This is a genomic window from Micromonospora sp. NBC_01392 (assembly GCF_045040125.1).
Lineage (GTDB): Bacteria > Actinomycetota > Actinomycetes > Mycobacteriales > Micromonosporaceae > Micromonospora.
Window position 1 is genome coordinate 2,882,501 of sequence record NZ_CP109549.1, and the last position, 57,671, is coordinate 2,940,171.

Annotated in this window: 47 protein-coding genes, 1 tRNA gene, 2 rRNA genes and 2 pseudogenes (2 of these 52 running past the window's edge); 43 read left to right on the plus strand and 9 right to left on the minus strand. The window is 73.2% G+C overall.

Features of this window, described 5'->3' with window-relative positions:
* From OG767_RS13255 to OG767_RS13275, 5 genes are all read left to right on the plus strand, one after another.
* Nucleotides 1–1,361, plus strand: a 23S ribosomal RNA gene (locus OG767_RS13255); it begins 1,748 nt to the left of the window's first position.
* 80 nt (nt 1,362–1,441) lie between these two features.
* A 5S ribosomal RNA gene (gene rrf, locus OG767_RS13260) occupies nt 1,442–1,558 on the plus strand.
* A 146-nt stretch (nt 1,559–1,704) separates the two neighbouring features.
* Complete coding sequence (locus OG767_RS13265; RefSeq protein ID WP_405093669.1) at nt 1,705–3,507, plus strand: hypothetical protein; 1,803 nt, start codon at nt 1,705–1,707, stop codon at nt 3,505–3,507.
* Nucleotides 3,402–4,430 carry a tetratricopeptide repeat protein gene (locus tag OG767_RS13270; protein ID WP_405093670.1) on the plus strand — a complete coding sequence of 343 codons (1,029 nt, stop codon included), beginning with the start codon at nt 3,402–3,404 and terminating at the stop codon, nt 4,428–4,430. Before OG767_RS13265 ends, OG767_RS13270 begins: the two co-directional genes overlap by 106 nt.
* A 35-nt stretch (nt 4,431–4,465) precedes the next feature.
* Nucleotides 4,466–5,512: an HAD-IIA family hydrolase gene (locus OG767_RS13275; RefSeq protein ID WP_405094210.1), complete on the plus strand. Its 1,047-nt coding sequence runs from the start codon at nt 4,466–4,468 to the stop codon at nt 5,510–5,512.
* Between the two features lie 49 nt (nt 5,513–5,561).
* On the opposite strand, the gene OG767_RS13280 is transcribed toward OG767_RS13275, so the two are convergent.
* Nucleotides 5,562–5,897, minus strand: coding sequence for an SCP2 sterol-binding domain-containing protein (locus tag OG767_RS13280; protein ID WP_107160775.1), 336 nt, complete (start codon nt 5,895–5,897; stop codon nt 5,562–5,564).
* 112 nt (nt 5,898–6,009) lie between these two features.
* On the opposite strand from OG767_RS13280, the gene OG767_RS13285 reads away from it, so the two are divergent.
* The 13 genes from OG767_RS13285 (at nt 6,010) to OG767_RS13345 (ending at nt 21,673) form a co-directional block, all read left to right on the plus strand.
* Nucleotides 6,010–6,675 carry a phasin family protein gene (locus tag OG767_RS13285; protein WP_405093671.1) on the plus strand — a complete coding sequence of 222 codons (666 nt, stop codon included), beginning with the start codon at nt 6,010–6,012 and terminating at the stop codon, nt 6,673–6,675.
* An 8-nt stretch (nt 6,676–6,683) separates the two neighbouring features.
* Entirely contained in the window at nt 6,684–6,950 is a 267-nt protein-coding gene (locus OG767_RS13290; protein WP_405094211.1) for a hypothetical protein, read from the plus strand.
* Between the two features lie 23 nt (nt 6,951–6,973).
* Nucleotides 6,974–7,822 carry a TlyA family RNA methyltransferase gene (locus OG767_RS13295; protein ID WP_405093672.1) on the plus strand — a complete coding sequence of 283 codons (849 nt, stop codon included), beginning with the start codon at nt 6,974–6,976 and terminating at the stop codon, nt 7,820–7,822.
* The gene (locus OG767_RS13300; RefSeq protein WP_281939834.1) at nt 7,819–8,703 is read left to right on the plus strand and encodes an NAD kinase; all 885 of its coding nucleotides are present in this window, start codon (nt 7,819–7,821) and stop codon (nt 8,701–8,703) included. The genes OG767_RS13295 and OG767_RS13300 overlap by 4 nt, the downstream gene beginning before the upstream one ends.
* 467 nt (nt 8,704–9,170) lie before the next feature.
* Nucleotides 9,171–10,928, plus strand: coding sequence for a DNA repair protein RecN (gene recN / locus OG767_RS13305; RefSeq protein WP_405093673.1), 1,758 nt, complete (start codon nt 9,171–9,173; stop codon nt 10,926–10,928).
* Between the two features lie 118 nt (nt 10,929–11,046).
* Nucleotides 11,047–12,225: a putative cytokinetic ring protein SteA gene (gene steA / locus OG767_RS13310; protein ID WP_107160788.1), complete on the plus strand. Its 1,179-nt coding sequence runs from the start codon at nt 11,047–11,049 to the stop codon at nt 12,223–12,225.
* A 28-nt stretch (nt 12,226–12,253) separates the two neighbouring features.
* Nucleotides 12,254–13,195, plus strand: a complete 942-nt coding sequence (locus tag OG767_RS13315) for a copper transporter (RefSeq protein WP_405093674.1) — start codon at nt 12,254–12,256, stop codon at nt 13,193–13,195.
* Between the two features lie 61 nt (nt 13,196–13,256).
* Entirely contained in the window at nt 13,257–14,120 is an 864-nt protein-coding gene (locus tag OG767_RS13320) for a hypothetical protein (protein WP_405093675.1), read from the plus strand.
* 1 nt (nt 14,121) lies between these two features.
* Complete coding sequence (murJ, locus tag OG767_RS13325; protein WP_405093676.1) at nt 14,122–15,810, plus strand: murein biosynthesis integral membrane protein MurJ; 1,689 nt, start codon at nt 14,122–14,124, stop codon at nt 15,808–15,810.
* Nucleotides 15,807–16,940, plus strand: a complete 1,134-nt coding sequence (locus OG767_RS13330; RefSeq protein ID WP_405093677.1) for a glycosyltransferase family 4 protein — start codon at nt 15,807–15,809, stop codon at nt 16,938–16,940. Before murJ ends, OG767_RS13330 begins: the two co-directional genes overlap by 4 nt.
* Nucleotides 16,940–19,171, plus strand: a complete 2,232-nt coding sequence (locus OG767_RS13335) for a hypothetical protein (protein ID WP_405093678.1) — start codon at nt 16,940–16,942, stop codon at nt 19,169–19,171. Before OG767_RS13330 ends, OG767_RS13335 begins: the two co-directional genes overlap by 1 nt.
* 154 nt (nt 19,172–19,325) lie before the next feature.
* On the plus strand, nt 19,326–21,071 hold the full coding sequence (locus OG767_RS13340; protein ID WP_405093679.1) for a CTP synthase: 1,746 nt from the start codon (nt 19,326–19,328) through the stop codon (nt 21,069–21,071).
* The gene (locus OG767_RS13345) at nt 21,068–21,673 is read left to right on the plus strand and encodes an NUDIX domain-containing protein (protein ID WP_396777743.1); all 606 of its coding nucleotides are present in this window, start codon (nt 21,068–21,070) and stop codon (nt 21,671–21,673) included. Before OG767_RS13340 ends, OG767_RS13345 begins: the two co-directional genes overlap by 4 nt.
* 62 nt (nt 21,674–21,735) lie before the next feature.
* Here OG767_RS13345 and OG767_RS13350 read toward each other — a convergent pair whose 3' ends face one another.
* Complete coding sequence (locus tag OG767_RS13350; RefSeq protein ID WP_107160804.1) at nt 21,736–22,107, minus strand: TM2 domain-containing protein; 372 nt, start codon at nt 22,105–22,107, stop codon at nt 21,736–21,738.
* A gap of 170 nt (nt 22,108–22,277) precedes the next feature.
* Between OG767_RS13350 and ald the strand changes: the two genes are divergently transcribed.
* From ald to OG767_RS13400, 10 genes are all read left to right on the plus strand, one after another.
* Nucleotides 22,278–23,393, plus strand: coding sequence for an alanine dehydrogenase (gene ald, locus OG767_RS13355; protein WP_281939851.1), 1,116 nt, complete (start codon nt 22,278–22,280; stop codon nt 23,391–23,393).
* Nucleotides 23,390–24,379, plus strand: a complete 990-nt coding sequence (locus tag OG767_RS13360) for a site-specific tyrosine recombinase XerD (RefSeq protein ID WP_405094212.1) — start codon at nt 23,390–23,392, stop codon at nt 24,377–24,379. Before ald ends, OG767_RS13360 begins: the two co-directional genes overlap by 4 nt.
* 231 nt (nt 24,380–24,610) lie before the next feature.
* A complete protein-coding gene (locus OG767_RS13365) occupies nt 24,611–25,534 on the plus strand; it encodes a ParA family protein (protein ID WP_091657002.1) in 924 nt (307 codons plus the stop codon).
* A 41-nt stretch (nt 25,535–25,575) separates the two neighbouring features.
* Nucleotides 25,576–26,595: a segregation and condensation protein A gene (locus tag OG767_RS13370; RefSeq protein ID WP_405093680.1), complete on the plus strand. Its 1,020-nt coding sequence runs from the start codon at nt 25,576–25,578 to the stop codon at nt 26,593–26,595.
* A gap of 4 nt (nt 26,596–26,599) precedes the next feature.
* Nucleotides 26,600–27,565: an SMC-Scp complex subunit ScpB gene (gene scpB, locus OG767_RS13375; protein WP_405093681.1), complete on the plus strand. Its 966-nt coding sequence runs from the start codon at nt 26,600–26,602 to the stop codon at nt 27,563–27,565.
* Nucleotides 27,552–28,322 carry a pseudouridine synthase gene (locus OG767_RS13380; RefSeq protein WP_396777735.1) on the plus strand — a complete coding sequence of 257 codons (771 nt, stop codon included), beginning with the start codon at nt 27,552–27,554 and terminating at the stop codon, nt 28,320–28,322. Before scpB ends, OG767_RS13380 begins: the two co-directional genes overlap by 14 nt.
* A 173-nt stretch (nt 28,323–28,495) precedes the next feature.
* Complete coding sequence (gene cmk, locus OG767_RS13385) at nt 28,496–29,176, plus strand: (d)CMP kinase (RefSeq protein ID WP_405093682.1); 681 nt, start codon at nt 28,496–28,498, stop codon at nt 29,174–29,176.
* Between the two features lie 46 nt (nt 29,177–29,222).
* Nucleotides 29,223–30,629, plus strand: a complete 1,407-nt coding sequence (gene der, locus OG767_RS13390) for a ribosome biogenesis GTPase Der (protein WP_405093683.1) — start codon at nt 29,223–29,225, stop codon at nt 30,627–30,629.
* Between the two features lie 167 nt (nt 30,630–30,796).
* Nucleotides 30,797–30,870 (plus strand) — tRNA-Pro (locus tag OG767_RS13395).
* A 219-nt stretch (nt 30,871–31,089) separates the two neighbouring features.
* Nucleotides 31,090–31,434, plus strand: a complete 345-nt coding sequence (locus OG767_RS13400) for a hypothetical protein (RefSeq protein ID WP_405093684.1) — start codon at nt 31,090–31,092, stop codon at nt 31,432–31,434.
* A 100-nt stretch (nt 31,435–31,534) separates the two neighbouring features.
* Here OG767_RS13400 and OG767_RS13405 read toward each other — a convergent pair whose 3' ends face one another.
* The gene (locus OG767_RS13405) at nt 31,535–32,560 is read right to left on the minus strand and encodes a family 43 glycosylhydrolase (RefSeq protein WP_405093685.1); all 1,026 of its coding nucleotides are present in this window, start codon (nt 32,558–32,560) and stop codon (nt 31,535–31,537) included.
* A 220-nt stretch (nt 32,561–32,780) separates the two neighbouring features.
* On the opposite strand from OG767_RS13405, the gene OG767_RS13410 reads away from it, so the two are divergent.
* Together OG767_RS13410 and OG767_RS13415 are read left to right on the plus strand one after the other, a co-directional pair.
* Complete coding sequence (locus tag OG767_RS13410) at nt 32,781–33,656, plus strand: endonuclease/exonuclease/phosphatase family protein (RefSeq protein WP_405093686.1); 876 nt, start codon at nt 32,781–32,783, stop codon at nt 33,654–33,656.
* A 26-nt stretch (nt 33,657–33,682) separates the two neighbouring features.
* Nucleotides 33,683–33,931, plus strand: a pseudogene (locus tag OG767_RS13415) (transposase); the annotation flags it as partial.
* A gap of 465 nt (nt 33,932–34,396) precedes the next feature.
* On the opposite strand, the gene OG767_RS13420 reads toward OG767_RS13415, so the two are convergent.
* Both OG767_RS13420 and OG767_RS13425 read right to left on the minus strand, forming a co-directional pair.
* Nucleotides 34,397–35,854, minus strand: a complete 1,458-nt coding sequence (locus OG767_RS13420; protein ID WP_405093687.1) for an SDR family NAD(P)-dependent oxidoreductase — start codon at nt 35,852–35,854, stop codon at nt 34,397–34,399.
* Nucleotides 35,855–36,535: 681 nt separating this feature from the next.
* Nucleotides 36,536–37,531, minus strand: a complete 996-nt coding sequence (locus tag OG767_RS13425) for a hypothetical protein (RefSeq protein ID WP_405093688.1) — start codon at nt 37,529–37,531, stop codon at nt 36,536–36,538.
* 2,024 nt (nt 37,532–39,555) lie between these two features.
* Between OG767_RS13425 and OG767_RS13430 the strand changes: the two genes are divergently transcribed.
* The 7 genes from OG767_RS13430 to OG767_RS13460 all read left to right on the plus strand — a co-directional run bounded on the left by OG767_RS13430 (nt 39,556) and on the right by OG767_RS13460 (nt 46,566).
* The gene (locus OG767_RS13430; RefSeq protein WP_405093689.1) at nt 39,556–39,996 is read left to right on the plus strand and encodes a DinB family protein; all 441 of its coding nucleotides are present in this window, start codon (nt 39,556–39,558) and stop codon (nt 39,994–39,996) included.
* A gap of 528 nt (nt 39,997–40,524) precedes the next feature.
* Entirely contained in the window at nt 40,525–41,427 is a 903-nt protein-coding gene (locus OG767_RS13435; protein ID WP_405093690.1) for an alpha/beta hydrolase family protein, read from the plus strand.
* Between the two features lie 208 nt (nt 41,428–41,635).
* Nucleotides 41,636–42,421, plus strand: coding sequence for an ABC transporter ATP-binding protein (locus OG767_RS13440; RefSeq protein WP_405093691.1), 786 nt, complete (start codon nt 41,636–41,638; stop codon nt 42,419–42,421).
* Nucleotides 42,418–43,191, plus strand: a complete 774-nt coding sequence (locus OG767_RS13445) for an ABC transporter ATP-binding protein (RefSeq protein WP_405093692.1) — start codon at nt 42,418–42,420, stop codon at nt 43,189–43,191. The genes OG767_RS13440 and OG767_RS13445 overlap by 4 nt, the downstream gene beginning before the upstream one ends.
* Before the next feature lie 27 nt (nt 43,192–43,218).
* Nucleotides 43,219–44,097, plus strand: a complete 879-nt coding sequence (locus tag OG767_RS13450; protein WP_405093693.1) for a branched-chain amino acid ABC transporter permease — start codon at nt 43,219–43,221, stop codon at nt 44,095–44,097.
* Nucleotides 44,094–45,194: a branched-chain amino acid ABC transporter permease gene (locus tag OG767_RS13455; protein ID WP_405093694.1), complete on the plus strand. Its 1,101-nt coding sequence runs from the start codon at nt 44,094–44,096 to the stop codon at nt 45,192–45,194. The genes OG767_RS13450 and OG767_RS13455 overlap by 4 nt, the downstream gene beginning before the upstream one ends.
* Nucleotides 45,195–45,276: 82 nt before the next feature.
* Entirely contained in the window at nt 45,277–46,566 is a 1,290-nt protein-coding gene (locus OG767_RS13460; RefSeq protein ID WP_405093695.1) for an ABC transporter substrate-binding protein, read from the plus strand.
* 117 nt (nt 46,567–46,683) lie between these two features.
* Here OG767_RS13460 and OG767_RS13465 read toward each other — a convergent pair.
* Nucleotides 46,684–47,203, minus strand: a pseudogene (locus tag OG767_RS13465) (acetyl-CoA C-acyltransferase); the annotation flags it as partial.
* 301 nt (nt 47,204–47,504) lie between these two features.
* Here OG767_RS13465 and OG767_RS13470 point away from each other — a divergent pair.
* Nucleotides 47,505–48,113, plus strand: a complete 609-nt coding sequence (locus tag OG767_RS13470; protein WP_405093696.1) for a TetR/AcrR family transcriptional regulator — start codon at nt 47,505–47,507, stop codon at nt 48,111–48,113.
* Between the two features lie 48 nt (nt 48,114–48,161).
* The gene (locus OG767_RS13475) at nt 48,162–50,909 is read left to right on the plus strand and encodes a LuxR C-terminal-related transcriptional regulator (RefSeq protein WP_405093697.1); all 2,748 of its coding nucleotides are present in this window, start codon (nt 48,162–48,164) and stop codon (nt 50,907–50,909) included.
* A gap of 27 nt (nt 50,910–50,936) precedes the next feature.
* Here OG767_RS13475 and OG767_RS13480 read toward each other — a convergent pair whose 3' ends face one another.
* The 3 genes from OG767_RS13480 to OG767_RS13490 are packed head-to-tail and all read right to left on the minus strand — an operon-like array spanning nt 50,937 to nt 54,136.
* Nucleotides 50,937–52,010, minus strand: coding sequence for an alcohol dehydrogenase catalytic domain-containing protein (locus OG767_RS13480; RefSeq protein ID WP_405093698.1), 1,074 nt, complete (start codon nt 52,008–52,010; stop codon nt 50,937–50,939).
* A complete protein-coding gene (locus OG767_RS13485) occupies nt 52,007–53,425 on the minus strand; it encodes an aldehyde dehydrogenase family protein (RefSeq protein ID WP_405093699.1) in 1,419 nt (472 codons plus the stop codon). Before OG767_RS13485 ends, OG767_RS13480 begins: the two co-directional genes overlap by 4 nt.
* 45 nt (nt 53,426–53,470) lie before the next feature.
* Nucleotides 53,471–54,136: a TetR/AcrR family transcriptional regulator gene (locus tag OG767_RS13490; protein WP_405093700.1), complete on the minus strand. Its 666-nt coding sequence runs from the start codon at nt 54,134–54,136 to the stop codon at nt 53,471–53,473.
* A gap of 91 nt (nt 54,137–54,227) precedes the next feature.
* On the opposite strand from OG767_RS13490, the gene OG767_RS13495 reads away from it, so the two are divergent.
* The 4 genes in view from OG767_RS13495 to OG767_RS13510 are tightly spaced (at most 32 nt apart) and all read left to right on the plus strand, a layout consistent with a single transcriptional unit that may run on beyond the window.
* On the plus strand, nt 54,228–55,376 hold the full coding sequence (locus tag OG767_RS13495; RefSeq protein ID WP_405093701.1) for an acyl-CoA dehydrogenase family protein: 1,149 nt from the start codon (nt 54,228–54,230) through the stop codon (nt 55,374–55,376).
* Between the two features lie 15 nt (nt 55,377–55,391).
* Nucleotides 55,392–56,150, plus strand: coding sequence for an SDR family NAD(P)-dependent oxidoreductase (locus OG767_RS13500; RefSeq protein ID WP_405093702.1), 759 nt, complete (start codon nt 55,392–55,394; stop codon nt 56,148–56,150).
* A gap of 32 nt (nt 56,151–56,182) precedes the next feature.
* Nucleotides 56,183–57,355, plus strand: a complete 1,173-nt coding sequence (locus OG767_RS13505; protein ID WP_405093703.1) for an acyl-CoA dehydrogenase family protein — start codon at nt 56,183–56,185, stop codon at nt 57,353–57,355.
* Nucleotides 57,352–57,671 carry the 5' portion of a MaoC family dehydratase gene (locus tag OG767_RS13510; RefSeq protein ID WP_405093704.1) on the plus strand. Its footprint extends 145 nt past the window's final position, so the window shows 320 of its 465 coding nt (coding positions 1–320); its start codon is at nt 57,352–57,354; its stop codon lies beyond the right edge, outside the window. Before OG767_RS13505 ends, OG767_RS13510 begins: the two co-directional genes overlap by 4 nt.

Sequence of the window (57,671 nt, forward strand, 5' to 3'; positions counted from 1 at the left end):
CAGGTGAAGTCAGTGATCCTATGCTGCCGAGAAAAGCCTCTAGCGAGTTCTTAGCGGCCCGTACCCCAAACCGACACAGGTGGTCAGGTAGAGAATACCGAGGCGATCGGGCGAACTGTGGTTAAGGAACTCGGCAAATTGCCCCCGTAACTTAGGGAGAAGGGGGGCCGGAGACGTGAAGCCCCGCGCGGGTGGAGCGTTGTATGGCCGCAGAGAGCAGGGGGAAGCGACTGTTTACTAAAAACACAGGTCCATGCGAAGAAGTAATTCGATGTATATGGACTGACGCCTGCCCGGTGCTGGAACGTTAAGGGGACCTGTTAGCTCTTCGGGGCGAAGCGGAGAACTTAAGCGCCAGTAAACGGCGGTGGTAACTATAACCATCCTAAGGTAGCGAAATTCCTTGTCGGGTAAGTTCCGACCTGCACGAATGGCGTAACGACTTCCCCACTGTCTCAACCACAGGCCCGGCGAAATTGCATTACGAGTAAAGATGCTCGTTACGCGCGGCAGGACGGAAAGACCCCGGGACCTTTACTATAGCTTGACATTGGTATCTGAATTAGCTTGTGTAGGATAGGTGGGAGCCGGTGAAGTCCATACGCCAGTATGGGTGGAGGCAATCTTGAAATACCACTCTGGTTGATTTGGGTATCTAACTTCGGACCGTTATCCGGTTCAGGGACAGTGTCTGGTGGGTAGTTTAACTGGGGCGGTTGCCTCCTAAAGGGTAACGGAGGCGCCCAAAGGTTCCCTCAGCCTGGTTGGCAATCAGGTGTTGAGTGCAAGTGCACAAGGGAGCTTGACTGTGAGACTGACAGGTCGAGCAGGGACGAAAGTCGGGACTAGTGATCCGGCACTGGCATGTGGAAGCGGTGTCGCTCAACGGATAAAAGGTACCCCGGGGATAACAGGCTGATCTTCCCCAAGAGTCCATATCGACGGGATGGTTTGGCACCTCGATGTCGGCTCGTCGCATCCTGGGGCTGTAGCAGGTCCCAAGGGTTGGGCTGTTCGCCCATTAAAGCGGTACGCGAGCTGGGTTTAGAACGTCGTGAGACAGTTCGGTCCCTATCCGCCGTGCGCGTAGGATACTTGAGAAGGGCTGTCCCTAGTACGAGAGGACCGGGACGGACGAACCTCTGGTGTGCCAGTTGTCCCGCCAGGGGCACGGCTGGTTAGCTACGTTCGGAAGGGATAACCGCTGAAAGCATCTAAGCGGGAAGCTCGCTTCAAGATGAGGTATCCCACCCACTTTGTGGGGTAAGGCCCCCAGCTAGACGACTGGGTTGATAGGCCGGAAATGTAAGCCCGGTAACGGGTTCAGTTGACCGGTACTAATAGGCCGAGGACTTGACTACTAAGCTGCTACGCGTCCACTGTGCAACTCTGAACAAACACCGAACCCTGTGTGGGTTGTTGGTTGATATGTTCATAGAGTTACGGCGGTCATGGCGGAGGGGAAACGCCCGGTTACATTCCGAACCCGGAAGCTAAGCCCTCCAGCGCCGATGGTACTGCACTCGGGAGGGTGTGGGAGAGTAGGACACCGCCGGACAATCTTCCAGTCGAGGGCCGCCCCATGAGGGTCGGCCCTCGACTGCGTTAGCGTTTCTGGCGGAAACGCCATCAGGAAGGATGCACCTGTGAGCTCTGGACCCCAGGGCGGGGACCGCCCCCGTCGCTACGAGGATCGCGCCGACCGTGGCGAGGGGCGCGGCGACGCCCGCCGCGATGATCGCCCCTCGTACCGGGGCGGTCGCGACGACCGCGCCGGCGGCACCCGTGGTGGTGACCGTCGTGAGGGCGGCTTCCGCCGCGACGACCGTGCCGGTGGTGCGCCGAGCGGTGACCGTCGTGAGGGCGGTTTTCGTGGCGGCGAGCGCTCCGGTGGTTTCCGGGGCGGTGACCGTCGTGAGGGCGGCTTCCGCCGTGACGACCGTGCCGGTGGTGCGCCGAGCGGTGACCGTCGTGAGGGCGGTTTCCGTGGCGGCGAGCGCTCGGGTGGTTTCCGGGGCGGCGACCGTGAGGGTGGCTTCCGTGGCGGCGAGCGCTCCGGTGGCTTCCGGGGCGGGGACCGTGACAGTGGTTTCCGGGGCGGGGACCGTCGCGAGGGCGGGTTCCGCCGCGACGATCGTGCCGGTGGTGCGCCGAGCGGTGACCGTCGTGAGGGTGGCTTCCGTGGCGGTGAGCGCTCCGGTGGTTTCCGGGGCGGCGAGCGTCGTGAGGGCGGCTTCCGCCGCGACGATCGTGCCGGTGGTGCGCCGAGCGGTGACCGTCGTGAAGGTGGCTTCCGCGGTGGCGACCGTGACGGTGGCTTCCGGGGCGGGGACCGTCGCGAGGGTGGCTTCCGCCGCGATGACCGTGCCGGTGGTGCGCCGAGCGGCGACCGTCGCGAGGGCGGTTTCCGTCGAGACGACCGTGCCGGTGGTGCGCCGAGCGGCGAACGTCGTGACGGCGGCTTCCGGGGTGGTGACCGTCGTGAGGGCGGTTTCCGTGGCGGTGAGCGCTCGGGTGGTTTCCGGGGCGGCGACCGTGACGGTGGCTTCCGCGGTGGTGACCGTCGCGAGGGCGGCTTCCGCCGCGACGACCGTGCCGGTGGTGCGCCGAGCGGCGACCGTCGCGAGGGCGGCTTCCGGGGCGGCGAGCGTCGCGAGGGTGGCTTCCGTGGTGGTGACCGTCGTGAGGGTGGCTTCCGCGGTGGCGACCGTGACGGTGGTTTCCGGGGCGGCGAGCGTCGCGAGGGCGGCTTCCGCCGCGACGACCGTGCCGGCGGTACCTCCGGTGGCGACCGCCGTGAAGGTGGCTTCCGTGGTGGTGACCGCGAGGGCGGTTTCCGCGGTGGTGACCGTCGCGAGGGTGGCTTCCGTGGTGGTGACCGCGAGGGTGGCTTCCGTGGCGGGGACCGTCGTGAGGGCGGCTTCCGCCGCGACGACCGTGCCGGCGGACCCACTGGTGAGCGTCGTGAGGGCGGCTTCCGTGGTGGCGAGCGCTCGGGTGGCTTCCAGGGCGGCGAGCGCTCCGGTGGTTTCCGAGGCGGGGACCGTGAAGGTGGTTTCCGCGGTGGCGACCGTCGTGAGGGTGGTTTCCGAGGCGGGGACCGTGACGGTGGTTTCCAGGGTGGTGACCGTCGCGAGGGTGGCTTCCGCCGCGATGACCGTGCCGGCGGTGCGCCGAGTGGTGACCGTCGCGAGGGTGGCTTCCGTCGAGACGACCGTGGGGGTGACCACCGGGAGGGCGGTTACCGCGGTGGGCGTACCGAGCGGGATGGGGAGCGCCGTGGCTACGGCGACCGGCCGGACCGGGACGACCGTCGGCCGGGCGGCTACGGCCCGCAGCGCGAGCGTCAGGACGAGCGGGGCGAGGGACGTACCGGAGAGGCGCCGGAGCTGCCGGACGACGTGGTCGCGAGCGACCTCGACTCGACCGTACGGGCGGAGCTTCTCTCGCTCGCCAAGCCGGTGGCGGAGACCGTCGCCCGGCACTTGGTCGCGACCGGCCTGCTGATCGACGAGGACCCGACGCTGGCGTTGGCGCACGCGATGGCGGCCCGACGGCTGGCCTCGCGGATCGCTGCGGTGCGTGAGGCGGTCGGGCTGGCCGCGTACCACTCGGGGGAGTGGCAGACGGCCATCGCCGAGCTGCGGACGTACCACCGGATGACCGGCCTGCAGAGCCACCTCGCGGTGCTGGCCGACTGTGAGCGGGCGCTGGGCCGGCCGGAGCGGGCGATCGACCTGTTCCGTGGTGCGGATCAGGCCAAGCTCGACCAGGCCGTCGCCATCGAGCTGCTGATCGTGGCCGCCGGCGCGCGTGGCGACCTGGGCCAGAAGGACGCGGCCGTGGCGATGCTCCAGGTCCGTGAGCTGACCGCCGAGTCGGCCGAGCCGTGGGCGGCCCGGCTGCGCTACGCGTACGCGGACGCGCTGCTCGCGGTGGGTCGGCGCGAGGAGGCGCGCGAGTGGTTCTCCCGCGCCTCCGACATCGACTCCGACGGTGAGACCGACGCCGCCGAGCGGCTGCTGGAGCTCGACGGCGTGGTCATCGAGGGCGACGACGAGGACGACGAGTCGGACGACGACCCGACCGGCGCGGACTCCTCGGCCACGCACGGCGACTCCGACGACGAGGACGACCTCGACGAGGACGACGAGGACGAGGACGACCTCGACGAGGACGAGGACGACGACCTCGACCGGAACGGTGACGCCGGCCCGAACGGCGACCGCGCCGACACGTCCGGTGCCGGCGACGCGGCTCGGGCCGGTTACCGGGACCGCGACGCCGCCGACCTGACCGACGACGAGCTGACCGACGACGAGGCCGGCTCGCTCGCCGCCGCCGGCGATGCCCCCGCCGACCAGGCGGAGAACCGGGCGACGGCCGGTGGGCACGCGCCGGGCGGGGACGAGGCGGCGGAGCGCCGGTGAGCGGGCACGCCGGGGACACCGACACCGGTGCCGGGGTGGAGCGGGCTCGTGCCGACCGCACCGGGCTGGACGGGCGGCTGGTCGACGGGTACGCCCTGGTGGTCTTCGACCTGGACGGGGTCATCTACCTGATCGACCGGCCCATCCCCGGCGCGGTCGAGGCGGTCGGCCGGCTGCGGGCCGAGGGGCGGGCGGTCGCGTACGCGACGAACAACGCCTCGCGCCGGTCCAGCGAGGTGGCCGACCTGCTCACCGGCATGGGTGTGCCGGCCGAGCCGGTGGAGGTGCTGACCTCCGCGGCCGCCACCGCCGAGCTGCTCCGGGACCGGTTGCCGGCCGGCGCGCCGGTGCTGGTGGTCGGCGCGGAAGCGCTGCGTGCGGAACTGCGTGCGGTGGGCCTGCGGCCGGTGTCGACGGTCGACGAGGAGCCGGCCGCCGTGGCCCAGGGCTACGGCCCGCAGGTCGGCTGGTCCGAGCTGGCCGAGGCGTCCCTGGCGGTGCGGGCGGGCGCGCCCTGGTACGCCACGAACACCGACCGCACACTGCCCAGCCCGCGTGGGCCGTTGCCCGGGAACGGCTCCCTGGTGGCGGTGCTGCGTACCGCGCTGGGCCGGGACCCCGACGTGGTGGTGGGAAAGCCGGAACCGGCGCTGTTCGCCACCGCCGCGCGCCGCGCCGGAACCGGGCGCACGCTCGTGGTGGGCGACCGGTTGGACACCGACATCGAGGGGGCCCGCCGGGCCGGGCTGGACAGCCTGCTGGTGCTGACCGGGGTGAGCGACGCGGCCGAGTTGCTGGCGGCGCCCGAGTCGCGCCGGCCGGCGTACGTCTCCTTCGACCTGGCGGGGCTCTTCGACGCGGCGGCCGTGGTGGCGGTGCCCGGCCGACCCGAGACCGGCGGCTGGTCGGTGACGGCGACCGACGGGGAGCTGGTTCTCGACGGCGCGGGACGGCCGTTGGACGCGCTCGCGGCGCTCTGCGCGGTGGCCTGGTCGACGGCGGCCGACCCGCGGGTGCGGGCCGCGTCCCCGGCGGCGGCGGAAGCGCTCGCCGCGTTCGGGCTCGACCGCGTCGACGGCTGAGCCGGGCGGCCGGGACCCCGCTGCGGACGAGCGCCCGGCGACGGCGTCGTCAGAGCAGTTTGCGGAGTTTCATCAGGTCGAACGGGTTCGCCTTGACGGAGACCCGGCGGGACGCCACCGCCGACATGATGTCGAGCTTGCCGTGCACCAGGGCGATCAGGTCGTCGCCGGCGATGCTCAGCGCGATCTTGGCCTTCGGGTCGTCGCCGTCGGTCAGCCCGACCAGCCGGCCGCCTTCCAGCCGACCGTGGAACGCGGTGCCCAGGTCGGTGATCCGGCAGGCCAGGGTGCGGTCGAGATCGATCTTGCCTTGCGCCTCGGCGTGCCGGTCCAGCCGGTCGGCCAGGTCCTGCAACGCCTGCCGGCATTCGTCCACGCTGGCCACATCGTCTCCTCACCATGAGCCATGCCGTTCCCCGGCACCGTACCGCAATGGTTCGTCCCAGGTGCCCGGTAGCGTGGCACCTGCACACCTCGCCCCGTGGAAGGACTCAGGCATGCAGGACGCGTGGCGCGCCTACCTCTCGCTGGCCATGGGCCTGACGGAGGCGCCCCGGAAGAAGGCGCAGGACGCGGTGATGCGCGTCGTCGGTCAGGGCGGCGCGACGGCCGGTCAGCTCCAGTCGCTCGCCGAGGAGCTGGTCGCCACCGGCCTGGCGAACCGGGAGGCGCTGACCAAACTGGTCCGCTTCGAGGTCGACCGGGCGCTGGGCGCGGTCGGGCTGGCCACCGCCGACGAGGTCGCCGAGCTGACTCGGCGCGTGCACGACCTGGAGCGGCAGTTGCGCGAGGCGCGCACGCCCGTCGAGCCGACGACCACGTCCGCCCCGGCGTCGACCGCGTCGGCGTCGACCGCGCCCGAGCCGCCCGCATCGGCGTCGAGCGGGACCGAGCCGACCGCGGCCACGCCGAGTGCGGCCACGCCGAGTGCGGCCACGCCGAGTGCGGCCACGCCTGCCGCGGCCACGCCGGGCGGCACCACGGCGACCAAGGCGGTCGCGAAGAAGGCGGTGGCCAGGAAGGCGGTGGCGCGCAAGCCCGCGGCCACGGTGGCGCGCACACCGGCAAACGAGCCGTCGGTCGACTCGCCGGCCGACGAGTCGTCGGCCGCGTCCGCCCGACCGGCGCGGAAGGCCACCGGTCGTCGGGCGGACGGCTCGTGAGCGCGCCGTTGCGGCCCGGTCCGCCCCCGGGTCCGCGGCCCGGTCCGCCCCCGGGTCCGCGGCCCGGTCCGCCCCCGGGTCCGCGGCCCGGTCCGCCCCCGGGGGTACGCTCCGCGCCGGTCGAGGAGGTTGGCGAGGCGCGGCACCCGGCGGTGGACGCCGCGGTGCGCGGCATGGCGAACGCGGAGGCGCTCGCCCCGGCGGACCAGATCGCCCAGTACGAGGCGGCGTACGAGACGCTGCGCGAGACCCTGGCCGGTATCGACCAGGCCTGAGCAGAGGCGGAGAACGGACACCGATGGCTCGTCGTACCCGACTGGACGCCGAACTCGTCCGCCGCGGTCTGGCCCGCTCCCGGGAGCAGGCCGCCGCGCTGGTGGAGGCCGGTCGCGTCCAGTTGCGCGGGGTGCCGGCCCGCAAGCCCGCCGCCATGGTCGACCCCGCCGATCCGCTGCTGGTCACCGGCGAGGACCCGGCCGAGGAGTACGTCTCCCGGGGCGGCCACAAGCTGGCCGGCGCGCTTGCCGCGTTCGGGCCGGGCGGGCTGGTGGTGACCGGCCGGCGCTGCCTGGACGCGGGCGCCTCCACCGGCGGCTTCACCGACGTGCTGCTGCGCGCCGGCGCGGCCGAGGTGGTGGCCGTGGACGTCGGCTACGGGCAGCTCGCCTGGCCGCTGCGCACCGACGAGCGGGTCCGGGTCCTCGAGCGCACCAATGTGCGTACCCTCACGCCGGAGACGATCGGCGGTCCGGTCGACCTGACGGTGGCCGACCTGTCGTTCATCTCGCTGCGTCTGGTGCTGCCCGCGCTGGCCGGCTGCACCGGGCCCGACGGCGACCTGGCGCTGATGGTCAAACCGCAGTTCGAGGTGGGCAAGGAACGGGTGGGCGCCGGCGGGGTGGTGCGGGACCCGGCGCTGCGCGCCGAGGCGGTGCTCGACGTGGCCGCCGCCGCCGCGCGACTCGGTCTCGGCCTGGCCGACGTGGCGGCCAGCCCGCTGCCCGGGCCGAGCGGCAACGTCGAGTTCTTCGTATGGTTGCGCCGGGACGCGCCCGCCGCCGAACCCGACCGGGTACGCGCGGTGGTGGCCGCGGGTCCGCAGGGTGCCGCCGCGACGGCGGCCACGACCGAGGAGGTGTCCGGGTGAGTCGCACCGCGCTGCTGGTGACGCACACCGGCCGTCGACGCAGCACCGAGCACGCCCGGGCGGTCGCCGCCGACCTGATCGCGAACGGGTTCGAGGTCCGGGTGGTGGCCGAGGAGGCCGACGACCTCGACCTGCCGGGCGTGGTGCCGGTGACCGGTCCGGAGGCGGCCGAGGGCGCGGAGATCGTGTTCGCGCTGGGCGGGGACGGCACGTTCCTGCGCGCCGCCGAGTTGGCCCGTCCGGCCAAGGCGCCGCTGCTCGGCATCAACCTCGGCAAGGTCGGCTTCCTGGCCGAGGCGGAGATGAACGACCTGGACGCCGCGGTGCGGGACGTGGTCGCGCGTAACTACACGGTGGACGAGCGGTTGACCCTCGACGTGACCGCCGAGTTCGACGGCGGGCCGACCATCGAGTCGTGGGCGCTCAACGAGATCAGCGTGGAGAAGGGCGAGCGGGCCCAGATGCTGGAGCTGCTCGTCGACGTCGACGGTCGGCCGCTCTCCCGGTACGGGTGCGACGGCGTGGTCTGCGCGACCCCGACCGGCTCCACCGCGTACGCGTTCTCCGGTGGCGGGCCGGTGGTCTGGCCCGAGGTGGAGGCGCTGCTGCTGGTGCCGATCAGCGCGCACGCGTTGTTCAGCCGCCCACTGGTCACGGCGCCGACCTCCACGTTCGTCATCACCGTCGATCCGTTCACCACGCTCGCGGTGCTCTGCTGCGACGGCCGGCGGGTCTACGACCTGCCACCCGGCGCCCGGGTCACGGTGCGTCGGGGCGCGTTGCCGGTGCGCATCGTGCGGCTGCGGGACCGCCCGTTCACCGATCGGCTGGTGGCCAAGTTCGACCTGCCCGTGCAGGGCTGGCGCGGCAACCGCCGCTGATCGACGGCTCAGCTTCGGTGCCCGGTACGCCGCGGCGCGTTACGGTGGGCGGGACGGGCCGCGTCGAGGTGAGTCCGGGCGCGGCGGTGAGGCCCGCCGACTCGGAGGTGGCGTGGCCCGACGGTCGCGGGTTCGGCCAGGGGGTGGTCGGAGCCGCGACGGTCGGGGTGCCGGAGCGCCGTGGCCGGCCGCGGCGGGCGGACCGGCACGTCCGGCCCGGTCGGGTGTCGACCCCGGTCGGGCCGACAGGTCGTTGAGCCGCCGCCGGAGGAAGCGGCGGCGCACGAGCTGGCCGACGCCCGGCGCCCCGACTCCACACCCACCCCCATTGCCGAGCGCGCTGTTTCCCGGAAAGAGTGGCTATCCGGCGCCGGATAGCCACTCTTTCCGGGAAAGCGCAAAGCGACCGTCGCCGGTCACCGTGCCGGCTGGTCAACTGTCACCCGGCGGGGCTACTGTCGGGTGCTGTGCTGGAAGAGCTGCGCATCACCGGACTGGGCGTCATCGAGGACACCACGCTGCCGCTGGCCGGGGGGATGAACGTCATCACCGGCGAGACCGGCGCCGGCAAGACCATGGTGGTGACCGGTCTCGGCCTGCTCTTCGGCGGCCGGGCCGACGCGGGTCGGGTGCGGGCCCAGCCGGGCCGCGCGGTGGTGGAGGGGCGGCTGCGGCTGCGGGGCCGGGTGGCCGAGGCGGTGCACGCCCGGATCATCGACGCCGGCGGCGAGCCCGACGAGGACGGCTCACTGCTGCTCAGCCGCACCGTCACGATCGAGGGGCGCTCGCGGGCCCACCTGGGCGGGCGCAGCATGCCGGTGGCGACGCTCGGCGAGGTCGGCGAGCAGGCGCTGGCGGTGCACGGCCAGTCCGACCAGTTGCGCCTGCTGCGTCCGGCCGAGCAGCGGGCCGCGCTCGACCGCTTCGCCGGCGCCGAGCACGAGAAGCTGCTGGACGCGCTGCGCGAGACGTACGCGCGGTGGCGGGCGGTGGTCGACGACCTGGCCGACCGGCGGCGCAACGCCCGTGAGCGCAACCAGGAGGCCGATCTGCTCCGGCTCGGCCTCGACGAGATCACCCGGGTCGATCCGCAGCCGGGGGAGGACGACGAGCTGAAGGCGGAGGCGCAGCGGCTGGAGCACGCCGAGGGGCTGCGCACCGCGGCGCAGGTGGCGCAGCAGTGCGTGGCCGGCGGTGTGGAGGCGACCGACGACACGCCCGACGTGGCCGTGCTGCTCGGCACCGCCCGCCGCACACTGGAGGCGCAGGCCGGCACCGACCCGGCGCTCGGCGAGCTGGCGGCCCGGCTGGAGGAGGTCGCCACGCTGGTCACCGACGTGGCCGCCGAGCTGTCCACCTACCTGACCGCGCTGGACGCCGATCCGGCCCGGCTGGAGACGATCTACGAGCGACGGGCCGCGCTGCGCGGGCTCACCCGCAAGTACGCCGACGACGTGGACGGCGTGGTGGCCTGGGCCGAGCGGGCCCGCGTCCGGCTGTCCGAACTGGACACCTCCGACGAGTTGCTGGACGAACTGGACCGGGAGGCGGCCCGCCTCGCCGGTGAGGTGGCCGACCTCGCCGGTCGGGTCTCCGCCTCCCGGCAGGAGGCCGCCGGTCGCTTCGCCGATCAGGTCACCGTCGAGTTGGCCGGGCTGGCCATGCCGCACGCCCGGATCGAGGTGGCGGTGCTGCCGCGGGCGGCCGGGCGGTCCGAGCCGAGCCTGCCGGTCAACGGCGTCGAGGCGGGCGTCGGCGCGGACGGCGCCGACGAGGTCGAGCTGCGGCTGTTGGCGCATCCCGGCGCGCCGTCGTTGCCGTTGCAGCGGGGCGCCTCCGGCGGTGAGCTGTCCCGGGTGATGCTCGCCATCGAGGTGGTCTTCGCCGGTTCCGGCGGCCCGCCCACGCTGGTCTTCGACGAGGTCGACGCCGGTGTCGGCGGGCAGGCGGCGGTGGAGATCGGCCGGCGGCTGGCCCGGTTGGCGCGCAGCCACCAGGTGCTCGTGGTGACCCACCTGCCCCAGGTGGCCGCGTTCGCGGACCGGCACCTGGTGGTGGCGAAGGACACCGGGGGCGCGGTGACCACCAGCGGCGTCCGCGTGGTGGAGGACACCGAGCGGGCCCGGGAGCTGGCCCGGATGCTCGCCGGTTTGCCGGACTCCGATCTGGGTATCGCCCACGCCGAGGAACTCCTGGCCGTGGCGGCCAAGGAACGGCGTCCGTGATACCCCGATTGTGAGCGCAAGCACACCGGGGCGCGTCCCGGTGTGCTTCCCTGGGTAGGCGGCCCTGCTCAGGCATGTCGCGACAGCAGAACCTGCCCCACATGCCAGGATGGTCACGATGCGTCTACCCACACTGCGCCGGACCCGGAACGCGGAACCGGGCTCGATTCTCGGCACCGCCCGCCTCGACCGTCGGACGAAACGGCTGGTCGGCCGCCTGCGTCCGGGTGACATCGCGGTCATCGACCACGTCGACCTGGACCGGGTGGCGGCCGACTCGCTCGTCGCGGTCGGCGTGGCCGCGGTGCTGAACGCCAAGCCGTCGGTGTCCGGGCGCTATCCCAACCTCGGCCCCGAGGTGCTGGTCTCGGCCGGCATCCCGCTCCTGGACGATCTCGGCGAGGGCGTCTTCGAGCAGGTCCGCGAGGGCGATCTGGTGCGCATCGAGGGCAACACCGTCTTCGTGGGCACGGAGCCGGTCGCGCACGGCGCGCTCCAGGACGCGGAGACGGTCGGCAAGTCGATGGCCGACGCCCGGGAGGGCCTGTCGGTGCAGTTGGAGGCGTTCGCCGCCAACACGATGGACTACCTCCGGCAGGAACGCGACCTGCTGCTCGACGGCGTCGGTGTGCCGGAGATCCAGACCCAGATGCAGGGCCGGCACTGCCTGATCGTGGTCCGGGGCTACGACTACAAGGCCGACCTGGACGTGCTGCGGCCCTACATCCGCGAGTTCAAGCCGGTGCTGATCGGCGTGGACGGCGGGGCCGACGCGCTGGTCGAGGCCGGCTACACCCCCGACATGATCATCGGCGACATGGACTCGGTCACCGACGACGTGCTGCGCTGTGGCGCCGAAGTGATCGTGCACGCCTACCCGGACGGGCGGGCCCCCGGTCTGGCCCGGGTCAACGGCCTGGGCGTGCCCGCGATCACGTTCCCGGCGGCGGCCACCAGCGAGGACCTGGCCATGCTGCTGGCCGACGAGAAGGGCGCCTCGCTGCTGGTGGCCGTCGGCACCCACGCCACCCTGGTGGAGTTCCTCGACAAGGGCCGCGGGGGCATGGCGTCGACGTTCCTCACCCGGCTGAAGGTGGGCGGCAAGCTGGTCGACGCCAAGGGCGTCAGCCGGCTCTACCGGCAGAGCATCTCCGGGTCCTCGCTGCTGCTGCTGGTCCTTTCGGCGGTCGCCGCGATGGCCTCCGCGGTGGCCGTCTCCACCGTCGGGAAGGCGTATTTGGGCGTGGTCTCCGAATGGTGGGACAATTTCGTGTTCCAGCTCGGCCAGCTCTTCTAGCTTCCCCGACGATCAAGAGGCTGCAAGCGTGATCAACTTCCGCTACCACGTGGTGTCCCTGACCGCGGTCTTCCTCGCGCTGGCGATCGGCCTGGTGGTCGGCACAGCCGCCCTCAACGGCCCGGTCGCCGACTCGCTCCGGGAGAACGTCAACGGCCTGCGCAAGGACAACTCGCTGATGCGCCAGTCGGTCAACGACATGCAGAAGCAGTTGGAGACCGAGGAGGACTTCGTCGGCGAGATGGCGCCGCTCGTCCTGACCGGCAAGCTGACCGGCCGGCGGGTGGTGGTGCTCACGCTGCCCAGCGGCCGGGACCAGACCGAGGGCGTGGTGAAGATGCTCCGCACCGCCGGCGCGGACGTCACCGGCCGGGTCACCGTGCAGGACAAGTTCGTCAACCCGGACAGCAACAACAACCTGCTGGAGTTGGCCGTCACCGCCGCCCGCCCGAACAGCGCCCCCACCGCCAACCTGCCCGGCAACGGGCACGGCGTGGAGACCTCCAGCGCGTTGCTGGCCAACGTCCTGCTGGAGCGCCCGGCGGGCAGCCCGACGGTCAGCGAGGCCGACCGGCGCAGCGTGCTCCAGAAGTACGCGGAGGCCGGCTACCTCACCCCGGAGGACCGGATCACCGGCCCCGCCGAGGCGGTGGTGCTGGTCACCGGCCAGCCGTACGTGGACAAGGACTCGGCCAAGAAGGACGAGTCGGTGGTGAAGGTCGCCGAGCAGTTCGACCGCGCCGGCGCGGTCGTGGTCGCCGGCATGGGCTCGACCGGCGGCAACCTGGTGGCCGTGGTCCGCGGCGACCCGGTGCTGTCGCAGACCATCTCCACCGTCGACAACGCCAACACCATGCAGGGACAGCTGGTCACCAGCCTCGCCCTGGCCGAGCAGCTCACCGGCAAGAAGGCCGGCCAGTACGGCGTGGGCGACAACGCCGCCTCCCGGCTGCCTAAACTGCCCGAGTGATCGCGCCCGGGCCGTCCGGTCCGTGCCGCGCCGCGTGGGAGATCCGGATCGGAGGGGTCGCGTGAGACTGGGTCGGCTGCTGACCGTGGGCGCGGGGGTGCTGGCCGCCCGCTACGCGCTTCGGGAGGTGCGCACGTCACCGAGCGCGCCGGCGCTGGAGCGCACCAACTTCCGGGGCCGCACGGTGACCCTGGCCGCCGGCCCGGCCCTGGCCGTGGGCGCCGCCACCGCGGGCGCGCTCGGCGCCGGCAGCGCCCCGGCCGGCGCCGCCGCGCTGCTGGCCGGCGTCGGCGCGGGCGCGGTCGGGCTCTACGACGACGTGGTCGGCGCGCGCCCGGAGCAGAAGGCCGCCAAGGGCTTCGCCGGTCACCTCGCCGCGCTGCGCGAGGGCCGGGTCACCGCCGGGCTGGTCAAGGTCGCCGGGGTGGGCGCCGCCGGGCTCGGCGCCGCGGCGCTGCTCGCCGCCGACCGGCGGGTCGCCGCCCACCCGCGCCGCCAGCGGGCCGGCGCGTTCGGCCGCGGGGTCGACGTGCTGCTCGGCGCCGGCGTGGTGGCCGGCACCGCCAACCTGGTCAACCTGCTCGACCTGCGCCCCGGCCGGGCGCTGAAGTCCGGCCTGCTGCTCGGCGCGCCGCTGTCCACCGGCCCGCACGGCGGCATCGCGGCCGGCGCGGTCGGCGCCGCGGCCGGCCTGCTGCGCGACGACCTGGGCGAGCGGGTGATGGTCGGCGACAGCGGCGCCAACGCGCTCGGCGCGCTGCTCGGCGTGAGCCTCGCCGCGCGTACCGGGCCGCTCGGGCGGGCCGGGGTGCTGGCCGTGCTCGCCGCGCTCACCGCCGCCAGCGAGAAGGTCAGCTTCACCCAGGTCATCCACCGGACACCGGGGTTGCGGCACCTCGACGAGCTGGGCCGGCTAGCCGACTGACGTGACGAAACCGGCACCCCTCGCCGCCGTCGGCCGTGTCGCCGGGGCGGCAGCCCTCATCGCCGTGCTCACCGTGGTCAGCCGGCTCGTCGGCTTCGGTCGCACCGCGGTGTTCACCTGGACGCTCGCCCCCACCGACCTCGGTGGCGCCTACCTGGTGGCGAACTACGTCCCGAACGTCATCTTCGAGATCGTCGCCGGTGGGGCGCTGGCCAGTCTGGTCGTACCGCTGCTGGCCGGCGCCGTCGCCGCGGGTGACCGGCGGGCGGTGGCCGCCACCACCGGGGCGCTGCTGACCTGGACGCTGAGCCTGCTGGTCCCGCTGGCGGTGCTGGTGGCGCTGCTCGCCGAGCCGCTGACCGGCCTGCTCGGGCACGGCCTGGACCCGGTCCAGCAGGCCGCCGGGGCACGGATGCTGCGGGTCTTCGCGCCCCAGTTGCCGCTCTACGGCGTCGGCATCGTGCTCACCGGGGTGCTCCAGGCGCACCGCCGGTTCGCCTGGCCGGTGCTCGCGCCGCTGCTGTCCAGCGTCACCGTCATCGCGGTCTACCTCGCCTTCACCGCCGCCGAGGGGCGGCGGGCCGGCATCGGCGAGGTGGGCCGCGGCGGGGAACTGCTGCTCTCCGGCGGCACCACGCTCGGCGTGGTGGTGCTCTCGCTGTCCCTGCTGATCCCGCTGCGCCGACTGCGGCTGCGACCCCGCTGGGGCTACCGCTTCCCGGTCGACGCCCGGGCCCGGGTCGGTGGCCTGGTGGCCGCCGGGGTGGTCACCGTGACGGCCCAGCAGATCGCCCTGGTCGTCGCGCTCAACCAGGTCACCTACGGCCGGGTCGCCGACGTCGGGGTCTACAACCTGGCCCAGACCGTCTACTTCCTGCCCTGGTCGGTGCTGGCGGTGCCGCTCGCGGTGGCCGCGTACCCGACGTTGGTGGCGGCCCGGGCCGGCGGCGACGAACGCGCCTACCGGGACACCCTCGCCCCGGCCGCGCGCGGGGTGGTGCTGTTCAGCCTGCTCGGCGCCGCCGCGCTGGCCGGCACCGCGATCCCGGTCGGGCACTTCTTCTTCCCCGACCCGGTGGACGCGCGGACCGCCGCGGCCGGCATCGCCGGCTTCGCCCCCGGCCTGCTCGGCTACGGCCTGTTCGCGGTCCTCACCCGGGCGCTCTACGCGCGCGGCGAGACCCGCTCGGCCACGGTCGCCACCGCGCTCGGCTGGCTGAGCGTGCCCGCCCTGGCGGTTCTGGCCGGCCAGGCGTTGCCGCTGGCCGACCGGGTGCCGGCGGTGACGCTTGCCACGTCCGCCGGCATGCTGCTGCTCGGCGCGCTGCTGGTCGCCGCCGTACGGCGCGCCGCCGGCCCGGAGGCGCTGGCCGGCATCGGCCGGGCCGGCGCCGCCGGGCTGCTGGCCGCCGCGGTCGCCGCCGCGGGCGGGGTGGCCACCGCCCGCTGGCTGGAGCGGCTGGGGGACGGGACCCCGACGACGCTCGCGGCCCTCGCGCAGGGCATGCTGTCCGGGGTCGTGGTGGGCGTCCTGTTCCTCGCCGTCGCCTGGCTGACCGACGCCCGCGACCTGCGGCCGCTGCTCGCGGCCGTGACCCGCCGGCTGCGTCGCCGGCGACCGGCCGACGACCCGCCGGCGGACCAGCAACCCGGCGAGCGGGGCGACGGAAAGGAGATCGTTTCCTCATGACGGACGCCTCGCCGGCATCGCGCTGGCCCGGGTCGGTCGCGCTGGTGCTCGCCTCCAGCACCGGCGGGGTGGGGCAGCACGTCCGCTCGGTCGCCCGCGGGCTGACCGGGGCCGGCGCGTCGGTGCTGGTCTGCGGACCGGCCGCCACCCAGGAACAGTTCGACTTCACTCAGACGGGCGCCCGGTTCACGCCGGTGGAGATCCCGGCCAGCCCCACCCCCGGGGACGCGCGCGCGGTCGGCGCGCTGCGCCGGGCGCTGGCGGAGACGCCTGTCGACGTGGTGCACGCGCACGGCCTGCGCGCCGGCCTGGTGGCCGCGCTCGCCCGGCCCACCGTCCCGCTGGTGGTCACCTGGCACAACGCGGTGCTCGCCGGCGGGTTGCGCGGCGCGGCGTCCCGACTGGTGGAGCGCGTCGTCGCCCGTTCCGTACGGGTCGCGCTGGGCGCCTCCGCCGACCTGGTCGAGCGGGCCGCCGCGCTGGGCGCCGCCGACGCCCGGCTGGCGCCGGTCGCCGCGCCGACGCTGCCCCCGCCGGGCCGCCGTCGCGCCGCGGTGCGGGCCGAGTTCGGCGTCACCGCCGACCGCCCGCTGATCCTGTCGGTGGGCCGGCTTCACCCGCAGAAGCGGTACGACGTGCTGATCGACGCCGCCGCCCGCTGGCGGACCCGGGTCCCCGCCCCGGTGGTGGTGATCGCCGGCAGTGGACCCGCCTACCTGCCGCTGGCGGCGCGGATCTCGGCCGCCCGCGCGCCGGTGACCCTGCTCGGGCACCGCACCGATGTGGCGGACCTGCTGGCCGGCGCCGACCTGGCGGTGGTCACCAGCGACTGGGAGGCCCGCCAACTGTTCGCGCAGGAGGCGCTGCGTGCCGGTGTGCCGCTGGTGGCGACCGCGGTCGGTGGCCTGCCGGAGCTGGTCGGCGACGCCGCGGTGCTGGTCCCGGCCGGCGACGTGGACGCGGTCGACGCGGCGGTGCGCGAACTGCTCGACGACGCGGCCCGCCGGGCCGACCTGGGCCGCCGGGGCGCGGCCCGCGCCGCGACCTGGCCCACCGAGGCGGACACCGTGGCCACGCTCGCCGACCTGTACGCCGAGCTGACGCCGCAGCATTCTCCGGGGAACCGCTGATGCTGCGCAGACTGACCCCGGTGCTGCTGACCCTGGTGGTGGTGGCCCTGGGCATCACCGCGTTGGCCGCCCGTCCGGACGACGGCGGGCCCCGGCGCAGCGCCGACTTCGTGGTGCTGGTCGGCGCGGCGGGCCTGCGCTGGGACGACGTGGATCCGCAGAACACGCCGACGCTGTGGCGGATGGCCGAGCAGGGCGCGATCGGTTCCCTCTCGGTGCGTTCCGCGCACCGCCCCACCTGCCCGGTGGACGGCTGGTTGACGCTCGGCGCGGGCAACTTCGCGGCCTGGAACGGCAGCCGTCCCGGCGGCTGCCCGGCCACCGGGGTGACCGTCGAGCAGCCCGACGGGATCGGCGCGAACCTGCCCGACCAGCCGGGCGTCGTCGCCCACAACCAGGAGAAGCTCGCCTGGGGCGCGGTGCCGGGCGCGCTGGCCGAGTCGGTGCGCTGTTCGGTGGCGGTCGGGCCGGGCGCGGCGGTGGCCGCCGCCCGCCCGTTCGGCCGCGTCGACAGGTACGAGCCGGCGCTGCCCGACGACCCGGCGGAACTGCTCGGCTCCTGCGTGCTGAGCATCGTCGACGTGGGCACGGTCGACGACGACGACCCGGCCGTCCGGGCCGCCCAGGCGCGCCAGGCCGACGCCCGGCTCGCCCGGGTGCTCGCCGCCCGGCCGCCGCGCTCGCTGGTGCTGGTGGCCGGCGTCTCCGACACCGACTCGCCGGCGCGGCTGCACGTCGCCGTCGCGGACGGTCCCGGCTGGGACGGCGGCTGGCTGACGTCGCCGAGCACCGCCCGGGCCGGCTACCTGCAACTGGTCGACCTGGCCCCGACCGCGCTCGCCGCGCTCGGCCGGCCGATGCCGGAGCGGTTGTTCCTCGGCCGGCCCGCGGTGACCGTCGACGACCGGCCGGACGACCTGCCGGACGCGATCACGGCGCCGGCCGACGCGGACCGGGAGGCGGCGGCCCAACGCCGGGTCGCCGGCTGGTTCTTCACGCTGCTCGCCGCCGCCCAGATGGCGCTCGCGGTGGCGGTGCTGCCGCTGCTGCGGCGGGCCCGCCGGCTCGCCGGGCCGCACGGGCCGGAGCCGGTGTCCCGGCGGGTGGTCGCGGTGGTGGAGCTGCTGCTGGTCGCCGCCGCGTTGGCGGTGCCGGCGGCGCTGCTGGCCGACGCGGTGCCCTGGTGGCGCGGGACCCACGCGGGCTGGTGGTTCGCCTCGGTGACCGCACTGCTCATCGTCGGCGGCACGGCGGTGGTCCGGTTCGCTCCCGGGCACGACCGCACGCTCGGGCCGCTCGGCGCGGTCGCCGGGCTGGCCACGCTGGTGGTCGGCGTGGACGTGCTGACCGGTTCCCGGCTGCAACTCAACGGCGTGGTGGGTTACTCCGCGCTGGAGGGCGGCCGGTACGCCGGCCTGGGCACGGTCGGTCTGGGCGTGTTCATCGCCGGGTCGCTGCTCTGCGGGGGCTGGCTTGCCCAGCGGGTCCGCCGTACCTGGCGGCCGACCGTGATGGTGGCCGTGGCCGGCACCGCGGTGGTGATCGTGGGCAGCCCGTACCTGGGCGCGGACTCGATCGGCGCGATCGCGCTCACCGCCGGGGTGAGCGTGGCCGCGGCGATCTGCGGCGGTGGCTGGCTGACCGTCAGCCGCCTCGCCTGGGCCACCATGGCCGGGCTGGCCGTCACCATCGGCTTCGCGCTCGTCGACCTGGGCCGGCCGGCGGCCGAGCGGGGCAGCCTGGGCCGTTTCCTGGCGGCGCTCGGGGACGGCACCGGCGGCCTGACCGTGCACCGGTCCAGCACCTCGAACTTCCAGACGCTGGTGAACAGCCCGCTGACCGTGCTGGCCCTGGCCGGGGCCGCGCTGGTCTGGCTGGCGCTGCTCCAGCCGTGGGGCGGGCTGATGCGGCTGTTCGGCATCTATCCGGCGATCCGGGCGGCGATGGCCGGCACCGGGGTGGCCGCCGGGCTGGGCGGCGTGCTGGGCGGCTCCGCGCTGGACGTGGCCGGCGCGGCCGGCGCGCTGGTGGTGCCGATGGCGGCGTTGGCCGCGCTGCGGGTGCTCGACCACTCCACCGACCGCACGCTGCCGGACAGCGGCCGGCCCGGGGGAGAGGGCGGCGCGGCGTCGTCGGACGGGTCCGGTCCCGGTGGCGCGGGCCCGGCGGGTCCGGGGGCGACCGCGGTGGCCACGGCGCCGGGGGCAGCCACCCCCACGCACCGGAGTTGATCACGGGCGACGGGGCCCGACGTGCGCCGACAGCGGGTGCGACGCCGGCTCACGGTCCGGATGGTGTTACCGTGGAATCCCGTGGATCGCGTGATCACTTGTCTGATCGGCACGGCGGTTCGCACGACCGCTACGGACGACACGGGAGCAGGCCTTGGCCCCTTCAGCACGGACGACCAGGCACATTTTCGTCACCGGGGGAGTCGCCTCCTCGCTGGGCAAGGGCCTCACCGCCTCCAGCCTCGGCAACCTGCTGACCGCGCGCGGGCTGCGCGTGGTGATGCAGAAGCTCGACCCGTACCTGAACGTCGATCCCGGCACGATGAACCCGTTCCAGCACGGCGAGGTGTTCATCACCGAGGACGGGGCGGAGACCGACCTCGACGTCGGCCACTACGAGCGGTTCCTCGACCGTGACCTCTCCGGCAAGGCGAACGTCACCACCGGGCAGATCTACTCGGCGGTGATCGCCAAGGAACGGCGCGGCGAATACCTGGGCGACACGGTCCAGGTCATCCCGCACATCACCAACGAGATCAAGGCCCGGATCCTCGGTATGGCCGACCCGGACGCCGACGGCCAGGTCCCCGACGTGGTGATCACCGAGGTCGGCGGCACGGTCGGCGACATCGAGTCGCTGCCGTTCCTGGAGTCGATCCGCCAGATCCGGCACGACCTGGGCCGGGACAACTGCTTCTACCTGCACGTGTCGCTGGTGCCCTACCTGGCGCCGTCGGGCGAGCTGAAGACCAAGCCGACCCAGCACTCGGTGGCGCAACTGCGCAGCATCGGCATCCAGCCCGACGCGCTGGTGCTGCGCTGCGACCGGGAGATCCCGGAGAAGGTCAAGGAGAAGCTCTCGCTCTACTGCGACGTGGACCGGGAGGCGGTCACCGCCGCCCCGGACGCGCCGAGCATCTACGACATCCCGAAGGTGCTGCACCGCGAGGGCCTGGACGCGTACGTGGTGCGCCGGCTCGGCCTGTCGTTCCGCGACGTCGACTGGACCCGCTGGGACGACCTGCTGGAGCGGGTGCACCAGCCGCGCCACACCATCACCGTCGCGCTGGTCGGCAAGTACGTCGACCTGCCCGACGCGTACCTGTCGGTGAGCGAGGCGATCCGGGCGGCCGGGTTCGGCCACCGCGCCCGGGTGCAGCTCAAGTGGGTGCCGAGCGACGAGTGCGTCACCCCGGCCGGCGCCGCCGCCGCGCTGGCCGGCGTGGACGGCATCGTGATCCCCGGCGGGTTCGGGGTGCGCGGCATCGAGGGCAAGGTGGGCACCGCCCGGTTCGCCCGGGAGAACGGCGTCCCGCTGCTCGGCCTCTGCCTCGGCCTCCAGTGCATGACCATCGAGGTGGCCCGCCACCTGGCCGGTCTGGACGGGGCGAACTCGCTGGAGTTCGACGAGGAGGCCGTGCACCCGGTCATCGCCACCATGGCCGACCAGGAGGACATCGTGGCCGGCCGCGGCGACCTGGGCGGCACCATGCGGCTCGGGGCGTACCCGGCGACGCTGGCCGAGGGGTCGATCGTCGCCCAGGCGTACGGCAGCACCGAGGTCAGCGAGCGGCACCGGCACCGGTACGAGGTGAACAACGCCTACCGCGACCAGCTCACCAAGGCCGGCCTGACCATCTCCGGCACCTCGCCGGACGGCCGGCTGGTCGAGTTCGTCGAGCTGGACCGTAACCTGCACCCGTTCTTCGTGGCCACCCAGGCGCACCCGGAGCTGAAGAGCCGCCCGACCCGTCCGCACCCGCTGTTCGCGGCGTTCGTGGCCGCCGCGGTCGCGTACTCCGAGTCCGACCAGCTCCCGGTCGACCTGGACGGCCCGGCGGACGCCGCCGCGGCGAAGAAGGCCGGCCGCAACGGCGGCACGAAGGCGGCGGCGAAGTGAGCGGCGTCGAGCACCGGTACGAGGTGACCGCGCGTCGGGACGTCTGGTCCGGCCGGATCTTCTCGGTGGTCAGCGACGACGTGACCATGCCCGGCGGCGGCACCGCGGCCCGCGACTACGTCCGGCACGTGGGCGCGGTGGCGGTGGTGGCGCTCGACGACGCCGGTCAGGTGGTGTTGATCCGCCAGTACCGGCACCCGGTCGGTCGGCACCTGTGGGAGCTGCCCGCCGGGCTGATGGACGTCAGCGGGGAGGACCTGGCCGCCGCGGCGGCGCGGGAGCTGGCCGAGGAGGCCGACCTGACCGCGGGGCGCGTCGACGTGCTCGTCGACCTGCACAGCTCGCCCGGTTTCTCGGACGAGGTGGTGCGCGTCTTCCTGGCCCGCGACCTCGCCGACGTGCCGGCGGCACAGCGGCACGACCGGCGTGAGGAGGAGGCCGACCTCCAGGTGGTCCGGGTCGACCTCGACGAGGCGGTCCGGATGGTCCTGGCCGGGGAGATCACCAACGCGGCCTGCGTGGCCGGGCTGCTCGCCGCCGCCCGGGCCCGGGAGACCGGCTTCACCGAGCTGCGTCGCCCGGAGGCGCCGCTGCCGCGCTGATCGGAACCGACGACGAAGGGGCCGCGCGGCAGACGCCGCACGGCCCCTTTCCGGTTCGCCGTTCAGTCGCGCAGCGGGCGGCCCTGGCCGTCGACGCCGCCGTTGACCAGGATCAGGATGCCGTCGACGAGGCCCCAGATCGCGCCGAAGCCACAGGTCACGAGTGTGACCACGAGCTGGATGACGCCGGTCTTGGTGTCGCCCATGTAGAACCGGCCGATGCCGAAGCCGCCGAGGAGGATCTGGAGGATGCCCGCGACGACCTTGCTCTTGTCCGAGACGCCGTACGGGTGCTGCTGGTAAGGAGTGGTCATGAGCGGACACCATAGTGATCCACTCGCGTTCCGCGCGCGCCGGCACCCCACCGGTGGGAAGATATTTACCGAAGTCTGTCCTGTCGGCTGATGGCGTCTCCACCGGCCAGCCCGGTCCATGCCTGACACTCCGTCAGCACCACCGGGCACCGGATGTCACAGTGTCGGCGTCCCCGCGCCGTCCGCGCGCCTAGACTGCCGCCGGCGGGACCTGACCGCGTCGGCAACGGAGCCGTCGCGGCGCCGCGCTGTCGGGGGTGAGCCGCGCCCCGGAGGAAGGTGTCTGCATCGTGAAGGTCGGAATCCCCCGCGAGGTCAAGAACCACGAGTACCGGGTGGCGATCACGCCGGCGGGCGTCAACGAGTTCACCCGCCACGGTCACGAGGTCTTCGTCGAGGCGGGCGCCGGGGTCGGCTCCAGCATCACCGACGAGGAGTTCGCCGCCGCCGGCGCGAAGATCCTGGCCACCGCCGACGAGGTCTGGGACACCGCCGAGCTGGTGCTCAAGGTCAAGGAGCCGATCGCCGAGGAGTACCCCCGCATGCGCGAGGGGCAGGTGCTCTTCACCTACCTGCACCTGGCCGCCTCCCGTGAGTGCACCGACGCGCTCGTGGACCGCAAGGTCACCGGCATCGCGTACGAGACGGTCGAGCTGCCGGACCGGTCGCTGCCGCTGCTCGCCCCGATGTCCGAGGTGGCCGGCCGGCTCGCCCCGCAGGTCGGCGCGTTCTACATGATGCGCACCGGCGGCGGCCGGGGCGTGCTGCCCGGCGGCGTCTCCGGCGTGTACGCGGCCAAGACCGTGGTCATCGGCGCCGGCGTGTCCGGCCTGAACGCCGCCGCCATCGCGCTGGGCCTGCAGTCCGAGGTGCTGCTGCTGGACAAGAACGTGGCCCGGCTGCGTTCCGCCGACGCCATCTACCGGGGCCACCTGCAGACCGTCGCCTCCAACGCGTACGAGATCGAGCGGGCCGTGCTCGACGCGGACCTGGTCATCGGCGCGGTGCTGGTGCCCGGCGCGAAGGCCCCGAAGCTGATCTCCAACGAGCTGGTCTCCCGGATGAAGCCGGGCAGCGTGCTCGTCGACATCGCCATCGACCAGGGCGGCTGCTTCGAGGACTCGCGCCCCACCACGCACGCCGACCCGGTCTACAAGGTGCACGACTCGATCTTCTACTGCGTGGCGAACATGCCCGGCGCGGTGCCGAACACCAGCACCTACGCGCTGACCAACGTCACCCTGCCGTACGCGCTCGAACTGGCCAACCAGGGCTGGCGCAAGGCGCTGCGCGGCGACCCGGCGCTGGCGCTGGGCCTGAACACCCACGACGGGCGGGTCGTCTACGGCCCGGTCGCCGAGGCGCACGGCATGGACGTGCTGCCGCTGGCCGAGGTGCTGAGCTGACCGACCCCGAGGCGCACCGGGCCGGCGCGACACCCGCGCCGGCCCTGCGCCGCGCGGTCCGGAGCTACCTGGACCACCTCACCGTCGAGCGTGGCCTGTCCGGGAACACGCTCGCCTCGTACCGCCGGGACCTGGACCGCTACCTCGACACGCTGGCCGCCGCCGGGGTGACCGACCTGGCCGCCGCCGGCCCGGCCGAGGTCGAGTCCCACCTGGCCCGGCTGCGGGCCGGCGACGACGACCACCCGCCGCTCGCCGTCTCGTCCACCGCCCGCGCCGCCAGCGCGGTACGCGGCCTGCACCGCTTCGCGCTGCGCGAGGGCCTGGCCGGCGGCGACCCCGGCCGCGACGTCCGCCCGCCGACCCCGCCGCGCCGGCTGCCCCGGGCGCTGCCTGTCGACGCCGTGCTCCGGCTGATCGACGCCACCGGCCCGGCGACCGCCACCGGCGACGACGCGCCCCGCGCGCTGCGCGACCGCGCGCTGCTGGAATTCCTGTACGGCACCGGCGCGCGCGTCTCCGAGGCGGTCGGCGCGGTCGTCGACGACCTCGACCTGGACGCCGGCGCCGTGCTGCTGCGCGGCAAGGGCGGCAAGGCCCGCCTCGTGCCGGTCGGCGGGTACGCCGCCGACGCGGTGCGCGCCTGGCTGAGCCGGGGCCGACCGACGCTGCTCGCCGCCGGGCGGGGCACCCCGGCGCTGTTCGTCAACGCCCGGGGCGGGCCGCTCACCCGGCAGGGCGCCTGGGGTGTGCTGCGCGCCGCCGCCGACCGGGCCGGCCTGCCGGTCGACGGGCCGGACGCGGTCTCCCCGCACACGCTGCGCCACTCGTACGCCACCCACCTGCTCGACGGCGGCGCGGACGTGCGCGTGGTGCAGGAACTGCTCGGCCACGCCTCGGTGACCACCACCCAGGTGTACACGTTGGTCACCGTGGACCGACTGCGCGAGGTGTACGCCACCGCGCATCCGCGCGCCATCGGGTGAGCGCGAGGAGTGAGTCGGGGTTGCGAGCCCCGCAGTCGCGAACGGAAGGTGGCTCAGCCTGACGGCCGGCCGACACGCCGACCCGCTGCCGAACGTGCTGCTCGCCCGTGGCGTACAGTCGGCATCGGCGCGGGCCTCCAGGTGCGACGGACCGGGGGTGCGCAGCGGCGCCGCGAGGGACGTCGGACGGCTCCGACGCCGGGTTGGTCGTCGGGAGGGGGCAACGAGGACATGGCAGGAAACGGTGACCGTGCCGAGACCTGGACGTCGGAGCTCCGTGAGCAGCAGGCGACGCTCGGCGCCGACCTCGGCCCCGCCGACCCGGCCGCGTACACGATGCGCAAGCCGATCCCGGAACCCATGCCGACCGACCGGCACGGCCCGGCGCGGATCATCGCGATGGCCAACCAGAAGGGTGGCGTCGGCAAGACCACGACCACCATCAACCTGGGCGCCGCGCTCGCCGAGTACGGCCGCAAGGTGCTGCTCGTCGACTTCGATCCGCAGGGCGCTCTCTCCGTCGGCCTGGGCGTCAACCCGCACAACCTCGACCTGTCGGTCTACAACCTGCTCATGCAGGACGACGTCACCGCCGAGGACGTCCTGATCAAGACCGACGTGGCCGGGCTGCACCTGCTCCCCGCCAACATCGACCTCTCCGCCGCCGAGATCCAGCTGGTCAACGAGGTCGCCCGGGAGATGGCCCTGGCCCGGGTGCTGCGCACCATCCGCAAGGAGTACGACTTCATCCTGATCGACTGCCAGCCCTCGCTGGGCCTGCTGGCGATCAACGCGTTGACCGTGGCGCACGGCGTGCTCATTCCGCTGGAGTGCGAGTTCTTCAGCCTGCGCGGCGTCGCGCTGCTGTTGGACACCATCGACAAGGTGCGCGAGCGGCTCAACTTCGACCTCGAACTCGAAGGCATCCTCGCCACCATGTACGACAGCCGCACCACCCACTGCCGTCAGGTGCTGCAACGGGTGGTCGAGGCGTTCGGCGACAAGGTCTACCAGACCGTCATCACCAAGACGGTGAAGTTCCCCGAGTCGACGGTGGCCGGCGCGCCGATCACCACGCTCGACCCGGCCTCCTCCGGCGCGCGCAACTACCGGCAGCTCGCCCGAGAGGTGATCGCCGCCGAGACGGACCGGTAGGGCGTCCGCCACCCGCCCACCGCGTCGACTACGGTTTCCCGGTGACCGCGCCGCCCCTCGACCCGCCGCACGGCGCCGGCGACCCCGCCGAGGTCGACACCGGGCCCGCCGAGACCAGCGGTTTCACGGTCCGGCTGGACAACTTCACCGGCCCGTTCGACCTGCTGCTCCAGCTGATCAGCAAGCACAAGCTGGACGTCACCGAGGTCGCGCTGCACAAGGTCACCGACGAGTTCATCGCGTACCTGCGCGCCATGGGCGACCAGTGGGACCTGGACGAGACAAGCGAGTTCCTGCTGGTCGCCGCCACCCTGCTCGACCTGAAGGCGGCCCGGCTGCTGCCCTCGGCCGAGGTGGAGGACGAGGCGGACCTGGCGCTGCTGGAGGCACGGGACCTGCTCTTCGCCCGACTGTTGCAGTACAAGGCGTACAAGGAGGCGGCGGCGCACATCGCCGGGTTGGAGGCGGTCGGCGGCCGGCGCTACCCCCGGGCGGTCACCCTGGAACCCCGGTACGCCGAGGCGCTGCCCGACCTGGTGCTCGGCATCGGCCCGCAGCGGCTGCTCCGGCTCGCGGTCAGGGCGATGAGCCCGAAGCCGGTGCCCGAGGTGTCCATCGCGCACGTGCACATGGTCCGGGTCAGCGTCCGGGAGCACGCCGGCATCATCGCCGAGCGGCTGCGCCGGGCCGGTGTCGCCACCTTCTCGCAGCTCTGCGCCGACTGCGAGATCACGCTGGAGGTGGTGGCCCGGTTCCTGGCGCTGCTGGAGCTGTACCGGCAGGGCCTCGTCGCGTTCGTGCAGGAGCAGGCGCTGGAGGAGCTGACGGTCCGCTGGACCGGCCCGGCCGAAGGCGACGCCGAGCTGACCGTCGACGAGTACGCCGGCGCCCCGGAGCCGGCCACCGCCCAGGCCGCCGCCCCCGGACCGGATGCCGCGTCCGCCCCCGGCGTGCCCGACGACGCACTCGCTGACGCGGTTCCCTCCGACGTCACCGTCCGACCCGCTGACGCCGGCTCGCGCCGCGAGGCGGCGGACACGACCGCACCGACGCAGGAGTGACCTGATGAGCGACGAGGAGCGCGGCGACTCGCTGGCCGACCAGGCCGCCGCCTGGATCCCCCCGTGGGAGCGCATTCCGCCCAAGCCCGACCCCACGGACGAGCCCTCGGGCCGCGCCGATCGACCCGAGCCCGAGATCTTGAACACTGACCGGCCACCGGAACCTGAAGCTGCCCACGATCTCGATCCCTCCACAGATCTTGGAAGCAATGGGCCCTCCGAGGGGCCGAATTCTTCCAAGATCTCGTCCGCGGGCGAGCCGCACCGAGATCTTGGTACCGGGGCGCCCCAGGAGGGGCGGGACCGTATCAAGATCTCGGGGGAGACCTCGCACGGCGACGAGGAGGGCGCTTCCGGCGTACCTCTGAAGCGTTCACGGCGGCGGGCGGCGCGGGCGCCGGAGCCGGCCCCCGCGCCCGTCCTGGACGACGCGGAGCTGCGCGGCGCGCTGGAGGCGATCCTGCTGGTGGTGGACCAGCCGGTCAGCGAGCTGGTGCTGGCCGAGGTGCTGGAGCAGGCCCCGGAACGGGTCGGCGCGATGCTCGACGAGATCGCCGCCGGCTACACCTCGGCCGGGCACGGGTTCGAGCTGCGCCGCGCCGCGGGTGGCTGGCGTCTCTACACCCGGCCGGAATACGCCACCTACGTCGAGCGGTTCGTGCTGGAGGGGCAGTCGGTCCGGCTGACCCAGGCCGCGCTGGAGACACTCGCCGTGGTCGCCTACCGCCAGCCGGTGACCCGGTCGCGCATCTCGGCCATCCGGGGTGTCAACTGCGACGGGGTGCTCCGTACCCTGGTGGGTCGCGGCCTGGTCGAGGAGTGCGGCACCGAAGCGGACAGCGGTGCGTTCCTCTACCGGACCACCACCATGTTCCTGGAGAAGCTGGGGCTCAACTCGGTGGACGACCTGCCGCCCCTGGCCCCGTTCCTGCCCGACGACGTAGAAGAGCTTGCCGATGCGACGCGATGACCGTGCCCCGAAGTCCGACGCCCCCGTGTACGAGAGCGCCGAGCGCCTCCAGAAGGTGCTCGCCGCCGCGGGGGTGGGCTCGCGGCGGGCCTGCGAGGACCTGATCTTCCGGCGGCGGGTCACGGTCAACGGCCGGGTCGCGCAGCTCGGTGACAAGGCCGACCCGGCACGCGACGTGATCCACGTCGACGGTGAGCGGCTCCAGGCCGACGTCCGCCTGGTCTACGTGGCGATGAACAAGCCGCGCGGGGTGGTCACCACCATGGCTGACGAGAAGGGCCGCACCGAGCTCGCCGACTTCATCGGCGCGCGGCTGGAGCAGCGGGTCTACCACGTCGGGCGACTGGACGCCGACAGTGAGGGCCTGCTCCTGCTCACCAACGACGGCACCCTCGCCCACAAGCTCATGCACCCGTCGTACGAGGTGCTCAAGACCTACCTCGCCGAGGTGGCCGGGCCGATCCCGCGCAACCTGGGCAAGCGGCTGACCGGCGGTGTCGAGCTGGAGGACGGGCCGGTGAAGGTCGACGGGTTCAAGGTGGTCGACACGCTGGGCAAAACCGCCCAGGTGGAGCTGACCCTGCACGAGGGGCGCAAGCACATCGTCCGACGCCTGATGGCCGAGGTGGGACATCCGGTGTCCCGGCTGATCCGTACCTCGATCGGTCCGATCAAGCTCGGCGACCTGCGCACCGGGCGGCTGCGGCGGCTGACCAACGCGGAGGTCGCCGCCCTGTTCAAGGCCGTGGGTGACTGACCGGAGACGATCGGGGTAGGGCGACCGGTAGGCTTCGACGCGGTCCGCGGGCCGGCGCGCACGCGCCCCCGGCGGTCGCCCGCGCGGCGCGGGCATGATTGACGACGAGAAACCATCCGCTCAACGGCGTCGCTCCGTGACGACCCGCGAGGTACGGGCTGAGGAGGACAACGGTGGAGGAAAAGGTACCGGCCGGGCGTTGCGTGGTCGCGGTGGACGGGCCGTCCGGTTCGGGCAAGTCCACCGTGTCGCGGCGACTGGCGGTGGGCCTCGGCGCCCGCTACCTCGACACCGGCGCCATGTACCGGGCGCTGACCTGGGCGGTCCTGCGTTCCGGCGTCGAGCTGACCGACACCGAGTCGGTGGCCAAGGTCGCCGGCGAGGCCGACCTGCGCATCGGCACCGACCCCCAGGGGTACGCGGTCACCGTCGACGGCACCGACGTGTCCACCGACATCCGCGGCCCGGAGGTGACCGGCGCGGTCTCCGCGGTGGCCGCCGTGGGCGCGGTCCGGGAACTGCTGGTGGACCGGCAGCGGCGGCTGGTCGCCGAGGCGGGCCGGATCGTGGTGGAGGGCCGCGACATCGGCTCGGTGGTGACGCCCGACGCCGACCTGAAGGTCTACCTGACCGCCTCCGAGTCGGCGCGCGCCCAGCGGCGCAGCGCCGAGGACGCCGCCGACGTCTCGGCGACCGCCGCCGACCTGGCCCGCCGGGACCGGCTCGACTCGACCCGCACGGTCAACCCGCTCCAGCAGGCTCCCGACGCCGTGGTGCTGGACACCACCGAACTGGGCATCGACGAGGTCGTCGCCCGCCTGCGTGACCTGCTCACCGAGCGGGGTGTGGCATGAACGGGTTCTCGCGGGCGCCGCAGGCGCGCACGAAGGGTGACTCGGCATGACCGACGACTTCGGTGGCTGGGTGGAGCTGCGTGAGCCGGAGGTCGAGGCCGACGAGCCGACCGGCCCGCAGCCCGTGGTGGCCGTGGTCGGCCGCCCCAACGTGGGCAAGTCCACGCTGGTGAACCGCATCATCGGCCGCCGCCAGGCGGTCGTCGAGGACATCCCCGGCGTGACCCGGGACCGGGTGCCGTACGACGCGCAGTGGAACGGCCGGGCGTTCACCGTGGTGGACACCGGCGGCTGGGAGCCCGACGCCAAGGACCGGGCCGCCGCCATCGCCGCCCAGGCCGAGGCGGCCGTGGCCACCGCCGACGTGGTGCTGTTCGTGGTGGACGCCATGGTCGGCTCGACCGACGTGGACGAGGCCGCGGTGAAGATGCTGCGGCGCAGCGCCAAGCCGGTGATCCTGGTGGGCAACAAGGCCGACAACACCACCATCGAGATGGAGGCGACCGCGCTGTGGTCGCTCGGCCTCGGTGAGCCGTTCCCGGTGTCGGCGCTGCACGGCCGCGGCTCCGGCGACCTGCTCGACGCCATCATGGCCGCGCTGCCCGAGGCGCCGCCGATCGTGGAGAACCGGCCGCGCGGGCCGCGTCGGGTGGCCCTGGTCGGCCGGCCCAACGTCGGCAAGTCCAGCCTGCTCAACCGGTTCTCCGGCGAGGAGCGGGCGGTGGTCGACTCGGTCGCCGGCACCACCGTCGACCCGGTGGACAGCCTGGTCGAGATCGGCGGCGAGACCTGGCAGCTGGTGGACACCGCCGGCCTGCGTAAGCGCGTCGGCAAGGCCAGCGGCACGGAATACTACGCCAGCCTGCGTACCGCATCGACGATCGAGGCGGCCGAGGTGGCGGTGGTGCTGCTGGACTCCAGCGAGGTGATCAGCGAGCAGGACCAGCGGATCCTCACCATGGTGGTGGAGGCCGGCCGGGCCCTGGTCATCGCGTTCAACAAGTGGGACCTGGTCGACGCCGACCGCCGCTACTACCTGGACAAGGAGATCGACCGGGAGCTGCGGCGGATCCCGTGGGCGATCCGGCTGAACCTGTCCGCGCAGACCGGCCGGGCGGTGGACAAGCTCGCCCCGGCGCTGCGCAAGGCGCTCGCGAGCTGGGAGACGCGGATCCCCACCGCGCAGCTCAACCAGTGGCTCACCGCGCTGGTCCAGGCCACCCCGCACCCGGTACGCGGCGGGCGCGCCCCGCGCATCCTGTTCGCCACCCAGGCCGGGGTGGCGCCGCCGCGGTTCGTGCTGTTCACCACCGGCCCGCTGGATGCCGGCTACCAGCGTTTCGTGGAGCGCAAGCTGCGCGAGGAGTTCGGCTTCGAGGGCAGCCCGATCGACATCTCGGTGCGCCCGCGCAAGAAGCTGGGCCCGGGCGGTCGCGGCAAGGCGCACGGCTGAGCGGTTCCATGGAGAAGCCGCCGGGGCCCGCCCCGGCGGCTTCTTTCCTAGGACGCTTTAGGGGGAGTGACGCCGGCCCGTGCGTCGCCGAGGGGCCCTGTGCGTACGGTGCGAAGATCCTGCGCTAAGCTGTACCGGCTGCCGCGGGGAACGACGCGCGGGGGCATCGGGACGTGGCGCAGCTTGGTAGCGCACTTGACTGGGGGTCAAGGGGTCGTCGGTTCGAATCCGGCCGTCCCGACAAGGTGTAACAGCAGGTCAAAAGGCTGGTCCGAAACGTCGGGCCGGCCTTCCCGGCTTTCTGGGGACCACGCCGGTCAAGTGCGCCGTCCGGTAGCGCTCCTTGACCGCTGGTCAAGGCGTAGGACCGGCTTGCCGGTTTTGTGAGTCGCTTTTCTGACGGTGGGGCGGGTCCTGTCGTGTCGGAGCCTCTGCAGCGGTTGGCTTGGGGGACGTCAGGTTGGGTGGCCATGAGGTGCTGGTCGCGTTGACGGTCCGCCGATTCGCCTGCGCCGACAGCTGCTGTCAGCGGCGGACGTTCGTCGAGCAGGCGCCCGGCCTGACTCGTCGGCATGCCCGTCCCACCGTCGTGGCGGCGGGCGACTTGGAAGCCGTCGCGGTGGCGTTGGGCGGTCGACCGGGCAGCAGGTTGGCGCAGCGGTTAGCGGTGTCGGTATCACGCCCGACGTTGATCCGGATGATCCGCCGGATGCCCGACCTGCCGCCGATGACGCCGACAGTGCTGGGCGTGGACGACTTCGCCCGCCGTCGTGGCCACCGATACGCGACCGTGCTGCTCGAGTGACACCGGTCGGGTCGTCGGCGGCCGTCAAGGGGGCCGGCCCCGGCGGCCCGATCACCGCGACGTGCCGACGCCTGGCGTCGGGCCGGGCCGGGCCGGGCCGTCAGCGGAACGCGCCGACGCGCGGCGTCGCGCCGTCCCAGCGGAAGATCGCGGCGTACAGCGCGCGGCGCGCGGTGTTGGGCAGCGAGCCGTCGGCCTGCTGTCGGCACGGCGCGGTGCCGGCGCAGATCCAACCGTGCAGGAAGATCCGCTGCTCGTCGTCGACCAACGCGGGGACGAGGTCGGCGCCGCCCGGGCCGCAGATCCCGGTGCCGCCGGTGGTGAGCAGCGGGCGCTCCGTCCTGCCGTGGAAGTCCCACCGGTCGGTGGAGGTGAGATAGACGGTGGCGTAGCTGCAGTTCTGGTAGCCGTACCGGGAGGCGAACAGCACGAATGTGGAGCCGCGTTGGCGCAGCACCGGGTTCTCGATGATCCCGTCGCTGCGGACCAGTTCGCGGCTGACGGTGCCGACCCCGCGGGTGCCGGTGTCGTCGACCCGCAGCATTCGGATCGACGAGGGTGTCTGTTGCGTCTTGTAGAGCACGAACCGGTGGCCGTCGGCGTCCTCGAAGGGCGACGGGTCGATCACGCCGGCGGCGGCGACCGGCCGTCCGGGCACCGCGTCTTCGGCGTCGTGCGCGCCACCCGGGCAGATCAGGGGCGCGGCGCCGACCGGGGTGTACGACCCGGTGGCGGTGTCGGCGGTGGCGGCGCCGATGCACCGCTGCCCGTCCTTGCCCTTGGCAGGCGCTGAGTAGTAGAGCACCCACCCGGTGGCGGTATGGACCGCGTCCGGCGCCCACACTGCGCCGCTCTCGGCCCAGTCGGGCACCGAACCGAGCACCGCGCCCAGGTCGGTCCACGGCCCCGACGCGGTGTCAGCCCGGTACGCCGGGGCCCGGCCGCCGGTGGCGAACACGACGAAGGCGTCGCCCTGTCTGACCACTCCGGGATCGGCGATCCCGCCGGCCGGCGCGTACACCGGTTGCGGGGTGGCGGCCGCGGCGGGTGCGGCGGCGACGCCCACCGCGACCAGCGACGCCAGGACGGCGGCCAGGAACGGGCGTCGAGTCCCTCGTGGACGCATGGGTCTCCTCGGCGCGACAGCGGTGCGGCGGGTGGTGTCGGTGGGCACGGCCGAGCGTGCCGGTAGCACCACCCGGCTGTCAACAATCGCCATTCAGTTCGGTCAATGTGGTGCTAATGTGCAGCTGCGGTAGCCGAGCTGCCCGGCCGGCGGCGATCCGGGCGATCCCCCATCCGAGCCGCGACGCGCCGGTCCGCACCACTCGGGAAGGGATTGCCCCATGCAACACAGAAGACGGTGGTCGGCACGCAGCGCGGGCGCCCTCGTCGGCACGGCCGTGCTGCTGGTGAGCCTGGTGCCGGCGGCTCCCGCCGCCGCCGAGAACGCCACCTTCAGGGCGGCGACACTGAACATCCTCTACGAGCTCAACCAGGCCCAGTTCACCCAGGACCTGCAACTGATCACGTCCCGGGCGGACCTGGTCGGCCTCAACGAGGTGGGCAACCGCCGGGCGTTCCTGCAGGACTGGGCCGCCGCGAACGGCTGGTGGCTGTACGCGCCCGAGCCGACCCAGGCGGCCAACGAAGCGCTGCTGGCCCGCAAGAGCATGTTCGACGTGCTCGACAAGGGGTCAAACTTCGTGTGCGACACCAACGGACCGGGCGAGGTGCCACCGGCCCGGTACAACAACTGGGTCCGCTACCGGCACAAGCCGACCGGGCGCAGCGTCTTCCACCTCAACGCGCACGCCAACGCCAGCATCGAGAGCGGCGGGCGGCCCGAGGACCTGCCGCGTACCCGCTGCGCCGAGCAGCAGTTCCAGGCCCTCAAGGACCTGGCTGCCAGCAAGAAGGACGCCGGCCAGGTCATCGTCAGCGGTGACCTCAACGTCGACTTCAGCGCCGACCGCGCCTACGGGTACGCGAAGTTCCCGTGGCAGGTCTTCGAGGCCAACGAACTGCCCAACCTGCGGTCCTGCTACAACCTCTACGGCGAGAAGGGGACCGGGACGCACGGCAACCGGCACATCGACTACATCTACTTCTGGAAGCGTGTCGAGGAATACCGCGAGATGTGGATGACCGACTATGCCATCGTGGGCGGCACCAATTCCGACCACAACGGGGTGGTCGCCACCTTCAGCATCGCGCCGTGATCCCCGGGGGCGGTGTCCCGACGAGCCTAGAGATCCGCACGGTCATCTGCTCGACCAACGCGATCGAGTCGCTCAACGCCCGCTACCGGCGCGCAGTGAAGGCCCGCGGCCACTTCCCCAACAAGCAGGCCGCGTTGAAGTGTCTGTACCCGGTGACCCGATCCCTGGACCCCACCGGAGCAGGCAGAACCCGATGGACGATGCGCTGAAAACCCGCCCTGAATGCCTTCGCCATCACCTCTAGCGACCGCTTCCCCGCCGCTAAGACCTACTAGCGAAGATCGCCGGAAACACCGTTAGCGAGACAGCCCCCACCTAGTCGGCGTCGCGGAGGGGCGTGGCGCGACGCGCTTAGCTGTAGCGCACTGCAGCGAGCGAACGTTGCGGCACAGCTTAGATGGGTCGCCCGGAGGGAGTTCAGGCGCTGTGTCGCCAATTAAGTGAGCAATTTCGATGGGTTGTCTCGGAAGGTGGTAAGGCTGAGTTTGGCGTCGTCGTGGCTGCCGCGACGGTGAGGTGATCGCTGGCGGGACCGGTTTACGGAAGAAGGGCATCAAGTCCGCATGTACCGTCATCGCGGGCCTGAATGAGCAACTCCCTGACGTGGCTGTCCGTGTCGAACGCTCCGCCTGTCCGCCTGTCCGCCTGTCCGCCTGTCCGCCTGTCTCGCCGTTGAGCCGATCTGAGCCCACGCCGTGGGTTGCCTTCCCCGGCGCAGGCAGGCTGGGTGGTCGTGCTGATCACCAGGCGCAGGGCGCGTAGTCCTTCAGGAAGCAGCCGTAGAGGTCTTCGCCCTGTTCGCCGCGGACGATCGGGTCGTAGACCCGGGCCGCGCCGTCGACCAGGTCCAGCGGGGCGTGGAAGCCGGCGTCCGCCAGCCGCATCTTCGTCGGGTGGGGCCGCTCGTCGGTGATCCAGCCGGTGTCGACGCTGGTCATGAGGATGCCGTCGGCCAGCATCTCCTGGGCGCTGGTTCGGGTGAGCATGTTCAGCGCGGCCTTGGCCATGTTGGTGTGCGGGTGCCCCGGCCCCTTGTAGCCGCGGGCGAACTGGCCCTCCATCGCCGACACGTTCACCACGTACTTCCGGCGGGCGGTTGCTGCGGCCATCGCCGGTCGAAGTCGACTGACCAGCACGAACGGCGCGGTCACGTTGCACAGCTGCACTTCGAGCAGTTCGACCGGGTCCACCTCGTGCACCCGCTGCACCCAGCTGTTGACCGGATCGAGGTCCGGCACCAGACCACCGGCGTCGATGGCGGTGGCCGCGGCGATCCGTTCCGGCGAGGCGGAGCCGCTGGTCAGCGCCAACGCGGTGAGCGCCTGCGGGGTGACCGTGGCCGACTGCGGCGGGGCGAGACGGCCCGCCGGGTCGCCCTGGCCGGTAGGTTTGGCGAACGTGATCAGCTCCGGCAAGGGGCCGTCCGGCAGGGCCGCCGCCTCCGCGGCGACGAGCTGCGCGTATGCCCCGGGCGTGCGGCGGACGGTCTGCGCCGCATTGTTGATCAGGATGTCGAGTGGTCCCTGGGCGCTGACCGAGTCAGCGAGGGCGATCACCTGGGCGGGGTCGCGTAGGTCGATCCCGACGATCCGCAGGCGGTGCAGCCAGTCCCCGCTGTCCGGCATCGCGGCGAATCGGCGGACCGCGTCATGGGGAAACCGCGTGGTTACCGTGGTGTGCGCGCCGTCGCGCAGCAGCCGCAGCGCGATGTACATGCCGATCTTGGCTCGGCCGCCGGTGAGCAGCGCGCGCCGGCCGGTCAGGTCGGTACGGGCGTCGCGGCGCTCCCGGTTGAGCGCGGCGCAGGGCGGGCAGAGCTGATGGTAGAAGGCGTCCACCTCGTGGTAGCGCTGCTTGCAGACGTAGCAGCCGCGCGGATTGTGCAGGAAGCCGGCCGTGGCACCGACGGTGGGGGAGGCGAGCGGGATGCCCTGGGTCTCGTCGTCGATCCGGCCCGGGGCGCCGGTGGCGGTGGCCGCCGTCACCGCGCGGTCGGCCGCCGCGATGGCATCCCGCCGTTCCTCGCGTCGTCGCTGCTTGATCACCTTGTAGAGCTTCGCGGTGGCCCGTTGCACCCGCACCACGTCGGGGTGATCAGGAGGCAGGTCCTCCAACGCCTCGAAGACGCTGAGGCAGGTCTCCAGCCGTTCGCGGTCAATGCCGTCTTGACCGGTTTCGGTAATGTTGTCCGCCGTCATGCGTCGCTGTCTCGTCCCGTTCCCTGCGCCGGATCCACCCGGCCCACCCCAAGTCCGACCCGGAACTGTACGCACCGCACGGCCTCCGACGCATCCCGCCTCTGCTCGACAGCCCACGAGGCGACGACGTCGACGGGGTGATCTTCCACTCCGTGTCAGCGGGATCCGAAGGCTCAGCGGGGTTCGTCGTGGGGTTGGTCATGGCACCGGCTCCTCCCAGCCTGGAGCGTACCGGCCGCAGCAGTCGAAACTACGGGGCCGGTGGTGCGCAGGAGCAGCCCGCGCATCACGGATCGCTGCACGACCCACCGGGGGCGGAGCCGGGACCGACGCCAGTTGTTCGACGCCGCTTCGCCACACCTGCCACGCGGATGCGAGCTACAGGCCCCTGACGACTCTCCGCTCGGCTCTCCGCTGGCGCGTCTACGACGCTCCGCGCGAGGGTTCGGCGAAGCCCGAGAACCCGCCACTCCTGACCGCGATCCGACGCCCATCACAACCAGAGCGAGTTGTCCGCCGGGGCTGGCGGCTCTCCCTGCCTTCGGCAGATGCCGTCCCGGAACGGGATGGGCTCGCCCCGGACCCGGGCGCATCCAGGGCAGCGTCAGGAAGGCGAGGGTGACCATCGGGACGTCGCCGAAGGCGTCGGCAGCGCCGACGGCCAGCGCCCGGCACTACGGGTCAGCAGAACGGGGTCCCGAGTTCGAAGCGGCCCGGGTTCCGCACATCGTCGATGGCTCCCGAGGCGCCGCTCCGCGCCAGGATCTTCTGGTAGCTGGCGTGCCCCTGAGAGATCAGCGCTCCATCGGCGTCCAACGTGCTGCGGTCGGCGCACCGCATCGGACTGACCGAGAAGGGATGACCGCCGTCGTCTATGACGATGTGCCGGGCCTCGTCCCCGATGTGGTAGTCGATCTGGATCTCGAAGGACACCGCCGATCGGGTGGTCATCGACCGGATGACCACGACGTCCTGAGCGGCGTCCTTGATCGTGAGGGTCTTCTTCAGGAAGTAGGGCTCGCCCGGCTTGTAGCCTCCGTTGTCGTCGTCGAGCGCGATCCGTGCCTGCGGATCGACGTCGTCGAAGTTGAACACCATCTCGGCGGTGTTGCCGCCCTCCTGCGGGGGGACCAGCAGCAGCGTGCCGTCGTACGGCCTCTGGTGGTGGATGTTGACGGGCTTGATGCTGTCGACTCGGATCGGCTGGTTGCGGTGGCCTTCGACGGTCAGCCGCAGCGTCTGCTTCGGAACCTCGGCGCCGCCGACCGCCCGCAGTTCGCCGGCGAGCCGGTCCAGGGTGTACCCGTCCACCTCCGGAACGGTGTACGACGACTTCGCCAGGAAGCTCCTCTGCGCGGGGGTCAGGGCGACTCCTTCGGGCAGTGCGATGATCCAGCCGTCATTCTCATGGGTGATGGTGTAGCGGACATCATCCTTCGCCCGCGTGACCTCACGGATCCGATCCTTGACGGCCGGGCCGTCGACAACCTCGCGCCCCACCCACACCAGGAGCGTGCTGAGAACACCGGTGACCACCACGGTCGCCACGCCGGCGATCCAGGCTGCCGGCTTGCTCAGGCGCCGCCACCACGGCACGGGCGGCTGCTTTTCCGGTTGCCTGTTCGGCGGGACCGCCTTCGTCGTACGCGCCGTTGCCTTCCGCTTCTTCCGCGACATCCTGCCCTCTCCTCGGAACCCGCATCCCGCCCCACGTCGGGCGCCCACAACTGCCGGACGACATCCCGACAGCGCAGAGTACAGAGGCGATCACGCAGATCGACGCACGGTGGCTCTTGTCCGCTATGGGCGTTTCGCATTACAGCCGTTCATCGGCGAGCCGCTCCTGCTTCGCGGCCGGCACCGAGCTGTGCCCGCTACCGCTCTCGGCGACGGCGGCGAGGTGCGCCACGATCTACCCTGGACAACGCGTTGATGGAGTCCACCATCGGCCTCTACAAGGCCGAGCTGATCAAACCTCGGGGCCCGTGGCGAAGTCTCGCCCAGGTCGAAGGCCACCGCCGAGTGGGGTCGGCTGGTACAACAACCAGCGCGTGCACTCCGCCGTCGGGCATGTCCCACCGCGCGCCCAGTGGCGACAGTGCTCGCCTGGTCTACGCCACTCGGGTCAGCAAGGATCAAGGGTCGGCCGCGCCAGCCACAGCGGGGACCGATCGTCGGACATGACGTCCACATCGGCTGCTGCCGCGGCCACCGCCGCCACGACGGCGGGCGACGAGTGCTGAGCCGCGACGGGCAGGGCCGAGTCATGCCCGAGCGGCATGCAGGGGTCCACTCCCGCTGCCAGACGAGCCCGCACATCATCCTCGCAACCACCAGCCCACAACGGCACTCCATCCCACCCCGTCATGACCAGCCCTCCCGTCGCCGGGCAACGACGCGACGCTAAACGACGCATACGACACACCTCGCGGGAGAATGCCGATGGCTCCAACAGAGCAAGGGCAAATGTGAATCGAGCCAAAACGCGCCGGCCGCGCCGCGTGCGCCTTCGGCCTAGTCGGAGTCACCCGCGGCGGCGACCACCTGAGCCAAGCCAGCCCAACACCACCTTGCTCGTGGGCGCTCGCCGGGTACTCGGTGGTGCTGACGGTCGCCTCGGTGGTCGTCCTCGTCGGGCTCCCGACCTCTTCGCGACCCCGGGGACAAGAACCAGGTCACCCCGGTGGAGCCGCTCCGGGGAGCCCGCTCACGATGAGCGGGCTCCCCGGCGGCTGGCTCGGCTCGACCGGTGCTGCCATCCCCGGGTCAGGTGACGTGCGGTACCCGCGCCGTAGGTCGGGCAGGATGGACGTCACCGGTGGGTCCGGGCTCTGGCGCCGACATGTGCCATTACCTGGGGTGGTGCGATTGCAGGGATGAGTGGGGACCCGGGAGATGCGAGCGCCCAGCAGGCGGGCAGTGGTTGCCGTCCCTGCATCCTGCTCGCGCCGGCCGACAATCCGGTCGGGCGATCACCTCCGTCGCCGGTATCGGGTAGGCCCTGGCCCCTGCCCGCGGCTGGAGTTGAGCGATCGTGCGCGGAGCGCCGCGTGATGCGGTCCGGGGCGGGGCCACCTCGCCTCCCGCCTCGGTTCGGGTCCACGGCGGCCCACCGCGGGACGCACGAGATACCCCCGTGAGTTCTGCGGCTCAGCGGGCGGGACGAGTGGTTCGCAACATGGCTCCCGCACCAGGGTGGACCGGCTGCGCCGGGCGATCAGGGGCTCGAGAAGGATGCCGGCGGCGAGGCTGGACGAGTTGTCGAGGAGTTCGCCGGTTGCACTGACGTGGAACGTGCCGTCGCCGAGGCCGGGATTGCAGCGGCCCACGAGCAGGGAAGGGTGCGTGCGCCGAAGGGTTCGGGACAGCACGGCATGAGGATGCGTAGACATGGCCTGATCTCTCTGAGGACGTGACAAACGGCATGGGAAAGAGCCGACGGCGACGTCGGCGACCGATGCACGGGGGAAGGTGTCAGGTCTAGAGAGCAGGCGGCGTCACGCGGGGTGAAGTCCTCTCGTGAGCGGGTGGAGAAGATCCAGTTAGAAGCTAGGCCGGGACGAAGTGGCGAGGCTACCCATTTTGGGGTACGGGCAGCGAAGTCTTTGCTGACCGTCCGTGGCCGGCGAAGTGGCCAGGGCGGGCCGGGAAGGTCAGCAGACTCGGTCGAGGGATGTGATTCGGGCCGTCGCTTGCGCGACGTGGCCGGGCGTTGCCCGGCCGGCCTGCGCGAGGTGCTGGACGTGCGCCGGCGGCCCGCCCCGGACGTTTGGTCGCCGCTGGAGTGGGCGTGCCACGTGCGGGACGTGTTCCGGGTGCAGGGAAGGCGTCTCACGCTGGCGCTGTGTGTGTCGGAGCCGAAGTTCGCGCCGATGGGCCGCGACGAGCTGGTGGTCACCGAACGCTACAACGCCCAGGATCCGGAGGTGGTCCTCGCCGACCCGACCACGGCCGCCGACGCGTTCGCGGCCCGCTTCGCCACGCTCGGCGAGGTGGAGTTGGCCCGCACCGGCGTCTACCCGTGGCCGCGGGGGGAGGTGCGTCCGCTGCTCCGGCTCGGCCGGCACACCGTGCACGAGGCCGGGCACCACCTGCTCGACATCCGCCACGCTGCCGAGCCGCGGACGGCAGGCAGGGCCTGACGCCTCTCGGCGTCAGGCTTGCGGCGGCGAGGCGAACCGGGACCGGCCGCCGCGACGGCACCTCGCCAACTGGTCGCAGAGTCAGTGGATCGGCGGGAGTCGGGGCGCTGCTCCTCGTACGTCCGGCCGTCGAGCAGGTGGGACGGTTAGGTCGGCGCGGCAGCAGGGCGGCCGGGTGACGGTGAGCAGTATCAGCCCGGAGCCCGTGCAGCTGGTGGTGACTAAGGTGCCGACGACGAAGTCTAGCCCGTGCTCGATGAGCGATGGCGGCACCGCAAACGTGCCGGCCGGAGTGCCCTCCCGGGTGGTCCGGCGGCCCGGCTCGGCACGGCGACGCGGTCCGCGCCTGGCCGGCGGGCTCGGAACCGGACAGCCTTTGATCACCCGGGGAACCCGTCGGTGGTCACAGCAGGTAGACGTTGTCGCCCACCCCGCAGCGGTACCGGCGATTTTGCCGATGCGGACGAGGGCGGGCAGGGAAAAGGATGACATCTGTCGATGTAACCCCACCCGTAGGGAGTGCCCGGCATGTCATCACCAACCACCACCCATCCCCGTTCCCTCGCTGCTCGTGCCGTTGGGATGGCGCTGGCCGCCGTCCTGGCGGCCGGCGGCGTGCTCGGCGCGTCGTCCGGCGCCGCGCAGGCCGCGGAAAACCCGTACGAGCGCGGCCCCGACCCCACCGTGGCGATCCTGGAAGCCAGCCGCGGCCCGTTCGCCGTCGCCACGGACAACGTCTCCTCGCTCAGCGTCACCGGCTTCGGCGGGGGAGTCATCTACTACCCGACCAGTACGAGCGCGGGCACGTTCGGCGCCATCGCCATCTCGCCCGGCTACACCGCCGCCTGGTCCAGCATCGACTGGCTCGGGCCCCGGATCGCCTCCCACGGCTTCGTGGTGATCGGCATCGAGACGATCACCCGTCTGGACCAGCCGGACAGCCGGGGCCGGCAGCTGCTGGCAGCGCTGGACTACCTGACCCAGCGCAGCTCGGTGCGGGGCCGGATCGACGCCACCCGGCTCGCGGTCGCCGGCCACTCGATGGGCGGTGGCGGCACGCTGGAGGCCGCCGCGTCGCGCCCGTCGCTGCGGGCCGCCGTGCCGCTGGCGCCGTGGAACCTGGACAAGACCTGGTCCGGGCTCCAGGTGCCGACCCTGATCGTCGGTGGCGAGGCGGACACCGTCGCCCCGGTCGCGACGCACTCCGAGCCCTTCTACACCAGCATCCCGGCCTCGGCCGAGAAGGCGTACCTGGAGTTGAACGGGGCCAGCCACTTCTTCCCGCAGGCGGTGAACACGCCCACCGCCCGGCAGATGGTGGCCTGGCTGAAGCGGTTCGTCGACAACGACACCCGGTACGAGCAGTTCCTCTGCCCGGGACCGACCGGTCTGGCGATCGAGGAGTACCGCAACACCTGCCCGAGCGCCTGACCCCGTCGGGCGTCCCTGACCGCCCCGGCCGGCCCGCCGTCGCCCCGCGCGACGGCGGGCCGGCTGCCGTCCGGTCCCCGGTGCACCGTGCCCGGTCGGGTCCGGGATCGCCGCGGCGCGGGCGCCGGGCGAAGGTATTGACGCCGGAGGCGAGAAACGTACACTCCGAGTGTAAATATCGCGCTCCGCCGGACCGAGGGATGGGTCAATGGAGCAAGGTCTCGCGCTGCACCACATCGGGGTGCGCTTCGGTGGTCTCACCGCCCTCGACGACGTCTCGCTACGGGTGCCCGCCGGCCGGGTGGTCGGCGTGATCGGCCCCAACGGCGCGGGGAAGACCACCCTGTTCAACGTCATCTGCGGCTTCGTCGCCCCGGACGCGGGCACCCTCACCCTCGACGGCCGCCCACTGCGGCCCCGGCCGCACCGGCTGACCCGGCTGGGTATCGCCCGGACACTGCAGGGCACCGGGCTCTTCGCCGGGCTCACCGTGCTGGAGAACGTGATGGCCGGCGCCACCCACACCGCCCGTGCGGGCTTCCTGCCGGCGCTGCTCGGCCTGCCCGCCAGCGACCGCGACGAGCACCGGCTGCGCCGGGACGCCCTCGACGTGCTCGACCGGCTGGGCATCGCCGGGTACGCCGCCGCCGCGCCGGGCACGCTGCCCTTCGCCGTACGGCAGCGGGCCGCCCTGGCCCGCGCCCTGGTGGCCCGGCCCCGGCTGCTCCTGCTCGACGAGCCCGCCGGCGGCCTCGGCGCCGAGGACATCGCCGAGCTCGCGGAGCTGATCCGCGAACTGCCCGGTCGTGACCCGGACCCCTGCGCGGTGCTGCTCGTCGAGCATCACATGGATCTGGTGATGTCCGTCTGCGACGACATCGTGGTGCTCGACTTCGGGCGGGTGATCGCCGCCGGCACGCCGGACGAGGTGCGCGACGACCCGGCGGTCGCCGACGCCTACCTGGGCGCGGCCGTGGACGAGGCCGCCGCATGAGCGGGCGAATCAGCCGGCTCGACGCGCCGGCCCCGCGCGGCGGTGGCGCGAGCGGCGGGGACCTGCTCACCGTGCGAGGGCTGGTGGCCGGCTACGGCGCCGCGCCGGTGCTGCGCGAGGTCGACCTCGCGGTCCCCGCCGGTACCATCGCGGCGGTGGTCGGGGCGAACGGCGCCGGCAAGACCACCCTGCTGCGCGCCCTGTCCGGCATGCTGCGCCCGCTGGCCGGCCAGGTCGTGCTCGCCGGGGAGGACCTGCGCGGCACCCCGGTGGAGCAACTGGTGCGCCGGGGGATGGCGCACGTCCCCGAGGGGCGCGGGGTGATCGGCGAGCTCACCGTGGACGAGAACCTGCGGCTGGGCGGGCTGTGGCGCCGCGACAAGGCTGACTCCGCCCGCGCCCGGGACGAGGTGTACCAGCTTTTCGAGCCGCTGGCCCGGCGTCGTGGCCACCTCGGCCACCAGCTCTCCGGCGGCGAACGGCAGATGCTCGCCCTCGGCCGGGCCCTGGTCGGCCGGCCCCGCCTGCTGCTGCTCGACGAGCCGTCGCTCGGCCTGGCGCCGCGGGTGGTCGCCCAGATCATGGCCCTGCTGCGCCAGCTGCGCGACGGCACCGGGCTGACCGTGCTGCTGGTCGAGCAGAACGTCCGCAGCGCTCTCTCCGTCGCCGACCAGGGGATCGTGATGTCCCTCGGCCGGGTGGTCCGCGCCGCCCCGGCGCAGCGGCTGCGTGACGACGTCGACCTGCGGCACGCGTATCTCGGATTCTGAACCCCTCGTCTCCTCCGAAGGAGGACTGTGGAGCGTTTCGTCTTCCTCACCTTCGACGGCTTCTCCCGGGGCGCCGTCTACGCGGCGTTCGCGCTGGCACTGGTGCTCATCTGGCGGGCCGCGCGGATCGTCAACTTCGCCCAGGGCGCGATGGCCGTCGCGGCCGCGTACGTCGCCTACAGCGTGTCCGTGTCGACCGGCTCCTACTGGCTGGGCTTCCTGGCCGCGCTCGCCGCCGGTCTGCTGCTCGGCGCGGTCGTGGACCGGGCGGTGATGCGCTTCGTCGACCACGCCTCACCGCTCAACCCGGTGATCGTCGCGCTCGGGCTGGTCCTGGTGATCCAGGCAGTCCTCGGCATGCTCTACGGCAACGAGTTCCACCCCGCCGGGACGCCGTTCAGCCGTGCCGCGCTCACCGTCGGCGGGTTCGCCGTCGGCTCACCGTACGACCTGTTCGTCTTCGCCACGGTGGGGGTGACCATGGTCGCGCTCGCCTGGATCTTCGCGCGTACCCCGGTCGGCCTGCGGATGCGCGCGGCGGCCTTCGCCCCGGAGGTCTCCCGCCTGCTGGGGGTCAACGTGGGCGGCATGCTCGCCCTCGGCTGGGCCCTCGCCTCGGGGGTGGGGGCCCTGGCCGCCATGCTGGTGATCCCCACCGAACTGGGCCTGCACCCGAACGCCATGGACCTGGTCTTCGTCTCGGCGTTCACCGCGGCGGTGGTCGGCGGACTGGACAGCCCGCCGGGGGCGGTGGTCGGCGGACTGGTGGTGGGCCTGCTGCTCTCCTACGTCAGCGGATACGCCGGCAGCGACCTCACCCCGCTCGCGGTACTGGTCCTGCTGCTGGCCGTGCTGCTGGTCCGGCCCGGCGGGCTGTTCGCTCCGGTCGCCGCGAGGCGGGTGTGAGCGCCACCCGGGCGGCGGCGCCGCAGCGGGCGGCCACCGGCACGCGCGCCGACGACCGCCGCGGGTCCACTCTGCTGCGGCACCTGGCGGTGGCGACCATCGCGGCACTGCTGGTGCTGGCGGCGAGCTACGGCCTGGCGCCGTTCCGCAACTTCCAGCTCGCCACGGTGGCCGCCTACCTCTGCGCGACCGCCGGACTGACCGTCCTGACCGGACTCAACGGTCAGCTCTCGCTCGGGCACGGCGCACTGATGGCGACCGGCGCCTACACGGTGGCGCTCTGCCAGGGCGCGTTCGCCGACCACGGGATGACCGACGGCTGGCTGCTCCCGCTGTCGCTGGTCGCGGCGGTCCTGGTCACGGTGGGCGTCGGTGCCGTGGTCGGGGCGGCCGCCGCCCGCCTGCGCGGTCCGTACCTCGCCGGCGTGACGCTGGCCGTCGCGGTCGTGGTGCCCGCCCTCACGGTCACCTTCGACGACGTCTTCAACGGCGACCAGGGGCTCTCGGTGCCGGTCGAGCCGCCGCCGCTGGCGCTCGGCGCCTACTTCCCCTACGAGCGGTGGCAGCTCTGGATCGCCACGGCGGCCACCCTGGTCGCCCTGGTGCTGCTGGCCAACCTGGTCCGCAGCCGGTACGGCCGCACCTTCCGGGCGGTCCGGGACGACGAGGTGGCGGCCCGCCTCGCCGGCATCCACGTGGCCCGTACCCAGGTGCTCGCCTTCGTGGTCAGCGCGGCCGGCGCCGGGCTCGGCGGCGCGCTGCTCGCGGTGCTTGCGCAGAGCGTCTCGCCCGGGGGGTTCTCGCTGACCCTGTCGCTCTTCCTGCTCATGGCCGTGGTGATCGGCGGTCTCGGCCGCCTCGTCGGGGCGCTCTGGGGAGCCGTCCTGCTGGTCGCCCTGCCCGACCTGACGCACTCCGTGACCGACCTGTTCACCGTCTCACCGGCGGTGGCGCAGCGGCTGGAGGGCAACCTGCCGTTGGCGATCTTCGGGATCACCCTGGTCGTCGTCATGATCGCCGCGCCCGGCGGCGTGCAGGGACTGCTGTCCCGGCTCGGCCGGGAGCTACTGGCCCGGTGGCCGGGGCGGCGGTCCTAGCAAGCCCCGGCGGCATGGCCGCCGGCACCCAACCCACCACCCGATTCAGGAGAACCGGACCGAAGAAAGGTCGGTGTTCCACATGCACCCTACGACACGACGTGGTCTCGCGGTCGTCAGCACCATCGCCCTGCTCGTCGCCGCCGCGGGTTGCGGTGGCGACGAGGGCCCGGGCGGCGCCGGGCGCGGGACGGTGCCCGGCGTCACCGACACCGAGATCGTGGTCGGCACCCACATGCCGCTGACCGGGCCGGCCTCGGCCGGTTACTCGAAGATCGCCCCGGCCACCAAGGCGTACTTCGACTACGTCAACGCCAACGGCGGGGTGCACGGCCGGAAGATCACCTACAAGGTCATGGACGACGGCTACAACCCGGCGAACACCCAGCAGGTGGTCCGCCAACTGGTGTTGCAGGACAAGGTCTTCGCCGTGCTCAACGGGCTCGGCACGCCGACCCACACCGGCGTGCTCGACTTTCTCAAGAGCAACCGCGTCCCGGACCTCTTCATCGCCTCCGGCAGCCGCAGCTGGGACCAGCCGGACAAGTATCCGGGCTCGTTCGGCTTCAACCCCGACTACACCGTGGAGGGCAAGATCCTGGCCAACCACGTGAAGACCGCGCTGCCCGGCCAGAAGGTCTGCTTCCTCGGCCAGGACGACGACTTCGGCCGGGACAGCCTGGCCGGGGTGGAACAGGTGCTCGGCGCGGGCGCGGTGGCGGTCAAGCAGACGTACGTCACCAGCAACACGAACGTGGCGCCGCAGATCGGCGCGTTCAAGGCCGCCAACTGTCAGGTGGTCGTCCTGGCCACCGTGCCCGGCTTCACCGCGCTGTCGATCGGCACCGCCGCCCGGCTCGGGTTCAAGCCGCAGTGGCTGGTCTCCAACGTGGGCGCCGACCACCCCACGCTGGCCAAACAGCTCGGCGCGGCGGCCGGCCTGCTGGAGGGCATGGTCGGCGCCAACTACCTGCCGATGCAGAACGACGCGGCCAACCCGTGGATCCAGCTCTTCACCAAGGTGAACAAGGAGCACAACGGGGACGCGCCGTTCGACGGCAACACCGTCTACGGGATGGCGGTCGGCTACCTCTTCGTGCAGGCGCTCCAGGCCGCTGGTCAGGACCTCACCCGGGAGTCCCTGCTCAAGGCGGTCGCCAAGGGCGGCTTCCAGGGCCCCGGGCTCGCGCCGCTGCGCTACTCCGACAGCGACCACTCCGGCTATGGCGGGGAGCGGCTGACCCGGGTCGGCGGGGGCGTGCAGGCCTACTTCGGGCCGACGTACGAGACGGACGAGCACGACGGGCCGGTGCGTGAGTACACCGCCCAGCCGGTGACCCCGCCGGCCAACGGGATCCCGACCGCGTCCTGAGCCACCGCGCCGGGCGGGCGGGGTCACCCACGACCCGTCCGCCCGGCACCGTAGCCGCGCCGGCCGGGCGGGCGGGCCGGTCAGCTCAGCCGCTCGACGATCGTCGCCATGCCCTGGCATGGCGACGTAGACGTCCGGCGGCTGGTCGTCGTCGCGGGGGTCGTGCCAGCGGGGCGCCCCACCGGCGGCCCGGTCGGCGGTCCGGGTCACCGCGTCGGCGAACCGCGGGTTGGCGCTGCCCGGGTGCCCGTCGCTGCGGCCCCGGTCGTACCGGGAGACGCACTCCATCCCGGCGGAGACGAAGGCGTGGCCCTCGCCGGCCCGGATGGCGTGCAGCGCCATCCGGGTGGTCTGCAGAGACGACGAGCAGTACCGGTTCACGGTGGTGCCGGGCAGGTGGTCCAGTCCGAGCAGGACCGCCACCACCCGGGCGAGGTTGTGGCCCTGCTCGCCGGCGGGCTGGGCCGCAGCCGAGCATCAGGTCGTCGAGTTCCCGGGGGTCGAGCTGCGGCACCTGGTCGAGGGCGGCCCGGACGATGGTGGCGGCCAGGTCGCCCGGGCGCAGATCGCGCAGGAAACCCTTGTTGGCGCGACCGATCGGGGATCGGGCGGCGGCGACGATGACGGCTTCCGGCATGACGGTGTCCTCTCCGGAGTGCACATTATATTTGCATCGACGGTGCGGTTATGGCCGAGACCGTGTCAACAAATGTGAGATGTGGGGCGGGATCCGTCGTTGACGTTCACCGAAGGGCCTCATACTGTTTGCATCGTGAATGCAGATTTCCGCGCGCTGTGCCTGGTCGACGGCCCGGACGAGGTGCACCGGCAGTCGCTGGCCCGTCGCGAGCTGCGCCGACACCGCTCCGACGCGCCGACGGCGCACGTCTAGACTCGGCGGGCAGTGAGGCGTGACACCGTCGAGGAGGGCAGCGCGGATGGGTGGGGTGCAGGCGCCCGGCCGGGTGGACGGGCGGACGGCCCGGGCCGCGCGGACCCGGGCGGCGATCGTCGAGGCCCACCTCGCGCTCATCTCCGAGGGGGACCTGCGGCCGACCGGCGAGCGCATCGCGGAGCGGGCCGGCATCTCGCTGCGTACGCTCTGGACGAACTTCAAGGACATGGAGACGCTCTTCGAGGCCAGCGGGGCGGAGGTGCTCCGCCAGCAGGACGCCGCGTACCGGCCGATCTCGCCGACGCTGGCGTTGGCCAAGCGGGTCGACGCGTACTGCCGGCAGCGGGCGCGGCTGCTGCAGCTCATCGCGCCCTCCGCGCGGGCGGCGCAGATGCGGGAGCCGGTCTCCGACCAGCTGCACCGCAATCGGCTGGTGCACATCTCGCGGGTCCGCGAGGAGGTCGAGCAGCTCTTCGCGGCCGAGCTGGCAGAGGCCGGGTCCGGTCGGGAGCAGGTGCTGCACGCGGTGGTCGCGGCGAGCATGTGGCCGGCCTGGTCGATGCTGCGCGACGGGTTGGGGCTGGGCGTGGACCAGGCGCGGGCGGTGATGGCCCGGACGGTGGGCGCTCTGCTGGCCGGCGCTCCCCGCTGACCGGTCCGAACTCTTTCCATCCGGTTTCCGATAGGTGACACTCGATGCATGGTTGCTGCATCGTCAGTGCAAATAACTGGGCTGCCGGGTCGGGACACCGAGTGCGTGGCCGTCCAGCGGCTGGTCGACGGCCTGCCGGACGCCGGGGGAGCGCTGCTGGTGTGGGGCGAACCGGGCGCTGGCCGCAGCGTCCTCGTCGGCTACGCCCACCGGTACGCCACCCGCTGTCACCGGCTGGCCGGCGCTGGCCTGGCGGACGAGGCCGCGCTGTCGTACGCGGGCCTGCAACGCCTGCTCGACCCGCTGCTCGACCGGGCCGACGCCCTGCCCGAGCCGCAGCGCGGGGTGCTGCGGCGGACGCTGGCCGGCGCGGGCTGCCCGGCCGACCACCGGCTCGCCCTGTCGATGGCCGTGCTGGGACTGCTCGCCGCCGCCGCCCGGGAGCGCTCGCTGCTCTGCACGGTCGACGACGTCGATCGCGGCGACCCGCCGACCGCGGAGGTGCTCGGCTTCGTGGCCCGCCGGCTGCGTCACCTGCCGGTTGCCATGCTGCTCACCGCCGGCACCGACGCGGTCGCCGCCGGCGTGCCCCGGCACCGGCTGCGACCCCTCGACGACCGGGCCGGCGCCGCGCTGCTCACCGACCGGCTGCCCGGGCTGGCCCCCCGGGTGGCCCGGGAACTGACCGCGGTCGCCGGCGGCAACCCGCAGGCCCTGGCCGACCTCGCCGAGGTGCTCACCCCGGGCCAGTGCCGCGGTGAGGAGCCGCTGCCCGACGGGCCGCCCCTCGACGGCGCGCTGGGTCGCGGGTACCGGGGCCGGCTGGCCGGGCTGCCCGCCGACACCCGGCGCATGCTGCTGCTCGCCGCGCTCGACTCCGACGGCGATCCGGCCACCCTGGGCCGGGCCGCCCGCGCCGACGGCACGTCGATCGAGGCGCTCGCCCCGGCCGAGGCAGCCGGGCTGGTCCGGGTCGGCCCGGAGCGGGTGGCCCTGGCGCAACCGCTGGCCCGGGCCGTCGTCGCGGCGGACGCGACGCTGGCCGAGCGGCGCGCCGCCCACCTGCTGCTCGCCGGCGTGCTCGACAGCCCCGGACAGCACCTGCGCCGGACGCTGCACCGCGCCGCCGCGGCGGAGGGCCCGGACCCGGTGCTGGCGGCGGAACTGGAGGCCGTGGCCGGTGGGGCCGGCGGGGACGACGGGGTGGCCGCCCTGCACCGGGCCGCCGAACTCAGCGGCGAGCCGCGGCAGGCCAGCGCCCGGCTGGTCGCCGCCGCCGGTCGCGCCTGGGCGGCGGGGCAGCCGCGGCGTGCCGGGCGGCTGCTCGCCGAGGCCGCCGCGGCCGGACCGGTCGACCCTGTCGCGGCCGGCCGGGCCGAGCTGCTCCGCGGCGAGCTGGAACTGCGCTGCGGCTCGCCGTCGAGGGCCTCGACCACCCTGCTCGCCGCCGCCCGGGCGGTGTCCGGGGTCGACCGCATCGCCGCCCTCGGCGCGCTTGTCCGGGCCGGTGAGGCGGCCTGCCACACCGGCGACCAGTTCCGCTACGCCGAGGTGGCGCGCCGAGTGGCGGTCCTGCGCCGGGCCGAGGACCCGCCCGACGCGGAGTTGCTGACCGCGCTGGCCGCCGGGGTGGCGGCGACGCTGCGCGGTGACCACGAGCGGGGCGGCCCGGCCCTGCGCCGGGCGGTCGTGCTCGGCAACCGGCTGACCGGGCCGGCGCTCACCCCCGCCGCGCTGACCGGCGCGGCGGTCGCGGGCCTGCTGGTCGCGGTCGACAGCGTCGCCCACCGGCTCGCCGAGCGGGCCGTCGAGCTGGCGGGTGCCCGCGGCGAGGTGTCCGCGCTGCCCCGGGCGCTGGAGCTGCGCGCGATCGCGGAGTACTGGCTGGGCCGGCACGAGGCGGCGGCGGACACCTCCCGGGAGGGGTTGCGGGTCGCCCGGGACACCGGCCAGGTCAACTCCGCCGGGGTGCACCTGGGCATGCTGGCGGTGCTGGCGGCGGTACGGGCCGACCGGGAAACCAGCCTGTGCCGGATCCGCGAGATCGGCGAGGCGCCCGCCCCGCACAGCCGCCCGCGCGCGCTCGCCCAGTGGGCGCTCGCGGTGCTCGACCTGGTCAACGGGCGGCACGAGGCGGCCGCCGCCCGACTGGCCGCGCTGGCCCGCCCCGGCACCGGCCGAGGGCAGGTGCTGATCCAGGTGATGGCCACCCCGTACCTGGTCGAGGCCGCCGCCGGCGCGGGCCGGCGACCGGCCGCCACCGCCGCGCTCGCCGTCTTCGACCAGTGGGCCAGCAGCACCGCCAGCCCGTCCCGGCGGGCGCTCTCCGCGCGCTGCCGCGCGCTGCTGGCCGCGCGCGGCAGCGCCGACGCCGAACGCGGCTTCCGCACCGCGCTGCGGCTGCACCCGGCGGATACGGGGGCGTTCGAACGGGCCCGCACCGAGCTGCTCCTCGGCCGGGAACTGCGCCGCAGCCGCCGCCCCCGGGACGCCCGGGAGCACCTGCACGCCGCCCGGGAAACCTTCGGCCTGCTCGGGCTGACCGTCTGGGCCGAGCAGGCCACCACCGAGCTGCGGGCGGCCGGCGAGTCGGTCGGCACACCGGAGCTGCCGGCCGCCCGGCTGCTCACCGGGCAGCAGCTACGGATCGCGCAGCTGGTCGCCGAGGGAGCCACCAACCGCGAGATCGCCACCCGGATGTTCCTCTCCACCCGGACCGTCGACCACCACCTGCGCAACATCTTCCACCGGCTCGGCATCCGATCCCGCACCGAGCTCGCCCGCGCGCTGCACTGAACCCGGCGCGGCGGCGGGCGGCGACGGTCAGGGCAGCACGACGGTACGGGCGCCCTCGCCGCGGGCCATCCGGTCGAACGCCGCCGCGGCGCCGTCCAGGCCGGTCCGGTCGGTGATCAGGGCGGCCGGGTCCAGGGTGCCGTCGAGCACGGCGCGGGCCAGTTCGGGCACGTCGCGGTCCGGGTCGGACGAGCCGTACACCGAGGAACGCAGTGTCCGCCCGGAGTGGAAGATGTCCAGCGCGCTCAGGCTGACCACGTCGTCCCGCGCGCCCATCCCCACGACGGTGACCTGGCCGCCGCGCCGGGCGGCCCGCCAGGCGGCGCGGATGGTCACGCCGCGGCCGACGCACTCCAGGGCGTGGTCGACGCCACGCCCGTGGGTGCGCTCCCGGATCGCCCGGCTCAGCGCGTCGTCGGCGACGAGGAAGTCGGTGGCCCCGGCGGCGGCGGCCAGTTCGGCCTTGGCGGGCGACACGTCGACGGCGAGGACCGGGTCGGCGCCGGCGGCCCGGGCGGCGGAGACCACCGACAGGCCCACCCCGCCGAGACCGATCACCGCCACCGACTCGCCGGGTGCCACCCGGGCGGTCCGGCGTACCGCGCCGACCCCGGTGAGCACGGCGCAGCCCAGCAGGGCCGCGGTGGCGAACGGTAGCTGCGCCGGAACGTCGATCACCGCCTCCTGCGGCACCACCACCTCCTCGGCCAGCGCGCCGAGGCCGAGGGCGACGTGCAGCGGCGCACCGGTCGAGGTCCGGCCCCGGGCGGTCGCGGGGGAGCCCGTCCGCTCGCAGAACCACGGCTCGCCGTGACCGCAGTACCAGCACCTCCGGCAGGGCGGTGCCCAGTTCAGCACCACGTGCGCGCCGGGCCGGACCCGGTCGACGCCGGGGCCGACCTCGACCACCTCGCCCGCCGCCTCGTGCCCGAGCACCAGCGGGTACGGCGGCGCGACCGTGCCGTTGACCATGGACAGGTCCGAGTGGCAGACCCCGGCGGCCCGTACCCGCACCCGTACCTCGCCCGGCCCGGGTGCCGGCAGCTCCACCTCCTCCACCGTCAGCGGCTGGTCCACGCCTCGGGCGAGCAGCGCCCTCACCGCTGGATCGCCTTGGTCTGGAGGAACTCGTCGAGCCCGTAGCGACCCAGTTCCCGGCCGAGGCCGGACTGCTTGTAGCCGCCGAACGGGGCGAGCGGGTTGAACGGCGCGCCGTTGATGTCGACGGCTCCGGTGCGGATCCGCCGGGCGACCCGCACCGCCCGCTCCTCGTCGGCGGACCAGACGGCGCCGGCCAGACCGTACCGGGAGTTGTTGGCGACGGCCACCGCCGCCTCCTCGTCGTCGACCGGGATGACGGCGAGCACCGGTCCGAAGACCTCCTCCTGGGCCAGCGCGCTGCCCGGTTCGACGTCGGCGAGCACGGTCGGGGCGACGAACCAGCCCCGCTCGGGCAGCACCGCGTCCGGGCCGCCGGCGATCAGCCGGCCGCCGTCGGTGAGCGCCCGGGTCACGTGGCCGGTCACCCGGTCCCGCTGGACCGCGGAGACCAGCGGGCCGAGCCGGGTGTCCGGCGCGAACGGGTCGCCGGTCCGGTAGCCGTCGGCGGCCTTGGCGACCAGGTTCAACGCCTCGTCGTAGCGGTCCCGGTGCACCAGCATCCGGGTCCAGGCGGTGCAGGTCTGGCCGGAGTTGAGGAAGGCGTTGCCCACGCCGACCTTCACCGCGGTGGCCAGGTCGGCGTCGTCGAGGATCACGTTGGCGGACTTGCCGCCGAGCTCCAGCGCCACCCGGGCGATCCGGTCGGCGGCCAGGTGCGAGATCCGCCGGCCGGTGGCGGTCGAGCCGGTGAAGGAGACCATGTCGACGTCCGGGTGGGCGGCGATGGCCTCGCCCACCTCGACGCCGGTGCCGGGCACCAGGTTGACCACCCCCGGCGGGAAGCCGGCCTCGTGGATCGCGTCGAAGAGCAGGTACGCGGTCAGCGGGGTCAGCTCGCTGGGCTTGAGCACCACCGTGCACCCGGCGGCCAGCGCGGGCGCCACCTTCGCCATCACCTGGTGCAGCGGGTAGTTCCACGGGGTGATCGCCCCGACCACGCCGACCGGTTCGCGGACCACGAGCGAGTTGCCGACGGTCTCCTCGGCGGGCGGCCGGGCGGCCAGGTCGACGTAGCTGCGCAGTACGGTCAGCGGCAGGCCGACCTGTACCCGGGTGGCGACCCTGAGTGGGGTGCCCAGCTCCAGCGCGACCGTCTCGGCGGCGATCGCGGCCCGGCTGGCCAGCGCCGCGTGCAGGCGGTCCAGGACGGCGGACCGCTGCGCCGGGGTGGTGGCGGCCCAGCCGGGGAAGGCGGCCCGGGCGGCCGCGACGGCCCGGTCGACGTCGGCGGCCGTGCCGGCCGGTACCCGAGCCAGGAGCTCCTCGGTCGCCGGGTTGTGCACCGGGATGGTGTGCCCGGAGGAGGGGGCGACCCAGGCTCCGTCGAGATAGATGTCGGTTCGTGCGAGATCCATCGCGCCCCTCACCGTGGTCAAAAACTAGCGCTGCAAGTTTTGACTCTAGCGCTCCGGGTCGGCCGGTGGGAGGGGTGGTAACGGCCCGATGTGCTCCTGGTAGGTGCGGGAGAGCCCGTGGATGAGCGCGTCGAGGCCGAGCGCGAAGGCGCCCTCGTCCACCTGCTGCTGATGCTCGGCGAGCCGGTGGGCCTGGGTCAGGTGCGGGTACTGCTCGGCGTACACCCCGGGGTCCTCGACGAAACCGCGGGCGAACGACCCGAGCGCGGACCCGGCCACGAAGTAGCGCATCAGCGCGCCGATGTGGGTGGCGCGCGAGGGCGGCCAGCCGGCCGCGACCAGTCCGCCGTAGACGGCGTCGGCCATGGCCAGCGCCGCCGGCCGCCGCCCCGGACCGCGGGCCAGATAGGGCACGATGTTCGGGTGCGCGGCCAGCGCCGCCCGGTAGGAGTGCCCCCAGCGGCGTAGCGCCTCGCGCCAGTCGATCTTCCCGAAGAAGGAGACGTCGACCTGCGCGGTGACGCTGTCGGCCACCGCGTCGAGGATCTCGTCCTTGGTGGCGAAGTGGTTGTACAGCGAGGGCCCGCGCACCCCGAGGTCGGCCGCGAGCCGGCGGGTGGAGAACCCCTCCAGGCCGTCCGCGTCGATCAGCGCCGCGGCGGCCTCGACGATCCGCTGCCGGCTGAGCAGCGCCTGCCTCGGCCGGGGCATCCGTGCCTCCCTCGTTCGCTCGTGGGTTCGCCGCAACTCTGCCACAACGGGGTCTGGACGGAATTAAACTTGCAGCGCTAGTTTATGCCTCATGGACCTTCAGCTCTCCCCGGAGCAGACGGCCGTCCGGCGACTGGCCGCCGAGTTCGTCGACCGGGAGGTGGCCCCGTACGCGGCGGCCTGGGACCGGCGCGAGTCGGTCGACCCGGAGATCGTGGGAAAGCTCGGCCGGCTGGGCTTCCTCGGGCTGACCATTCCCGAGGAGAACGGCGGGTCCGGCGGCGACCACCTCTCCTACTGCCTGGTGCTGGAGGAGCTCGGCCGGGGCGACTCCGCCGTCCGGGGCATCGTCTCGGTGTCGCTCGGGCTGGTCGCCAAGGCCATCGCCGCGCACGGATCCGCCGCGCAGCGGGCCGAGTGGCTGCCCCGGCTCTGCGCCGGCACCGCGCTCGGCTGCTTCGCCCTGACCGAACCGGACAGCGGCTCGGACGCGGCCGCGCTGACCACCCGGGCGACCCGCGACGACGGCGACTGGCTGATCACCGGCGCGAAGACGTTCATCACCAACGGCACGTTGGCCGATGTGGTCCTGCTCTTCGCCCGCACCGGCGGGCCCGGACACCGGGGCATCACCGCGTTCCTGGTGCCCACCAACGTCGCCGGACTCACCCGGAACGAGATCCACGGCAAGCTCGGGCTGCGCGGGCAGGCAACCGGTGAGCTGCGCTTCGACGCCGTCCGGGTGCCCGACTCGGCGCGCCTCGGCCCGGCCGGCGGCGGGTTCCGGCTGGCCCTGGCCACCCTGGCCAAGGGCCGGATGTCGGTGGCCGCCGGCTGCGTCGGCATCGCCCAGGGCTGCCTCGACGCGGCGGTCGGCTACGCCGGGCAGCGCACCCAGTTCGGCAAGCAGATCGCCGGGCACCAGCTGGTGCAGCAGTTGCTCGCCGCCATCGCCGTGGACACCGCCGCCGCCCGGCTGCTGGTGTGGCGGGTGGCCGACCTCGTCGACCGGGGCGAGCCGTTCGCCACCGAGGCCTCGATGGCCAAGCTCTTCGCCAGCGAGGCCTCGGTCCGGGCGGCCAACAACGCCGTCCAGGTCTTCGGCGGGTACGGCTACATCGACGAGTACCCGGTCGGCAAGTACCTGCGCGACGCCCGGGTCGCCACCCTCTACGAGGGCACCAGCCAGATCCAGCAGCTGCTCATCGGGCGCGCGCTCACCGGCGTCAACGCCTTCTAGCACAGGGGAGAACCCGTGACCAGATTCGCCGACCGGGTGGCCGTCGTCACCGGCGCCGGGCAGGGCATCGGCGCGGCGACCGCGCACCGGCTGGCCGCCGAGGGCGCCGCCGTCGCCGTGGTCGACCTCGACGAGGAGCACAGCCGGGCGGTCGCCGACGAGATCACCGCGGCCGGCGGCCGGGCCGTCGGCATCGGCTGCGACGTGACCGACCCCGCGGCGGTCGCCGCGATGACCGACCGGGTGGTGCAGGCGTACGGCGGGCTGCACGTGCTGGTGAACAACGCCGGCATCACCCGCGACGACCTGCTGTTCAAGATGCCCCTGCCACATTGGGAGGCGGTGCTGACCACCAACCTGACCAGCATGTTCCTCTGCTGCCAGGCCGCCCAACAGCACATGGTCGCGGCCCGCTACGGCCGGATCGTCAACCTCAGCAGCCGCTCCGCCCTCGGCAACCGGGGCCAGGTCAACTATGCGGCGGCCAAGGCCGGGGTGCAGGGCCTGACGGCCACCCTCGCCATCGAGCTCGGCCCGTACAACGTCACGGTCAACGCTGTCGCCCCGGGCTACGTGGCCACCGCGATGACCGCCGCCACCGCGCAGCGGGTCGGCAGCAGCCCGGAGGAGCATCAGCGGATGGTCGCCGAGCACACCCCGCTGCGCCGGGTCGCCCAGCCGACCGAGATCGCTTCGGTGATCGCCTTCCTGTCCAGCGACGACGCGTCGTACGTCAGCGGGCAGACCCTGTACGTCAATGGCGGCGCGCGCTGAGGCGCGCCGGCGGACCAGCACCCGGAGGAAACATGGACTTCGCGCTTTCCGACACCGAGCGGGCGATCCGCGACACCGCCCGCGACTTCATCACCAGGGAGGTCATGCCGCTGGAGCAGGAACTGCTGCGGCGGGAACGGGCGCACCGGCCCGGGCTGGAGCACAGCGAGCTGCGCGAGCTCCAGCTCAAGGCGCGCAAGTTCGGGTTCTGGGGGCTGGCCACCCCGGAGGAGTACGGCGGCATGGACCTGCCGGCCGTCACCCAGTCCCTGATCTGGACCGAACTCGGCCGCTCGTTCGTGCCGTTCCGGTTCGGCGGTGAGGCCGACAACATCCTGTTCCACGCCAACGACGAGCAGAAGCGCGAGTACCTGGTCCCGACCATCGAGGGGCAGCGGCGCAGCTGCTTCGCGATCACCGAGCCCGGCGCCGGCTCCGACGCGGCCAACATCACGCTCAGCGCCCGCCGCGACGGCGACGACTGGATCCTCAACGGCGAGAAGACCTTCATCACCGGCGGTCACGATGCCGACTTCGCCATCGTGATCGCGGTGACCGACCGGGAGAAGGGCGCCCGCCACGGCGGCGCCACCGCGTTCCTGGTGGACCGGTCGATGGGCTGGCGCTCGGAGTTCATCCAGACGATGGGCGAGGGTGGCCCCGCCTCGCTGGTCTTCGACGACGTCCGGGTGCCCGGGCGCAACATCCTCGGCGAGCCCGGGCAGGGCTTCAGCCTCGGCATGGAGTGGATCGGCAAGGGCCGCTACACCATCCCGTCGCACGCCGTCGGCATCGCCGAGCGAGCGTTGTCGATGGCCATCGACTACGCCAACACCCGGGAGACCTTTGGCGCGAAGATCGGCACCAACCAGGCCATCCAGTGGATGATCGCCGACTCGGAGACCGAGCTGGAGGCGGCCCGCTGGCTCATCCTGCGCGCCGCCTGGACCGTCGACCAGGGCATGGACCCGCGGCACGCCTCCTCGATGGCGAAGCTTTACGGCGCGGGCATGGTCAATCGGGTGGTCGACCGCGTCCTGCAGATCCACGGCGGCATGGGCTACACCCGCGAGCTGCCGATCGAGCGCTGGTACCGGCAGGTCCGGCTGTACCGGATCTTCGAGGGCACCGACGAGATGCAGCGACTGATCATCTCCCGGGACCTGCTGCGCGGCTACACGAAGCTGGGAGGGCACCTGGCATGAGGGTCTTCGCCTCCATCGAGGAGTTGGCCGAGGCGACCGGCGAGACGCTGGGCCCCGGCCCCTGGTTCCGGATCGACCAGCAACGGGTCGACCGGTTCGCCGACGCCACCGACGACCGCCAGTGGATCCACATCGACCCGCGACGGGCCGCGGCCGGCCCGTTCGGCGGCACCATCGCGCACGGGTACCTCACGTTGTCCCTGCTGCCGGCGCTGGCCGGTAGCCTGTACCGGGTCGAGGGAGTGGCCATGGGGGTCAACTACGGCCTCAACCGGGTGCGCTTCCCGGCCCCGCTCCGGGTCGGCAGCGCGGTCCG

Coding starts and splice junctions, on each gene's coding strand:
- OG767_RS13285 (WP_405093671.1), top strand. CDS start 6,010: ATGCAGGACGCGTGGCGCGCCTACCTCTCGCTGGCCATGGGCCTGACG.
- OG767_RS13295 (WP_405093672.1), top strand. CDS start 6,974: ATGGCTCGTCGTACCCGACTGGACGCCGAACTCGTCCGCCGCGGTCTG.
- steA (WP_107160788.1), top strand. CDS start 11,047: ATGCGTCTACCCACACTGCGCCGGACCCGGAACGCGGAACCGGGCTCG.
- OG767_RS13330 (WP_405093677.1), top strand. CDS start 15,807: ATGACGGACGCCTCGCCGGCATCGCGCTGGCCCGGGTCGGTCGCGCTG.
- OG767_RS13335 (WP_405093678.1), top strand. CDS start 16,940: ATGCTGCGCAGACTGACCCCGGTGCTGCTGACCCTGGTGGTGGTGGCC.
- OG767_RS13350 (WP_107160804.1), bottom strand. CDS start 22,107: ATGGACCGGGCTGGCCGGTGGAGACGCCATCAGCCGACAGGACAGACT.
- OG767_RS13365 (WP_091657002.1), top strand. CDS start 24,611: ATGGCAGGAAACGGTGACCGTGCCGAGACCTGGACGTCGGAGCTCCGT.
- scpB (WP_405093681.1), top strand. CDS start 26,600: ATGAGCGACGAGGAGCGCGGCGACTCGCTGGCCGACCAGGCCGCCGCC.
- OG767_RS13380 (WP_396777735.1), top strand. CDS start 27,552: ATGCGACGCGATGACCGTGCCCCGAAGTCCGACGCCCCCGTGTACGAG.
- der (WP_405093683.1), top strand. CDS start 29,223: ATGACCGACGACTTCGGTGGCTGGGTGGAGCTGCGTGAGCCGGAGGTC.
- OG767_RS13405 (WP_405093685.1), bottom strand. CDS start 32,560: ATGCGTCCACGAGGGACTCGACGCCCGTTCCTGGCCGCCGTCCTGGCG.
- OG767_RS13410 (WP_405093686.1), top strand. CDS start 32,781: ATGCAACACAGAAGACGGTGGTCGGCACGCAGCGCGGGCGCCCTCGTC.
- OG767_RS13420 (WP_405093687.1), bottom strand. CDS start 35,854: ATGACGGCGGACAACATTACCGAAACCGGTCAAGACGGCATTGACCGC.
- OG767_RS13425 (WP_405093688.1), bottom strand. CDS start 37,531: ATGTCGCGGAAGAAGCGGAAGGCAACGGCGCGTACGACGAAGGCGGTC.
- OG767_RS13435 (WP_405093690.1), top strand. CDS start 40,525: ATGTCATCACCAACCACCACCCATCCCCGTTCCCTCGCTGCTCGTGCC.
- OG767_RS13440 (WP_405093691.1), top strand. CDS start 41,636: ATGGAGCAAGGTCTCGCGCTGCACCACATCGGGGTGCGCTTCGGTGGT.
- OG767_RS13445 (WP_405093692.1), top strand. CDS start 42,418: ATGAGCGGGCGAATCAGCCGGCTCGACGCGCCGGCCCCGCGCGGCGGT.
- OG767_RS13460 (WP_405093695.1), top strand. CDS start 45,277: ATGCACCCTACGACACGACGTGGTCTCGCGGTCGTCAGCACCATCGCC.
- OG767_RS13470 (WP_405093696.1), top strand. CDS start 47,505: ATGGGTGGGGTGCAGGCGCCCGGCCGGGTGGACGGGCGGACGGCCCGG.
- OG767_RS13475 (WP_405093697.1), top strand. CDS start 48,162: ATGGTTGCTGCATCGTCAGTGCAAATAACTGGGCTGCCGGGTCGGGAC.
- OG767_RS13485 (WP_405093699.1), bottom strand. CDS start 53,425: ATGGATCTCGCACGAACCGACATCTATCTCGACGGAGCCTGGGTCGCC.
- OG767_RS13490 (WP_405093700.1), bottom strand. CDS start 54,136: ATGCCCCGGCCGAGGCAGGCGCTGCTCAGCCGGCAGCGGATCGTCGAG.
- OG767_RS13495 (WP_405093701.1), top strand. CDS start 54,228: ATGGACCTTCAGCTCTCCCCGGAGCAGACGGCCGTCCGGCGACTGGCC.
- OG767_RS13505 (WP_405093703.1), top strand. CDS start 56,183: ATGGACTTCGCGCTTTCCGACACCGAGCGGGCGATCCGCGACACCGCC.